The sequence below is a fragment of the Winogradskyella pacifica genome (assembly GCF_003386275.1).
Classification (GTDB): Bacteria; Bacteroidota; Bacteroidia; order Flavobacteriales; family Flavobacteriaceae; genus Winogradskyella; species Winogradskyella pacifica.
The window spans coordinates 1-57,671 of sequence record NZ_QREI01000009.1 but is presented as its reverse complement, the minus strand read 5'-3'; the positions used below and the strand labels follow the sequence as shown (position 1 = coordinate 57,671).

Genomic DNA, 57,671 nt, shown 5'->3' with positions numbered 1-57,671 from the left:
TTAGGCAACCGATGATATCTCTTGCATAGCGATTAACAGGGGCATATTTAGGGTGTAAGTATTTCTTGTCATCTTCACGCCAATCATAACCCCAATCTGTAGCTTCTTTTTTCCAATACCAAGCATCATCTTGCCATGCAGGAATTTCTGAATCGATACATCCTTCAGTTTCTATTAAGTATTTTTCTGGTGCTTTTTCATGTGCATATTGCAATTCTTCAGGAAAATAATCATACGTGCTCTCGTACCAATGAATAGCTAAACCATCAAAATATTTTGAAGACGCCTCATCTTTATACATTTCATCTACCCATTCCTTTATCCCTTTTCTATTCTGGTCGTATCCAAGGATATTCACCTCCCCAAAACCATCAGCTTCTAATTTTGGTCCTAAGTGGTTTTGAACAAAGTCTGTTTCTTCTTCTGGTGAAAAGTGCATGCTTTCCCAATTATTCCCATTTCCGTGTGGTTCATTAACTGGTGTTAAACCCCAAATATCAATACCTTCAGCCTTATAAGCATCAACATATTTAGAAAAGTAAAGTGCGAATGCATCGTAATATTTTGGCAATAGCTTTCCTCCAACATACGCGTTGTTATCCTTCATCCATGGTGGAGATGTCCAAGGTGATGCTATAATATGAAAGCCGTCTTTAGAAATAGCTTGAGCGTCTTTAATCATTGGAATTAAATCATCGCGATCCTCTTCGATATTGAAACTTTCTAATTCCACATCATCTGCAACAGGTGCATAGGTATAGTTGCTTAATGAAAAATCACAAGAAGCAATATGTGTTCTTGTTAAAGAATAACGTGCACCATCTTCACCAAAATAAGCTTGAAGAATGGTATCACGGTTTTTCTTACTTAATTTATTTAATAAATAAGCCGACGATTCTGTAAACGAACCTCCAAAGCCTGTAATGGTTTGAAACTTTTGCTCTGGCAATAATTTTATCACCGCTGAAGAATCTACTTTAGAAAACTCCATAATTCTAGTTAGTTTATTTCCACTTTCGGAAGTTTCGTAAACTTCAACATTTAAGCTTTTACTTTCTTTTTTTTCGGAAGTACAACTCATTAAAGTTAGAATTAAGAGTGGCAATATGCTATATCTTGATGTTTTCATATCTTGATTTTGCTTTAGTTAATTGATTTTTTTTAAAAAATTTTAGAGCGTTCTTAAAAAACACCCTTCAAGTCCCCTCAAGGGGACAATCCGAACGTTTAATAATGAGGTTTTGCAATCTTATTAAGTAGTGTAATTAATATTCAAATAAATTATTCCTTATTTACATTCGTATAAATGTCTTTTACAACGTCAAATACTTGTTTCTTGTTTCTATCAATATCTACAATACCCCAAAATTCTTCATTCGGACTACCGTCAAAAGGGACGCCTGTACTGTTTGGTGCTGTACCACCTGTATCTTGTACTTCATTGTTTCCGGCTTTCCACCAGCCATCAGTAAATTGAAAAAGCGTCACACCAGAACAAATATCTTTACCATTAAATGTCGCTTTCAAAATAATTTCTGTTGCATCAGCTTGCGCTAATTCATTGACGCCTTGCTCATAACCATCATTAGCTATTTGCATATAGCTATCTGCACCAGTTTCTGCCAAATACATAGGCTTTTCACTCACTTCTTTCCATTCTTTTAAAATGGTTTCTGGTCTTACTGATCGGTAAACATTCATTCCCCAAACATCAATATTCGGACTCATAGAACGCGCTAATTCATTTGGTAAATCACCATGAGCCGTAGCCACTGGATGCGATGGGTCATTTTCATGAATTACTGCAGCAGCATCATTCATTGCTTTGTACCAATTCTTAACATCACCATCAAACCATTCGGGATGATAGTTATATTCATTCCCTAATTCCCACATTAATATGGCATTATGGTTTTTATATTTATTTACATAATCGACAAAAGACCCTGAGAAAATATCATTTTTACCACCTTGCTTGTACCCAAATCCGATAATCACTTTTAGTCCTGCTTCATTGATTTCATCAAGTACACTTTCTTCTTGAATTGGAGAATAAACTCTGATGGTATTGATACCTGCTTCAACCATTAATTTTAAATCTTGAGTCAGCGTACCAAAATCTCTTTTGACCACGCTTCCCTTTGGAACTGGGTGATAACAGATGCCTTTTATTAAATAAAATTCATCATTCACCAATAATTGTCTTCCTGAAACTGATACCACATCACTAACAGAAACCTCATCAGCAACTGACGTTTCTTCTTCTGATATAGCTTCTTTTTTTGTGTCGTTTTTACACGACATAAAAGCCATTAAAACAACAGTTACGAATACGATTTTTTTCATATTTAGTCTTTTGGATACTTTGTATTTGGAACTCGTACGTCTTTCATTAAGTCATCGAGGTTGCCATTGTAAGTTTTGGTAATTGGTTTTCCATTTCTAGCTAAACCTTCAAATATGCCCTCATCAACCCTATCCCATAATGGGTATTTAGCTTCACCTTTTAAATTGATTAAACCAAAGTGATTTTCCGAACCTAATGGATTCTGAGCGTCTTTCCATTTCTCATCAAAAGCTTCAAAATAGAAACAAGAAATTTTCTCTTTATTCGTCCACGCTCTTAAATGATTATAATACAACCCGAGTTTATATTCGTCAGTCGCTCTAGAACCATCTTTTCCGTAATGACCATTAGACGTGGACGCCCAGCCCGTTTCTCCGATATGTATAGGTTTATTTACACCAATACTTGTCATGTAATTTGAAACACTATCGTACTGCCTTTTTGCAAAATCTAAAGCTCTTAGCATGGCTGCATCAATTTTTTCTTTATCAGAAAAATCAGCTTCGTTTTCAGGAACTTTCCAAAAATCAGAATTGTAATGCGATTGATGGTATGGATAAGTATGCATCGAAATATAATCAACGGCGTTGGCTATTTTCTTTAATTCTTCTGTATGGTACATTGGATCTCCACCACCCCATGAAGAAAAATCGTCTGAGCTGGTAATCCATAAGTCTGCCGGTAATTCTCCTGATGCCTTTAAATCTTGAAGATGATTAACCCACTTTAAAATAATCCATGGTTCTACATAATAACTTGTAGCCCATTTTACCATCGCTTCATTTCCGACGGCTAGGACTTTTACGATGTCTGAGTATTGCTTAGCCAGGTCTACAGCTGTTTTTACCTCAACAGGATTTCGTTCGCTTTCTGCATTATGATTTGGCTCTCCATTTTCCCAATTGAACGCATTTTCGCAATCAATCCAAATACCGAGCATCACATACATTTCGAAAGTTTCATCTTCCTTTTTAAGTTCTGTAATGGCTTTAAGTACATTTTCCGCATGTGCAAAATGAACATTATAGGTTCTTAACACTTTTACTCCCATGGCACTGAGAATTTTCATATCCTCCTTAAGCTCTGAAAGCGTAGGTTGTACTTCTCGCTGTTTTTCTCTATAGCCTCCGTAAGAAATCGCTAAATAGTCTGGATTTCCTAATATGTCTTTTGCACTCAAAATTTGCACTTCTTTAACTGGTTCTGCGTTATCGTCTTCCTTTTTTGCTTCCTTACATGAAAAAACAAGTAGCATCACAAAAACATACACCGCTAAATTTAAACTCTTATTCATGCTAAATTCTTTAAATTATTTCTTTACTGACACTATAATTTGATCGACGTTTCCTGTTCTATTAAAGATGCTTTCACTTGTTTTTACATCAAGTTTTAAATCATTAAATTCTGATGTAGACCCATCATTATTTAACACTTCAATTTTATTTATAGTTGCGCGTTTGTATATAATTGGCACTTGGCAGTACGTAAAACAAAGCGAATCTTTTTCTAATTGAATTGTCTTTAATTCTTTATTAATGTTTGTATAATAAAAACTTTTTGAGTCGCTTAAAAACTCTTCTGTTCTTAAAAGTCTTGGATTAAAAAAGAGTTTGCCATCTTTAACAAAGACACCTAATTCTCCAAAACGACATAACACATCTTCTTTAACCTGACCTGTCATGCCAGGTTGTTGCGCTCCTTTTCCACCTGGTGTGTGCGAATAAGGATCGGTTGGAAAAGCTCCATATAATTCTGGTGATTTATGAGCACCGATACCTTCGTTTATTTCGTAATAATGCTCTAATAACCTCCCGATAGTTTCTTCGCTTTCATTATTGGCTACAGCTTTTAAACCGTTTTCTTGTGTTGCTAATAATAATTTAGAAACCATGTGCCAGTATATAGACCCTAAACCTTCGTAACCATAAAAAGTACCTGAACGCCCTGTAAAGGATTTATGATCGAACATGTCTTCAAAAATGTCTAATACTAAAGATTTTTCAGCTTTAATCAAGCTGTTGTACTTTCCTTCTGGCAGTTCCTTTAATGCCGCTTTTAAACTATCTGCATTATTAAAATTACCGTTAAAATGGTACTGACCCGTAATGTCTTTTTCAATAATCTGCGTATTGTGATCAGCGATTAATTGTTGTAATAATTTTGAATTTTCTACAGAGGCAGTAGGAATATTATTTTTATCTACAAAGCGCGATAATTCCTTGTTTGGGTATAAGATATAACTGTACTGATCTTCTCTAAATAAAGCACTCGCTTTTAAAGCATCTAATACACTTAAAGCGTCTTTTGGCTCTAAATAACCTGAACTTAAAACAGCGACCTGACCTTCTAACATTTCTGGCAAGTACGAAATTGATACTTCTGTATCACTCTTAACCGTCATTAGATTATAAGCATGATACAAGTTGTCTGTTCTCTTGTTTGCTTTGATAGTATGGTCTAAATAGTGTTTTAAAACTGTAAAGAATTCTAATAAATTTTCTTTAGAAATTGATTCTTTATCACTGGTAAAACCTGCTTCATAGATTTTTAATCTATAATCGCTACCCGCAGACCCCAATCCATCTAAAATTGTTTTTCTTTCTGTGTCTGAAACGCTACCAGATAGTACGCTTTCATTATCTTTTAATGTTGATACAACACCGTCAAAGAAAGCTTTTAATTCTATTGATAACTTGTATTCAGTCTCTGATGACTTCTCAACAATACCTTCAAAGAAATTGATAAATCGCCTTAAATAATATAAGGTTACCATAGAGACCCCATTACCAACTAAAGCGTTGTTGGCATCGTTCCACTCTGGTCGCTGTGTATTTAACCAAATTCCTCCTTCTGGAATGAAGTTAGACACTTTAGCTAAAACCGTAGCTAAAAGTTTTTCGATTAAATTGACTTTATGGATGAAGTAATTTTCATCTCTTAATAAAGCACCATCTGCACCTAATCTCTCTTTTACTAAGTTAATTTTATTGTGTAATTCGTAATCGAAATTAATAGTGTCCTTTGGATTATTTAAGGTGTCTTGATAACTCTTAATTTTGTAAGGGACGTTTGCATACACAAAAATATCTTGTGTGAAACTGTCTGATAATTTATTAGGATAATGATTTTCAATAAACTCTAAAAACTTCAATAAGTAGATGATTTGATGATCTCCCCAATATCCGATATAGGACCATGGATCATCTTCTTCTATAGCTTCCCAATCGAATCCATCTTTTGTAACACGGTAAGGATTGTACCCCTCAAAAGTAGTGGCGTTAAAAAACTTATGAATCATCCCTTCCATAAAAGCCGGATATGAATGTGCTAATGTCTCCCAGTTTTGAAAGATATCTCTCCAGTTACCTTCATAATCTAAGATTTTAGAACCATCAACTTCACTACGTGTATTGATAGAAAATTTGTTCCAAGGTCTACTTGGATCTCCATGCCTTCTACTAAACTTTAATGGTAAGTACTCGTAACACAAGCGTTTAAAATTACTGTCATTATCGTTATCTGCAATCGCTTTTATTACATCTACATTAAAAACTTCTGGTAAATTATTTAAGATATCCTCCTTACTCTTTGACACTTTTACATTGGCCTTAGCCATGTAGTTTACAAAATCTTCTTTTTCAATTTTGTAGTCGTTATCAAAAATTCCACCTCTCATGATGTTGAAAAGTGTATTGGCGAAATGTCTCGTATTTCTTAATTGATCATCTCCGAGTTGAATACCATCTGAAGCACCAACCAATTCTAAAAGATGCTTTGTACCAGCATCTATATCTTGCTGCACTAGTTCTTCAAGATTAGTATTGCTTTTTAGTTTTTCAGAAATATTATTAATTGAGCTTATCGTTTGGTTAACTTCTGCAACAAACATCCAACTGCGTTCTCCATTTGCTTCTAAGCTTAAATCCTTAGAAATGAAGTACGCGCCTTTTTCTGCTCTTATATCTTTTTCTTCAGTAATCGTTTTACCGTTTCTAAAATTATCTAACTGTAATGACGATATTAAATGTGTAGGTTTGTCTAAGCCAGTAGACCAAACGGTATTCGCTTTTAACGCTTCACTTGGTTCTGCTCGATCTACAATTATGGCGCTTAATGCAAAAATCCCGATTCCGGAATCTGCTTCTAATTCGCACTTTTTATACGCATCAATTAAGTTACTTGTTGCATTTTGAAAATCTGAAGCTAAGCCATAAGGCAAGATATTTTGAATACCATCTAAGATGGTGATCTCAACTTCTTTGCTTGAATTATTTAAGATATTAGCTTTTCTAACAAAACCAAATTGGTCACTAGAATTCCACTCGTATCTAAACGTAAGTTCTAAATCGTCATTAATTTCTTCAAAAACAACTTTATTCCCAAAACTATTTTTATAAAGATTTCTTTTGGTAGTATAGACACCTTGATAGCGATTTGAAAACGGTTCCCACAAAAACGTCTTACCATCTTTATGAACCTGAACGATCGTTTTACTACCTGTAGTCTCTAATGATTCCGTTATTTTATCATCTGTATAATATGGAAATAAGGCATTGTTTGCATTTTTTCTACCAGCAGTTAAGGCACCATTACTAGAAATAAATAACCAATGATTTGAGTTACTTACTAAACTCATAAAAAATGGTCTCATTTTATCACTGTTAGAGATTTTGTAATAATCTTCATTATGAAGTTTTACAAGTTCTCCGTTAACTTCAAAGTCATTATTTGAAGCTATTTTATTTCCGATGTATATGGGATTTTTTGTCATTGATAATTTAATATTCTAATCGTATGTGTTTTTTAATATATACTAAACATTAATGTTAACTAAAATGAATGCTTAGGTTCTATCCTACTAGTAAAATTGATCGTTTAATAAAATTTTTAAAAGGTCGAACCATTAGCTCGACCTTTTAAAACAACTAATTCAAACAAATATTTATTCTTTATTATTGATATACTCTTATATAATCAACTTCCATTGTATCTTCTGTAAATGCAGGATCAATATCTCCTCCTAAAGTCCCACCCATTGCGACATTCATTATAAAAAAGAAGTCTGCGTTAAAAGGGAAATCAGGATTATTAGTTAAGGTTACTACAGGCACATCGTCAACAGTAATTTTTATTGAAGCTTCATTCCATTCTATACCATAAATATGGAATTCAGTAGCTGTATCCGCAACATCCAAAGATTCACCATAGCTAGCATTTGCATTGGTTCCGTTATCAAACCAATGGAACGTTCCTAAAGTTCTACTTTTATCCCATCCTACTTGCTCCATAATATCCATTTCTCCACAAGCTGGCCATCCTACAGTCGCATTGTTAGCGCCTAACATCCAGAGTGCTGGCCAAGTTCCTTGAGCAGAAGGTAATTTTGCTCTAATTTCTACTTTACCATACGTAAATTCCTGAAGGCCTTCAGATTTAATTCGTGCAGATGTATAGCCACCATTTCCAGTCGCTTTTGCAGTAATTTTTAAGAAACCATCTTCTATTATTACATTTTCAGCATTATCTGTATAGTTTTGAAGCTCTTGATTTCCCCAACCACTAGCACCAGTACCTAAATCGTAAGTCCAATTTGCTGGATCAGGTGCTCCGTTTGTATCAAATTCGTCAGCCCAAACTAATGCATAATCATCACCAGCTTCCTCTTCAGAAGTTAATATTACAAACCATGCGTTGGTATCACCACCAATAATTTTTAGCATCATTTCTGTAGCTGATCTTTCTAAAATTTGATAGCTATGATTACCACCAACATAAAAGCCTAAATACCCTTTATCTCCAAAAGACAATGTTTCTTGCCCACCAGGAGCTGTTAACGTCCAAGTATCATCAAAATTAGGTAATGGGTAACTTTCATATTCTCCACCTGGATTTGCTGTCCACGGTGTTCCAAAATCTTGATCCATAGGTCCACTTTGTCCAAAAGCAGTATCATTAGTAATATAATTAACGGTTCCGTCTGAGTTAAATACTATTCTATCATCATAGACTCCTAAACCAACCTTGTCAAAAGGAGGAGCAGCCCACCAATCTGGCGTTACAGCATCCGCTGGACCAACACCTAAGTGACCTGCAGTTTCAGCTTTAACTCGCCACGTTTTAGAACCATCGCCATATAACATCTCTGTTAAATCTGCAGGAGGAGAATAATCTGCAAACACCTCTACATCAATAGTTTTAGACGTTGAATTACCAGCAGTACCAATTGCTACAACCGTTACAGTATAAGTATGTACACCCTGTGTTGTAAAATCAAGAGATGCTACCCCTAAAGGAGCAAGCACTTGACTTCCAACCTTAGAATACTTAAAAGTAATTGCATTATCTGCCGTTGCAGTAAAATTAACTATACCAGTTCCATCCCCATAAGGGTTCTCGGCATCTAGTCCCACTATTTCTGCCGAAACTTGTAAGTTGGAAGGAGAAGTTATTTCTCCAAATTCGTAGTTTTCTTCTTCACAACTTACCATTAACGTAAGTGATAGGAAAAAAAGCATTACATATTTTAAATTTTTCATGTTATTCATGTTTTTCTTTTATTAAATTTTCACAAGTTTATATTGCCAAAATACACTATCACCTACATCAACCATTACGTTAATAGTATTGCTATCTATAATAGTGATATCATAAACTATAGACTCTGGTGCGTCGAGAGGATCCGTTAGCTCTGTATTATTTACTGCTTTTGCTAAACCAATATAAGCTCCAACACCGTTTAAAGTTAGCGTACCTGCTCCTAAATCTAGATCATAAGTTGCTACTGATGAACCGTCGTGAGGGGCAACTGGTGTACCACATGCATCACCGCCACCTTGCCAAGGTTCTACCCAAGTTTCAGATCCTAATACATTAGAAAAAGAACCATCTGCCCCAAAAACATATTGATCGTCGTAATAACAAGCTCTATCACCTACACAAACCGCATCACAATTCCACCAAGAATTATCTCCTGGTGCTGGACCAACACCAAGCGAACCGGCATCGGTTGATAATTGCCATGTTCCTGTTAGAGGTGAAGTCACTGTTGCACCATCTTTTACAAATTCATATTGCCAAAAAATATCTGGTCCTACTTCAATATAAACAGACATTTCAGTATCAAAATTAGATAATGTTACGTTGTATGTAATAGACGTTGGAGTATCAGCGATATCCGCAATTTCACTACCATTAATTGCTTTTGGGACTGCTAAAAAGGCTCCAAGACCATTTAAAGTAACTGTTCCTGCACTCGCATCGTATACATATGTTGCTGGATTAGAACCATCGTGTGGTGCTGTAGGAGTACCACATGCATTTCCACCACCTTGCCAAGTCTCAACCCAAGTTTCAGAACCTAAAACATTACTAAAAGATCCATCTGCATTGAAGATATATTCATCATCATAGAAACAAGCTCTGTCCGATACACAACCTGCATCACAATTCCACCAAGAGTTATCACCAACTGCTGGTCCTACGCCAAGAGATCCTGCTGCTGAAGATAGTTTCCATGTACCAACAATTCCTGTTGGTCCTCCACTAGGCGCTTTCCAGAAATATAAATTATCTACAAAAATTGTACCCTCTGCAGGATCACCATCAAACTTAAACTGAATAATACTGCTTAAATCTACTAATGGATTTTGATCTGTAAAATAAGATAAAGGAATATCAAAAGATGTCCATTGTTGCGCTGTTAAATCTAAATCGTAAGCGGCTTCGTTGGGACCTGTACTTATAGGTGATAATTTAGCGTTGTTCTCATCTGCTGTCCATACATCAACATGTAAATACTCCATTTGTGACACATCGATTGGTGTTCCTGAAAAATCTATACCTTGATAATTCAAGTTTGCATATTGAAGCATCTCATCACCGCTTAAATCGAATAGATTATAAGTTGTTTCTTGTCCCCAATTTGGAAAGAAATCAACTCCAGTAATATCTGTATAAGCACCACTAAAAACAGAAACCACATCTCCCTCTGATCTTGAAGGCTGTGCTGGTGCTGATTGTAATGGTTGTACTATTTCAGTGACTTCAAAGTCCGTAATTACAACTTCAGCAGTCTCAATAGCTGCACCCATCGCAACTACTGTAATAGTGTATACACCAGGACTAGCATAAATATGAGAAACAGATTCTCCAATATTTCCTACAACTAACTCACTACCATCTCCGTAATCTACTGAAAAACTTATAGCGTTATCTGCAGACGCCGTAACGTTTACTTGTTTAGATACTGCTGCATCATTTTCTGCAGTGGCTACCATATTTTCAGGTGGATTAAACGACACTACCAAATCTTGAGTAATTTCAGTTTCTAAGCCTGTTGGTCCTACTGCCACAACAATTACACTATAAGTACCTTCTGTATAAGTATGGCTTGTGTTTTCACCTTGTGCTAAGTTAGCAGGCTCTACTGTGCCATCACCATAAAAGATATTAAATCCTACGGCTCCTTCTGCTGTTGGTGTAATAGTAACTGAACCTGTATTATCTTGTGAGACTGTAAATAAAGCTAAGACATTAGTCGGAGCGACCGCTGAATCCACAAAATCTGTATTGCTATCATCCTTAACACAACTATTAATTAGAAGTACTATAAGACATAAACTAAATATATATTTTACTGTTTTCATATTATTATTTTTTTAATATCCATCATTTTGAGACAAACCAGAAATCTCTATTTCTCTCTGAGGAATTGGAAAAAGTCCTTTTGTTGCCGAATTATAACCTCTACTACCTAAAACACTAGTTGCTTGTCCTGTTCTAACTAAATCGAAAAAACGATCGCCTTCCATACCAAGCTCTAAACGTCTTTCATCCCATATGGCTTGAACCGTCGCTGTAACTCTATGATCTTGGTCTCCGAAAGCTCTATCACGTACTCTATCTAAATAGGTTTGTGCCAATGCTTGGTTAACTGACGACGCTCTTAAGTTTGCTTCTGCTGCCATTAACAATACTTCTGAATAACGGATAGTACGTTGATTGTTTTCGTAATTTAATTCCACCTGTGGAGTTGTTTCTCCTTTTCTTGGTAAATACTTTTTGTTATACAAACCTGTATTTTTAAAAGGTGCTACTTGGTATGTTACTTCTAAGCTAGGATTGTTATTTGCATAAGCTTCTACATCAAACGTTGTAGCGTCTTTTCTTTGATCACCTACTTCGTAGGCTGCTGCTAAATCTTGCGTTGGTAAGTTGGTACTCCAACCTGAATTGAACGGCATAGCTGCTGTTCCGTTAAACCCTCTAACTCCACATTGCTGTACAGCATAGTTTCCTTGACCTCTTGTTGTCCCATCCCAATTATAATAAGGTTGACCATTAGAGTATTGAACTTCGTAAACTGATTCTGAACCATTCTCACCTGATACTAAAAAGATATTTTCAAAATTAGTTACCAAACTAAAAGGACCATCTACCACACTTTGTAGAACAGGGACTGCCTCATCAAATTTTTCTTGATATAAATACACTTTTCCTAATAAAGCTTGAGCAGCATATTTTGTAATTCTACCTTGTTGTCCTTGCGCTGTTGGTAAATCACTAATGGCCTGAATTAAATCTGCTTCGATTTGAGCATATACCTCAGCTTTAGGTGATCGTTGTAAGGTTCCAAAATCAGTAATCCCTAATTTATTATCTGTAAATAATACGACATCACCGAACATTTTCACTAAATTAAAATAATAAAAAGCTCTTAAGAAGTGAATCTCTCCATAAAGTGCATCTTTACCGGCAAAGTCTATAGTATTACCCAAAAGGTTAACATCTCTATAATCTATTAAGTAATTTGTTCTATTAACACCTTCATAAGCAGATAGCCATAAATCTTGAAGCGTACTGTTATTAGGCAATATGTTATAATCATCTACTTGTTGAAGTGATATCACATCAGAAGCGTTTTCACCACCTGCTACGGCATTATCTGAAGCAACATCTCCAAGAACTATAACTTGGTTTAACCATTGCGTAGGTGTATAACAGCTTACTGCCATGGTTTGGTAATCTGATTCTGTTTGTAAATAATCAACTTCTGTTACTTCAAACTCGTCATGCGGATCAAAATCAACCACATCTGAACAACCCATAAAGATTGAAAGTATGATGACTAACCCAATACTATTTTTTATATTTTTCATACTAATTTATTTTTGGATGTTAAAATTTAAGGTCTAAACCAACTAAAAATGTTCTCGCTTGTGGATAAGCACCTCTATCTATACCTGTATCTAAAATACCACCAGCAATTTCTGGATCGTAACCTGTATATTCTGTAAGCGTTAATAAGTTTTTAGCCTGAGCATATACACGTACTTTACTAAAGAATGTACTCATACTTTCTGGTAACGTATACCCTAAAATCAAACTTTTAATTTTTATAAAACTTCCATCTTCCACATATCTATCTGATGGTCTAATATTACTATTGGTATCAGCAAATGTGTAACGTGGACTGTTAGCATCATTGGTTGTTCCTTCACCCGTCCATCGATTTAAAATACTTCTATCTTTATTAGTGAACTGTGCATTACGCTCATAAGCTCTAAATATATCATTCCCTACAGATGCATATGTAAACATACTTAGATCGAAATTTTTGTATTCAAAACCTAAGTTCCAACCGATAGTAAACGTTGGAAAAGGATCTCCAATATCCGTTTTATCATCATCATCAATAACTCCATCTCCATTAGTATCTACATAACGAATATCTCCTGGTAACGCACCAACTTGTGTTGCATGTGCATTAATTTCATCTTGATTTTGGAATAAGCCATCAGTTTCATAACCGTAAAAATAACCTGGTGTAAAGCCTTTTTCAAAACGTGTTGCATCATGAGACTGACCATTAAAATAAGAACCACCTGGTTCAAATGCAGTACCATCGCTATTTGTAGCCGTCACTTCGTTTTTAGACGTTGTAAACGTGAATGATGTATTAAAATTAAGATCTTGAGTAATATTTTTTCTGTAACCCAATGTTAAGTCAATACCTTTACTTTCTGTACTACCGATATTAGATGTTACAGGTTCTGATGTACCAGCATAAAGTGGCGGTGCCTCAGTAAATAATAAGCCTTCAACAGATTTATTAAAATAATCGACCGTTAGAGACAAGCTACTATCAAAAAGGTTGGCATCAAATCCAATGTTATATTGCGTTTGTTCCTCCCAGCTTAACGTTGGGTTACTAAACGAGTTTACAGTGGCTCCTGACACAAATTCATTACCAAACGTATAACCATTACTGTTAGCGGTAGAATTATAACTTGGACCACCCACGGTGATACTTACATACTGAGGATCTACATTTTCGTTACCAACCGTACCGTAACTTCCTCTAATCTTTAAGAAATCAATAGCATCAACATCGAAAAAATCTTCATTGCTAATTACCCAACCTAGAGATCCAGCAAAAAAGTTTGCAAATTTATTATCATCACCAAAAGCGATTGAGCCATCTCGTCTTGCAGAGAATGATGCTAAATATCTACCTTCATAATCGTAGTTAACTCTACTAAAATAGGATAGATTTCTTCGCTCTAAATTGTGATAGCTATAGCCAGTATAAGCACTTAAGTTAAATTGTGTATTTACACCTGTAGCACCATTATTAACATCTGCCCAAGCCCAAGAATTATCTCTAACATCTTGTCTTGAAGCACCAAAGCCATAGCCAGTAGATTTACTTGTAGAGATACCTAAAACAACATCGAAATTATGTTTCTCTTGCAAGTTGAAATTATAACTCGCAAATGTTTCAAAGGTGTAATTAAAATTAGATACGGTACTTTCTGATACACTGTTATGAAATGAAGGAATTGTTGCTAAAATATTACCATCATCGTCAAGAACATCTTCCATTTTAACAGATCCATCAATATTGTAATCACTAGAGACATTATTTGGTCCGTAATACGCTAAAGGAGAAAAGCTTTTACTTACTTGATCCCATTTGGTATAACCGAAACGAGAGGTAACTTTAAGATTATCTAAAACATCATATTGTAGTTCGAATTTACCATATAACTTATTTCCGTTATTTTCATTGTAAGTATTCTCTAACCTCTGAACAGGATTAAATATTTCTGACAATTGTAAATTACTATATCCGTAAGTCGCAAAATCATTTGGATCCGTATTATAAGGAGATACCGTTGGATCAAAATTTATAGCATTACCTAAAATTGAGTTAAATGAATTCTCAGCAATAGATTTACCTTTAATATTAGCATAACTAGTATTAAGGATAAATTTCAATTTAGACGTTAATTGAAAATCTACGTTAGCCGTAAAATTTAATCTATTAAAATTAGATTTATCATCGCCACCTACAATACCACCTTGGCTTAAATACCCTGTAGATAAAAAATACCCTATTTTTTCTGTACCACCTCTAGCAGAAAGCGTATAAGACGTTACTTTAGCATCCTTAAAGACTTCATCTTGCCAATCTGTTCCTGCACCTAAAGTTGAAAGATTTGGAAATATGATACCACCTCCTGATGTTGCGCTACCTTCATTAATCATTGCAGCATATTCCGAAGCGTTTAATAGACCAATTTTTCTATCAACCGATTGAAAACCGGTGTACGTATTAAATGAAAATTCTGCTTTTTCATTATTTCTACCCCCTTTAGTGGTTACGACAATAACACCATTACCACCCTTTACACCGTAAATAGCAGTTGATGCAGCATCTTTTAAAATACTTAACGATTGTATATCAGCAGAATTGATAGAATTTAAATCATCTAAACTCTGAGGTACACCATCAATAATAACAACAGGATCTGTTCCTGTAAACGAAGGAATACCACGTACTAATACCGTTGGCTTACTACCTGGAGAACCACTTTGAATAACCGAAACACCAGATGCGTTACCTTGAAGTGCTTCTTCTACTCTTAACGGTTTTAATTTCTCAATAGATTCAGATTTCACGGTAGAAATGGCTCCAGATACATTAGTAACCTTTTGAGTACCATAACCAATCACAACAACCTCACTTAAAGATTCTGCATCTTCCGCTAGCAAAATATTTAAGGGTTCACTATTTACAATAGTAACCTCTTGACTGACAAAACCTATATAGGAAATAACCACTACTGAATTTAATGGTACACCTTTTAGAGTAAAGTTACCATCAAAATCTGTTGCCGTCCCTGTTGCGGTATTTTTAAGGATTACATTAACACCTGGTAAAGGTTGTCCTGAAGAAGCCTCAGCAACTGTACCAGTAACATCTACATTTTGCCCAAACACTGCCATTGTAAAGATGAAGGAAATGAGCGTCAAAAGTTTTATTTTCATAATTTATTTATTAGATATGTAATATTAGAAAATATAAATTATGATTTCTTAGAAACAGGCTATACAAAAAACATACAATGCAAAATAAAATACCAAATTTTACTAAAACATCATTGAACAACCCTTTATTTTATGTAATTCTCGGAATTAACTTTAACTTAACATATTGCCCAATACTAGTTAATAAAGCCTTAAAAAAACGTTTTGTATAGGTAATGTATAGGTGAAAAAACAGGATGTATGGGTGCTATAATTCAATTATATAGTTAGACAAGCTCTGCTCGTGTTCTAAGCCCATTTTTTTACGCAAACGATAGCGCCTTACTTCTACACTTTTATGAGAGATATTAAGAAGTGGTGCGATTTCCTTAGAAGAAAGGTTTAATCTCAAATAAGCACATAGCCTTAAATCATTTGGAGTTATAGATGGATGAAGTGATTTTATTTTCTTCATAAAGTCCTTATCTACATTATTAAAAGCTTCCTCAAACAATTCCCAGTCATTTGTATCATTGATACTAGAATTTATAAGTTTAACGACCTTATTTACCTCTGTAAGTGATTTGCTATTTGACAGCTCTGTTTTGATATTATTTAATAACTCATTTCGCTTAACAACATTCATAGTTGCCATACCAAGCTCCCTGTTTTTATTATCAATATCTTGTTGTAAATTTTTATTTTTAAACTGAATTAATTGACGCTGGCTTTCTAATTGCTCCATCTTCAATTGTCTTTCCTTCTTCTCAATAAGTGTTTGTTGTTGTTTTTTATAATGTTTCCTGTTAAAATAATACAAGACATAAATGAAAAGTAACGCAAAAACAACATAAGAAATAATAGCCACTGGTTTTAGGTACCACGGCTTTTCAATTGTAAAGGTATAAGATAGCATGTTATCTGAAACAATTCTATCTGTCATTGCCCGTGCTTCAAAAGTATAATCACCGTGCTGCAAATTTTTAAAAAACACGTCTGAACTACTAGACCAACTACTCCAATTATCATAAATCCCAATCAACCTATATTGATATTTAGAAGAGGAAAGCTTATTGTAATTTGTGACACTGTAATTAAACTTAATATTGTTTATTTTATTTTTAAAGACAGTAGAAGATCCAACTAAATCTAATGGCAACAACTCATTAGGATCCTCACCATAGTTAACACTATTTAAGTTGATATCTAAGGCCTCATTCTCTATTTTGTTTAAATCAACAATGAGAAACCCTTCGGTTGTTCCAAATAAATAATTGTTGTTTGATAAATCAAGTATGTTTTCATAAGCTGTTTTACTTTTACGCAACTCACTAGAAATAGGAATAATATTAACTTTTGGCTCTATAGATAACTTACCTGGCTCAATATAAATTATCGCATCATTTGAAAATGCCCAAAGCTTGTTCCCTGCAATATCACTAATGAGCTTACCTGACACATAATTATCACCACTAATCAACTTACTTAAAGCTGAATCTTTTTTAAAGGACTCATTTTTAACATCATAATCAAAAACCGCCTCTTTAGTACTATAGAGAATTTTGTTGTTATAACTTTCAATACTAGACTTAATACCCTTATCAACAGATATCTTTTTATAGCCTATTATTTTTTGAAAATCCTTATCAATCTTAATCTTATATACTCCTTTATACTCATGACTTACCAATAACTCATGAGAATTGATCAATTCAAAATATCTTGAAGAGATATCAAATCCCTCTATTTTATTTCTATACCTCCAAGTACCATCAACTTTCTCTAAGATATTTAAACCCTTATAATTACCTTGAATTAATAGATTAGGATAACCTTCCATCTCTTTTACTGACCACGTCCCTATCTCACTAGAAATTTCTTTCGCAATAGTTTTATTAATTAAAAATGTCCCTTTGTCATGACCACAAAACAAATCCCCTTGCACACTAGCCAAACTCCACACCTGCCCTTTTGTACCTTCAATAAAACTAAATTTTTCATTTGTACCTATACGCTTATAAAACAAGCCTTGATTGGTACCTAGATACAAATATTCGTCTGTTTTTGCTGCTGTATAAACGGTTCCTAAAACCCCTTCATTATCTACGTATATCTTATAAGGTGAATTAAAGTTAATAATGTTTATACCATTATCTAAACCCAACCAAATATTTCCATAGTTATCATTCTTAATAGATAAAATAGTATTATTACTCAATCCATCAGATTGATTAATTTTCAATAACTCTTTACCATTTATATCCACATGAACAAGACCATTACCAATAGTCCCCAAGAGAAAACTACCGTCGTTAAGCCTTAAACTACAATAAATAGTTAAATTAGGCAATACACTTTCTGGATGTTGCTCCACCGGTTTAATTTCGCCATTACTAAATTCATAAAAACCTTGTTCTTTTGTTTGTAGTAACAAGCCAGAGTTTAAAGGGAACATATTAACAATTTCATTATTCTCAATAGCCGTAGTTGAAATAACTAAGGTTTGTTCCCCATTTTCAATCCTAAAAACACCTTTTTCTGTTTTCTGAAAATAAATAGTCTCTTCTACTTTAAACATTTTATTGATTCTGGCATCAGAACCTATTATATCGAAACTATTTTCTGCAATATTATAGATATGAATTCTTTCAAAAGACTGAAATAACACATAACCTTCAAGATCAATAATGCCCCAAAAGTCTTCATCTTCCTTTATTGATATTTTTTGGTTATCAGTTAAAGAGGTATACAACAATCGACCTTGCTTATTTTTGGTCCAATACCCAAAATCCATATAGCCTCCTGTATATATTTTATCTCCTACAACTTTCACTGATCTTAAGATACCTGTATTAGGCGAATTGTAAAGCGTCCAAGAAGCACCATTGTATTCTAAAAGGCCTTCATTATTGGCAACATATATATAGTTGTTTTCCGATTGGTCTATTGCCCAATTTTGATCTTCGGCACCATAATCTTGAGGTGTAAATATTTGAATAGGTGGAATTTCTTGGGCATAACTAGTTACGGAAATAATGACAACTAATACAACGTAGAAAACACTTTTAATTAAATTCATTTCGCCTAAACTCTAAAGAAGTTATATCTAGTTTATAAAAAACTAAATTCATATATGTTAAGGCTCTAATATAATTAAATAAACGGATGAAGCAATATATGTAGTGCCAATTAGCAAATTTGTATGGTTATAATTCAACTAATAATCTAGCCATACAATTCACGTTTACGATAAAAACACAAGACCATAATTACGTTTTAACATTATTCCTAAGAGCAAAACAAAAGACTAATAAGAACATTATAGACTTATTACTTTTTCTATTTCTACTAAGGTATATATGCTCTTTAACAGTGAAATCATTAAATATTAAAGCCTATTAATATTTCAAAATACGACTCTTAAAATTAGGTCTTCATTAAAGATTCTGAAAAAAAAATCCGATATTTAAGAAATTTCATTCACAATAAACTCAGAATTTTATGGAAGGATTTGACATTTTAAACTTATTCATTGTACTGCTCGCTGCTTGGGGAGCTGGTGCGTTAACTAAACGCATAGGATACCCTGCAATCTTAGGAGAGCTATTAATAGGTGTTATTATTGGCCCTTCGTTATTAGGCCTTGTAGAAACCTCAAGCACTTTAGTTATTATATCCGAAGCTGGCGTTATTCTCCTCATGGCTTACATAGGAATGGAAATCAACTTTAAAGACTTAGGTAAAGCCTCTTGGGCAGGACTTCTTGCTGCAATTGGAGGTTTTGTTGTGCCGTTTGCCTTGGGGTATTACGTCGTCACCCTTACTGGCGGCACTAGTATGGCAGGCCTGTTTGTAGGTATTGCGGTTGGAGTTACGTCATTGGCTACCAAAAGTCGTATTCTAGTTGACTTAGGTTTATTAGATACACGAATTGCTTATGTTTTAATGGCAGGAGCTTTAATATCTGACACCTTGGCCTTAATCATTTTTGCTGGACTATCTAGTTTTATTGATGTAGGCGCCGTAAATATGTCTGAGATTCTACTCATTGCCGGTAAAATTATAGTGTTTTTTTTATTTGCTACTGGTTTCGGACTCTACATACTTCCAAGAATTGGAAAATGGATGGCAAGCCGAAACATAGAGAACCGAACAACTTATTTTACATTACTACTGCTTATTGTTTTTGGACTTTCTGAATTAGCAGAACTCGTAGGACTACACGGTATTTTAGGGGCCTTTATTGCTGGTGTATTTATAAAAGATGGTGTTTTTCATGAAAAAATAACCAAAGACATTACACGAGTCTTTCATGATGTCTCTATCGGTTTTATGGCTCCTATCTTTTTTGTAACGGCAGGTTTTCATGTCACCTTAGATGTTTTTAAAACAGATTTAGAACTTCTACTATTAATTGTTGGTGTCGCCTTTATTGGAAAGATACTTGGTACGGTTTTGTTTTATTTACCTAGTGGAAATGGTTGGCGAGAAGGATTAGCTGTTGGAACCGGAATGAACGGACGTGGCGCTGTAGAAATTGTTATTGCGGGTATTGGTCTACAGAAAGGTATTATCACCCAAGAAATATTTTCCATACTTGTATTTATGGCTATTTTAACTACGCTTTCCGTTCCTATTCTACTTACTTGGACAACAAATTGGTTAAAAAAACGAGGTGAATTGGTAAAACAATTCTCAAGACAAGGACACGTTATTCTAGGAGCAAACCCAGTTGCTTTATTATTAGGAAAGCATTTATCGGAATCAAACAAGGTGGTTTTTATAGATGCGAACAAAGGTATTTGTGAAAATGCAAAAAGTAAAGGATTTGAATGTATACATGGTAACATTTTAGAAGAATCGACACTAAACGAAGCCGCTGTTAAAGATTTCAGAACCTTTATAGCCTTAACGGTCAACAATGAAATTAATTTATTGGCATCTCAATTCGTTAATGACGTCTTTTTTATACCCGAAAAATTTGTAGTTATTTCTCCAAATAATGGAGAAGGTGGAAGCATCAACCTTTTGAGTTCTGTGTCAGCTTCTACCTTATTTTCAAGTAAAGTGGATTTACAGCCGTGGATACAAAAAATACAAGATTCAAACTATAAAGAAGTTGAAATTATAATTACAAAAAAAACAGGAACTCGTCAGTGGGTTAAATCTCAGTTTAGCAAAAACAAGACATTACTTCCGTTAGTTATTGTTGATGGCGCAGGCACTAAACGTCCTTTTAGGTACAATGACCATATAGATGTGGATGAAAAGGTGATCTTTATTGAATAAGCTCTATTTTTAAAAATGTTAAAAGCCTTTATCGGGAGATAAAGGCTTTTATATTTCTAACTGGATTTAGCTTCTCCGAATCCCAGTTTCAACATGCAGAAAAAAGCACCTTAATACCAACATTAGCGAACTTTTTAAAACCAAAAAAGCCGAAAACTTTCGTTTTCGGCTTTTCATCTGTACTGAAGACGGGACTTGAACCCGTACGTCCTAATGGACATTGGATTTTAAGTCCAACGTGTCTACCAATTCCACCACTTCAGCATCTTGATTACAGACTGTAATCAACTTGGTATTTTATATAATCAGAGCGAAAGATGGGATTTGAACCCACGACCTCCACCTTGGCAAGGTGATGCTCTACCCCTGAGCTACTTTCGCAATTTTAATGAACGTTTTCGCTTTCAAAGCGGATGCAAATTTAGAATTTAAATTCTAAATCCAAAGCCTTTTTTGAAAATTTTTTATTTTTTTTTACACTTGCTTATTCTTCAGCAACATTCTCTTAATTTCATTGAGTTTCATCAAGGCTTCAACAGGTGTTAACGTATCAATATCTGTATGCAAAATCTCATCCTTAATCTCCACTAATAGAGGATCATCGAGATTAAAAAAGCTTAATTGCAAATCGTCTTTAATACTTTTCACCTTATCCGTGAGCTCTTCACTTGAATGTGATTTCTCTAATTTAGATAAAATTTTATTTGCGCGTCTAATGACTTGTTGAGGCATTCCTGCCATTTTTGCCACATGAATTCCAAAACTATGTTCACTTCCTCCTTCAACAAGCTTTCTAACAAAAAGCACATTATCTTTTAATTCCTTTACAGCAACATTGAAATTTTTAATACGACCAAAGGTCTCGGTCATTTCATTTAACTCGTGGTAATGCGTTGCAAAAAGTGTTTTAGGCTTAGAAGGATGCTCGTGTAAGTATTCACTAATAGCCCAAGCAATAGAAATACCGTCATAAGTACTCGTTCCTCTTCCTATTTCATCTAAAAGCACCAAACTACGGTCAGAAATATTATTTAGAATAGAAGCCGTTTCATTCATCTCTACCATAAAGGTAGATTCTCCCATCGAAATATTATCACTTGCTCCTACTCTCGTAAAAATCTTATCTACTAATCCTATTCGCGCTTCACCTGCGGGCACAAAACTTCCTATTTGAGCTAACAACACAATTAATGCTGTTTGTCTTAAAATAGCCGACTTACCAGACATGTTTGGTCCCGTAATCATAATGATTTGTTGAGACTCTCTATCTAGAAACAAATCATTAGCAATATAAGGTTCTCCTAATGGTAATTGCTTTTCAATTACAGGATGACGACCATCTTTTATTTCTAAATCGTAGCTATCATCGATTTGTGGATATACATATTTATTAGACTTAGCTAAACTTGCAAAACCACATAAACAATCTAACTGCCCAATTAGTTGTGCATTTTGTTGCACCGAAATAATAAACTGATGCATCCAAGTCACTAAATCAGCAAATAACTTCTGCTCAATAGCCAAGATGCGCTCTTCAGCTCCTAAAATTTTTGCTTCGTACTCTTTAAGTTCTTCAGTAATATAGCGTTCAGCATTCACTAAGGTTTGCTTACGAATCCATTCTTCTGGGACTTTATCTTTATGCGAATTTCGGACTTCAATATAATAACCAAAAACATTGTTTGAAGCTATTTTTAGAGATGTGATGCCAGTGCGCTCACTTTCGCGCTTCAACATATTATCTAAATAGGTCTTTCCAGATTGCGATAAACCTCTTAGTTCATCTAACTCTTCTGAAAAACCTGAAGCAATTGAACTTCCTTTTAAAATATTGACTGGCGCCTCTTCATTTAGAGTTTCCTTTATTTTATCTCGCAATAAATCACAGCGATGTAAATTATCTCCTAATACCTTTAATGCTTCATTTTCGCACGTTTCAGCAACCGACTTTATAGGCACAATAGCTTCTAAAGAGTTTTTAAGTTGAATCACTTCACGAGGACTCACCTTAGTCGTTGCTATTTTTGAAATAAGACGTTCAATATCCCCTATTTGTTTTATCTGCCCTTGAACCTTATTCAAAACAGCGTCATTTTCTAACAAATATTTCACCACTTCGTGGCGTTGCTTTATTTTCTCAGCATGCTTTAAAGGCAATGCTAACCAACGTTTTAACATTCGACCTCCCATTGCCGAAATAGTCTTATCAATAACATTAATCAATGTAACGGCATTGACATTCGTAGAATTATACAATTCTAAATTACGAATGGTGAATTTATCCATCCACACATAATCATCCGTTGCAATTCTCGAAATCGTAGCAATATGCTCTAACTTATTATGACGTGTTTCTCCTAAATAGTGAAGCACGACTCCTGAAGCGATAATCCCTTCATACAAATCTTCAATTCCAAAACCTTTTAATGTCTTCGTGTTGAAATGCTTAGTTAATGTCTCATGTGCATAATCGGCTTGAAACACCCAATCTTCTAAATAAAAGGTATGAAAATCATTTCCGAAGGTTTCCGAAAACACTTTTCTACTTTGTTTTGAAATTAGGACTTCACTTGGATTAAAATTCTGAAGGAGCTTGTCAATATATTCCGCATTGCCTTGAGACGTTAAAAACTCGCCTGTTGAAATATCTAAAAATGCCACACCAATACGTTGCTTTTCAAAATATACCGCTGCTAAAAAATTATTCGATTTTGAATGTAGAATATCATCATTAAAAGCTACTCCTGGCGTTACCAATTCTGTAACTCCACGTTTTACAATGGTTTTAGTCTGTTTCGGATCTTCTAACTGATCACAAATGGCAACACGCTCACCTGCCTTTACCAATTTTGGTAAATACGTATTTAATGAATGATGCGGAAAACCTGCTAATTCAATTTCACTTTCACTACCAGCACCACGCTTGGTTAAAATGATATCTAAAATTTTAGACGCTTTTATAGCATCGCTACCAAAGGTTTCGTAAAAATCACCAACTCGAAATAATAATAGTGCATCAGGATATTTAACCTTGATGGCATTATATTGCTTCATTAACGGTGTTACTTTTTTTGCGGATTTTGCCAATGGGAATCTAGTTTTAAGTTCTATTTTTGCCTTGAATATGTTCAGAATTGCAAGTTTGCTAAATTACTTATATTTTGAGGTTTATTGAAACCGAAGAACTAGAAGTTATTTACAGATGTTGATAATTATATTCTAGACCTATCAGGTCTCACAAAACAAAAAAACACCCCTAAAGTCCCCCTCAAGGGGACAATTGTTAAAAATATCTTTCAGATTTTTTTTAACCGCAACAGTGAGACTGTCCCCTTGAGGGGGACTTTAGGGGTGTATCAAAATTTAATTAAAAAATAAGTACAGTTGAAACGAAAACTAAAAAACGAAGAATTAGACCGATTAGAAGTTTCAGAATTTAAAGATGCTAAAAAGACGCCTATCATTATTATCCTAGATAATATTAGAAGTCTCAACAATATTGGTTCTGTATTTAGAACAAGCGATGCGTTCTTAATCGAGAAAATTTATCTCTGCGGCATTACTGCTCAGCCTCCACATAACGACATTAGAAAAACAGCCTTAGGAAGCACTGAAACCGTAGATTGGGAATATGCAGAACACACTTTAGATGTTGTTGAAAAATTAAAATCTAAAAATGTAAACATCTGTTCTATTGAACAAGCAGAAAACGCAACCATGCTCAATGATTTTAAACCTGAACCTAATAAAAAATATGCCTTTGTTTTTGGTAACGAAGTTAAAGGTGTTGACCAAAACGTAGTTGATGCAAGTGATGTTGTGATTGAAATTCCGCAATATGGCACTAAGCACTCCTTAAATATTTCTGTAAGTTGTGGTGTTGTGGTTTGGGATGTGTTTTCGAAATTAAAATCTTAGAATATAACATCACTGTCATTCCTGCTCAAGCAGGAATCCACTTTAAACTAATACTTACAGATTCCTGCCTACGCAGGAATGACAAACAATGAAAAAGAGCGGAAAAACACCATGGCCCACAAAAGACGCTATGCAACAAGTCTATGACATGCATCTTTGGGGTGGAAAAGAATTTGATTTTTACTCTGGTGATGGTTCTCATAACATTAAAATTGTTGAACCTTATATTAATAGTATTACTCGGTTTTTAAAATCGCAGAACAATCCACTGACGGTTTGTGATTTGGGCTGTGGTGATTTCAATATCGGAAAACAACTCACCAAACACACTAAAAACTATATTGCTGTAGATATTGTTGACAATCTTATTGAACGAAATAAAGCCTTATTTAAAGAAGACCATTTAGATTTTCAGTGTTTAGATATTGTGAAAGACGAACTTCCCAAAGCAGATGTTGTTATTCTGAGACAGGTGTTACAACATTTATCTAATGCTGAAATCCAAAACGTGGTTGAAAAATTATCCAATTATAAATTTGTGATTCTTACCGAACATCTACCTCTTGGAGAGTTTGTACCTAATAAAGACATTATTTCTGGACAAGGGATCAGAATCAAAAAAAATAGTGGTGTTGATGTATTGGAAGCGCCTTTCAATTTGAAAATTGTTGAAGAACAAAAATTATCCGAAATCTTTTTAGATGACAACAAAGGAAAAATTGTTACGCTGCTTTTTAAAATTATGCCACGAAGTTCCACAAAGAAGACGCAGAGATTCACAGGGGATTTATCGTAACTATTTCAATTTATTTCGAAAAGAATGTTTAATGTTATCAAATAAAACTTCAATCTACTGAAAACAGAGACTGAGATTAAAATTCTGCGACTGCCTACTGAACACTGAACACTGCTTACTGCTCATTGCTCACTGCTCACTGCTCACTGAAGACTCATTAATCTCACCCAACAACCATAGATAATCGGCACGAGACTTTACAAAGTCGCGATCCGAAATATCAATAATCTTAACATGCATGTCTTGCTGACTTTTTAAAAATTCAAGATAACCAGCGTTTATTTTTTCGAGATAATCGTCTTTGATCTCTTTTTCGTAATTACGTCCTCTTTTCTTTATGTTGGCTTGTAAACGCTCTGTATTTTGATAGAGATAAATATACAAGTCTGGTTTCGCAATATCCTTATAAACTTGGTAGAACAGTTTTCGGTACAATCTAAACTCGTCTTCAGGTAATGTTATTTTTGAGAAGATTAGAGATTTGTAGACGTCGTAATCGCTGACCATAAAATCTTTAAACAAATCGAGTTGCGATAAATCGTCACTAATTTGCTGATAACGATCTGCTAAAAATGACATTTCTAAAGTAAAAGCATAACGCTCTGGCTCTTTGTAGAATTTTGGTAAAAACGGATTATCGGCAAAACGCTCTAAAATCAACTTAGCATTAAAATCCTTAGAAATCTTATTTGCCAAACTTGTTTTTCCTGCTCCAATGTTACCTTCAATAGCGATGTAATTGTAATCGTTAAAAGTATATGCTTTTCTTGGGTTCTTAAGCCAAATATTGACATGTTCTATTTCAGAATCATCATGACATTCAGACAACAACCCTTCTATAGATTTATGGAGCTTTGGATGCTTAATATCTTTTGCAATATCCATAAGAGGTTGTAAAACAAACTTACGATTTTGTATTTGCGGATGCGGAATGACTAAGGTTTTTTCTTCAATAATTTCATCTTCAAAAAACAGAATATCTAAATCTATCTCTCTAGACTCATAACCTTTGGTTGCTTTAGATTTTCGCCCTAACTCTATTTCAATAGCCTGAAGCTCTTTAAGAACTCGCTTAGATTTCAATTCCGTTTCAACCGTTATACACGCATTAAAAAAATCGTCACCTTCAAAACCAAAAGCTGGTGTTTTATAAACATTAGAAATCTTTTTTATAGCACCAACGCGCTCAAAAACAGCGTTAACTGCAGATTGCAAATACTGCAATTTATTGCCTTTGTTACTCCCTAAAGCTATATGAATGGTTTTGGTTGGTTTCATAGAAGCAACAAAATAACTAAAACAAATTTTATAACTTTACCTTTACCAAAACTATTTATTAACCATTTTCAATGTCATTAAAAGACAAGCTTTTAGCCCAGCGTATTTACTTCTTACTTGGTGGACTTTTTATCACGTCACTAGTCGTTTCAAATTTAATATTTCAAAAGTTCTTTTATTGGCAGCCTTTTGAAGCTGAAATTTTTGGATCAAAATTATTTGAGATTTCTGTTGGCATCTTACCTTATCCCATTACATTTCTAATTACAGATTTAATTAGTGAGATTTATGGCAAAAAACGTGCTAACGACATTGTGGTGGTTGGTATTTTCGCTTCACTATTCTCATTATTAATTATCTATATAGCATCTAGCGTACCTGCTACAAATTGGTCGTATGTTGATGACACCATGTTTAACAAAGTCTTTGGAAACACGTCGCTTGCTGTTTTCGCGAGTATGATTACATACTTATTTGCTCAGTTTGTTGATATACAAATCTATCATTTTTGGAAACGATTAACCAAAGGCAAACACCTGTGGTTGCGTAATAATTTCTCGACATGGTTTTCTCAATTTATAGACACCTTTACTATTGTGTCCTTACTTTGCACATTCGGAATTATAGATTGGGATAACTTCGCAGGACTACTCATTAGCGGATTTATTTTCAAAGTTTTAGTCGCGTTGTTAGACACACCATTCTTATATCTTGGGGTGTATTTATTTAGAAAGCGTTTTAAACTAAACGTAAATGAGGAAATAAATTTATTATAACCGCTAAACAAAACATTAAAATCTTCTTAAACTTACCGACTTTAGCAACTTTTATACGGAATTTTGCGTATATAACGAAGAAGCTATTTTAAAACCCAGAAATACTAATTATGAAGAAAGTCCTCAAAATTGTTGGAATCATTTTACTCTTTTTTATTGCGATACTTATTGCAATACCATTTTTTTTAGAATCTAAAATAGATACTATTGTTCAGAACTATGCAGATGAAAACCTAAACGCCGAATTAACTTTTGATGATATAAGCCTGAGTCTTATTAGTAGTTTTCCTAAAGCTGCAATAAGTGTCGATAACTTAAAAATCATAAATCGTGCCCCTTTTGAAGGTGAAACCTTAGCCACGGCAAAGTCATTGTCTTTTGAAATGGGTATTATGCAACTATTACAAGGCACAGAAGAACCTCTTGAAGTCAATGAAATAATAGCTAATGAGCTACTTTTGGTTATAAAAACCAATAAAACAGGTGCTGTAAATTATGATATTGTAAAAGAAAGCGATACTGAATCTGCTCCTGTAGAAACAGAAAGCTCTAGTGGTTTTAGTTTTGATATCGACAATTACGAACTTAACAACAGTGCCTTCACTTATATTGATGACACGTCTAACATGGCGTTTTATCTTACTGAAATTAACCATAAAGGAACAGGTATCTTTTCTGGCGGTAAATCTGAATTAGATACTCACACAGAAGCTAATGTTACTTTTGCTATGGATAGCACAGAATACTTAAGTAATAACAGTATTAAATTAGACGCGCTTATAGATCTAGATTTAGACCAACAAAAATATACGTTTAAAGAAAACAAAGGATACATCAATGCTTTACCCTTAGAATTTGATGGTTATGTACAGTTGGTGGAAGCCGGACAACAAATAGATATTACCTTTAAAAACCCTGAAGCCTCATTCAAAGATTTCTTGGCTATAATTCCGAAGGCTTATGCTAAGGATATTGAAAACGTAACCACCACTGGGAACTTTACGGTTAATGGTATTATAAAAGGATTGGTTTCGGATGAAACAATTCCGACCTTAGATATTAATCTAAATTCGAGTAATGCATCATTCAAATTCCCTGACCTTCCAAAAAGCGTTCGAAATATTGCGATTGATGCCTCTATAAAAAATACAACTGGTAATGTAGATGATACGTTTGTAAATATTAACAAACTGAATTTTCAAATTGATGAAGATATTTTTAAATCTGAAGCGTCTATAAAAAACCTCACCAAAAACATGTTGGTAGCGGCTAAATTAGATGGTGTTTTAAATTTAGCAAACATCACTAAAGCTTATCCTGTTGAATTAGAAAATGAGTTGAGTGGAATTTTAAAGGCAAACGTTAGCACTTCTTTTGATATGGATGCTATTGAAACCAACGCGTACCAACGTATTAAAAACGTTGGAAGTGTGTCCTTATCTAATTTTGTATTTTCTTCTGATGACATTTTAAATCCTATTCAAATCAACAAAGCAGACTTAACCTTTAAGCCAGGTACAGTAAGCTTAAATAGTTTTGATGCCCAAACAGGCAAAAGTGATTTCACGGCTACAGGAACCATTAATAATTTACTAGGTTTTATGCTAAGTGATAAAAACTTAGAAGGTAATTTTAATTTGAATTCTAATACGTTTGCCCTTTCAGATTTTATGTCTGAAGATACCTCTACGACAACAACGGAATCTTCAACTAAAACAAATGAAAACACGGCTGCAGCTGAATCCCTTAAGATTCCTGCATTTTTAGATTGTACCATTACGGCTAACGCTAAAACGGTGATTTATGATAATCTGAATTTAAAAAATGTAAAAGGGCAGTTGGTAATAAAAGACCAAACAGCTAGTCTTAAAAACATGACTACAGATATTTTTAATGGTCAATTGGGTATTTCTGGTAATGTTTCTACGAAATCTGCAAAACCAAGTTTCGACATGAAATTAGGAATGCAAAACTTTGACATATCACAATCCTTCAAAGATTTAGAAATGCTGAAGGCTTTAGCACCTATCGCACAAGTATTACAAGGAAAATTAAATTCTACTATTGATATCAGCGGATTTTTAGACGAAAGCTTTTCTCCAGATTTAACAACGATGTCTGGAAGTGCTTTGGCTGAGATTTTAACAGACAAAGTAGACACAAGCAACAGTCCTTTGCTTACTAGCTTAGATAGCAAATTAGATTTTATTGATTTTAGTAAATTAGATTTAAAAGACATTAAAACGAATCTAACTTTTGAGAATGGTAGTGTTTCTGTAAAACCATTTACAATTAATTATAAAGATATTCCTATTGAAGTTTCGGGTTCTCATAGTTTTTCAAACACTATGAATTACAGTGCCGTTTTACAAGTCCCAGCGAAGTACTTAGGGAGTGAGGTGAATCGTTTAATTGGTAAGATTAATGATAACGAAGTGAATAAGCTAACCGTTCCTGTTACTGCAAACATTGGAGGCACATTTGCGAGTCCTAGTATAAAAACAGATTTAACCTCTGGAGTTACTAATTTAACCAAACAATTGGTTGAAATTGAAAAGCAAAAATTAATTGGGAAAGGAAAAGATAAGGTTAGTGATTTGCTAAGTGGACTTTTAGGTGGAAACACAAACACTACTAAAACAGATTCTACCACAACAAAAGAAGACGCCACAAAAGAAGATACAACCAAACAAACAACGGAAGACAAAGTTAAAGAAGGAGTCGGTAATATACTGGGAGGACTATTAGGTGGAAAGAAAAAAACTGAAACTAAAAAAGAGACGGATTCGACTCAAAATTAAAGTACGAACTGAAAAAGTACTCCATTTCTCCCAAATTATGTTAATAATTACACATTTATTTGCTTTTCTTAATAATTAGATTACATTGAAGGTTCACTAAATTTCAAAAGAATACATGAGGCAATTAAAAATCACCAAGCAGGTTACTAACAGAGAAGATAAATCGTTAGATAAATATTTACAGGATATTAGTAAAATTCCTTTGATTACTGCAGATGAAGAAGTCGAGCTAGCACAGCTCATTCGAAAAGGTGATCAGGCTGCATTAGATAAATTAACAACGTCTAACCTTAGGTTCGTTGTTTCAGTTGCAAAGCAATACCAAAATCAAGGTTTAAAGTTACCCGATTTAATTAATGAAGGTAATGCTGGTTTAGTAAAAGCAGCTAAGCGTTTTGATGAAACTAGAGGTTTTAAGTTTATTTCTTATGCTGTTTGGTGGATTAGACAAGCTATTTTACAAGCGTTAGCAGAACAGTCGCGTATTGTTAGGCTACCATTAAATAAAATTGGTACCATAAATAAGATTAATAAAGCATTTTCTCATTTAGAACAAATTAATCAAAGACCTCCAAATGCAGATGAGATTGCTCGCGAATTAGATATTAGTGTTCGTGAAGTAAAACAATCTATGAAAAATTCTGGTCGTCACCTTTCTATGGATGCACCATTAAAAGATGGAGAAACGTTTAGTTTGTATGATGTTGTAAGTTCTGGTGAATCACCAAGACCCGACATGGCTTTAATGAAAGAGTCTTTAAACACAGAAGTTGAACGTGCTCTAGAAACACTAACCCAAAAGGAAAGTGACGTGATTCGTTTAAATTTCGGAATTGGAGATCAACCACCAATGACACTTGAAGAAATAGGTAGTATTTACGATTTAACTCGTGAGCGTGTAAGACAAATTAGAGAAAAAGGAATTCGAAGATTAAGGCATGCGAGCAAGAGTAAAATCTTAAAAACATACTTAGGTTAAAAATAAATTTCTAAAACATTGAATTAATTTTTTATTTTCAAATAGTTAGCATATATTTGCCGACCATTTGCAAGAAATAGTTAACAAAAATATATCGATATAATGATTAAAATCGAAATCAAAGAAGGAGAAAATATAGAACGTGCACTTAAGCGTTACAAGCGTAAACACAGAAATGTGCAAATTATGCAAAACTTAAGAGAGAAGCGTTATTTCGCAAAACCTTCTGTTAAGAGAAGAAGAGAAGTTCAGAAAGCTGAATACATTCAAGGTTTAAGAGACGCTGAAAATATATAAACATTATATTTATATAACGTAATACTAAAGAGTAGCAATTTTTGCTGCTCTTTTTTTATACACAAAATTCTGATTATTATAGATTTTCATTTTATCTTGAAAAACTATAGAACTCATTAAACCCATAATTTATGCCAATAATAAAAGCCGTTAGAGGAAAACACCCTCAAATCTCAGAGGATTGCTACATCGCAGAAAATGCAACTATAGTTGGAGACGTCACAATAGGAAAACAATGTAGCATATGGTTTAATGCCGTAATTAGAGGTGATGTGCACTTTATAAAAATGGGGAACAAGGTAAATATACAAGATGGTGCAGTTATCCATGCTACGTATCTTAAATCGCCTACAACCATTGGCAATAATGTTTCTATAGGACATAACGCTATAGTACACGGTTGTACCATAAAAGACAATGTGCTCGTTGGTATGGGAAGTATTATAATGGACGATTGTATTATAGAAAGCAATAGTATCATTGCTGCAGGAGCAGTACTAACCAAAAACACTCTGGTAGAATCCGGAAGTATTTATGCCGGTGTACCAGCCAAAAAAGTCAAGGCTATTAGCAAAGAATTAATCTCTGGTGAAATTGATAGAATTGCAGATAACTATGTAGAATATTCTAGTTGGTTTAAGGACTAAAGAGTAAACCATGTTAAACACTTAAAGTTGAAACTTCAATCGCTCAATTAAATCTTCAATAGTAGACAGCGCTTTTAAAGCTTCAGAATTTAGAACTGTTGAAATTTGCTGATCTTCTAATTTTAAAATCGTTGGATAAATCATATTAACATTAGGAAAGGTAGTTTCAAACTCATCCTTGTGATAGAATTCCATGTAGACCTCACTTTGTGTTCTAAAATTCTTCCAGATGTTGTTTTCTGTAAAAGTATTATGCGTTAATGCACATAAAGAACATTTATACGTGGACGGACTTATTAACTTGTGTCCTGATTCAAACAAAGCATTCAGTTTACCTGAGTTAGCATTATAAACAAATAGTAATTTCATGTATGCATCTTTATGTTTAAGACTATTAATGCGCTTCGCCATTTATAAGTCCTTTATCAGATAACGCCTTTAAATCTAGCGTTTCATAATGCATTAGTAGATAGTAAACAGAAAACCTTACTAGAAATCTAAATAAGACCCCTCAAAATTATAATCTAAAATTGAATTTAAAACCGTAATATCTCCATTAGAGAATAGTTGAATTATGGGTTGATTACCAGAATCATTAAGTAAACCAAGTGCTATTAATACAGTTTGGGTCTGTTTTGCAACTGCCCTACCTGAATCAATAATTTTTACATGCTTAGGAAGCATTTTAGTAAGCATAGGAATGAGGTAAGGATAATGCGTGCATCCTAGAACCAAGTAATCTATATTCTGCTTTAACATAGGCTCTAAATAGATATCTAAATAAGACTGCATTTCTTTAGAATCAATTTGACCGGTTTCAATTAGCGGTACAATACCTTCACCTACTTGTTCTATAATTTTAATGTCCTTAGAATATAAGTCAGTAGTTTTATGAAAAAGCTGACTGCTTAAAGTGCCTTTGGTTGCGAGAATACCAATAGCTTTGGTTTGTGTATTTAAAGCCGCTGGTTTTATAGCCGGTTCAATGCCAATAAATGGAATATCATAATTTTGTCTTAGATAATCTATTGCATTTGTAGTAGCTGTATTACAAGCCACCACAATAATTTTACAACCTTTATTAATAAGAAATTCGGTATTCTTAACGCTTAATAGGACTATTTCCTCTTCTGATAAGTTGCCATAAGGTGCGTTTTTGCTATCCGCTAAATAGATACAATTCTCATTTGGCAATAGCGCGTGAATCTCCTTAAAGATAGATGTACCTCCAATTCCAGAATCAAATATGCCAATAGGATTATTACTCATGTATACAAAAATAAAAAGTCGCTTAATAATAAGCGACTTTCTAAATAATTATTTTTAAATAGGATTACATTCCTAATTGCTTTTTAACATCTGCCATAAGATCTTTACCATCTTTAACAATCAGCATTGCTGCGTCAAAAACATACTGAATACCTTGTGCTTTAGCAACTGTATTGATCGCTTTATCTGCTTTCTCTACAATAGGCTTTAAAAGATTAAATTCTTTCTCTTGTAAATCTTTTTGAGCTTGTTGTTGGTACTCACCTAAACTTTGTTTGATACCTTCAACTTCCTTCATACGATCCATATTGGTTTGCTCTGTTTGCGTTTCAGCTTCAGCATTATACTGCTTAAGTTTAACGTCTAACTCCTTTAATGATGTCTGAATCGTAGCTTCATAAGTTTTACTCAATTTATCAATCTCAGTTTGAGCTTGAGCGTAAGCAGGCATTGCTTTAATTAAGTCTTGCTTATTAATATGTGCAACATTGCTTTGAGCAGAAGTTAAACTTGTAGCTCCTATAAAAAGTACTGCTGCAAATAATAAAGTTTTTAAATTTTTCATTTGATTTTAATTGTATTACGTGTTATAAATTGTTAATTATTGTCTTCGTTTTTCTTTGCCTTAGCAATAGAATCATTCTTCTTTACTTGTCTTTCACGCTCTTCACGTGCTTTTAAACGTTGCTCTATTATTTTCTTTTTTCTATCCTCTAATTCTTTTTGACGCGCTTCTCTATCCTTTAATTTTTGAGCGCGTTCGGCTGCTGCTATTTCTGCAGCTGTTAAAGGTGTTTTAGAATTGATACTATCTTTTTGTACTGCTCCTTGTGCTTTAGTACTATCTGTTTTAACTACAGGTGCCGTTTTAGTTGTACTATCTTTGACAACCGTTTTAGCTTCCTGTGAAGATTCAGATCTTTTATTCTTCTCATCAATTACTTTTTGACGACGCTCTTCAGCTTCCTTTTTCTTAGCATCTCTCAATGCTTGTTGAGCTGCACGTCTATCTTCCGTTGCCTTTTCGCGTTCTGCTCGCTTATCTGCTAATTCTTTTTCACGCTTTGCTTTAAGATCCTCTAATGCCTGCTGACGCGCATCTTTACCTGTATCTACAACAGGTACTACTTCCTCGTCTTCTAATTCTTGACGTTCCTTCTTGCTTTTAGCTTGCGATCGTTTAGACGTACGTGTTATAGTTCTTAAAACTTGCTCACTCATATCATAACGTTCAGCCGAATACAACATTACAACATCTGCAGATTTATCAAAAACAAAATCGTAACTTTTAGTTTCTGCTATTTCTTGTACAGCTGCAAAAATCTGATCTTGGATAGGCTCAATTAACTGACGCTTTTGAATCATTAAATCTCCTTCAGGTCCAAAACGTTTTTGTTGATAATCTAAAACCTCAGCTTCTTCAAAAGTGATGTCCTCAAAACGTTCATCATACAACTCCTTGGTTAAAAGAACGCTTTCATTATCTAGCTCTTTCTTTTTTTGCGCTATAACATTTAATTTGGTTTCAATTTCAGACTTCCAATCTTGCACCTTTTTATCTAACTGAGAAGATGCTTCTTGATATTCTGGCACATTTTGTAAAATGTACTCAGTATCAATGTAACCAATTCTTACGCCACGCTGTGCATTTACACTAAAACTAACAAGGCTTATTATTATTAATAAAAAAAGAACTTTAAATTTCATCATTTTTGTTTTTATGTTTTGAGACATTTTTTTTGTAAAACTCAATGTGTTATCATTTTAGTGTTACTAATCTTCAAATTTAACGAAATATATTCTTAAAAATTTTAACAACATGATGAAATTCTTGTTTAGCTATTAGAAAATATCGTGCCAAACTTAAAATTGTTGACCAATTATGAAGTGCGTTTCCCAATTTTTAACTGCTGTCCCATAAGGAGATTCATCAAATGCATGACCGAAATCTATACCAAGTAAACCAAAGGCTGGCATAAATATACGTAATCCAAAACCTGCAGATCTCTGAAGTTTAAATGGATCATAATCTTTAAAGTCATTTACAGACGTACCTGCTTCTAAAAATGAAAGTGCATATATTTTAGCTTGTGCACCTAAAGTAATAGGATAACGTAACTCTAATGAGAACTTACTATAAATTGAACCACCATCTTGAGACGATAATGATTGATTAGGATAACCACGTAATTGAACAACTTCTCTTCCGTCTAATGAAAAGTTACCTAAACCATCACCACCAACAAAGAACCTTTCAAAAGGAATAACTCCTCTATCATTATTATAAGCTCCAAGGAAACCAAATTCTACGCTAGGACGTAAAACTAACTTTTTGGTTAATGCTTGGTACCAATCTGCTTTAAATTTAATCTTATAAAATTCGAGCCATTTAAAACGTTCTTGGTCAATTTCTGCTATTCTTGATTGTGCATCGTTGTAAGCTGCAGTTTCCTGTAAGCTAGGATTAGAATTATTTTGATAATCACTAATCGTTTCGCTTTGATCAGCTCTATCGTCTTTTAATTCACTATAATCTACTCCATTTACTAATGAGTATGGGAATGAAAATTTAGCCGAAACAGAAAAACTAGAACCACCAGTTGGGAAAATAGGATCATTATAAACGTCACTTCTACTTAAACCAATTGTATATGATAAGTTATTTGAGGTACCATCTCCAAAAGTAAATAAACCTGTGTTATAATTTTGAAGGTCATAGTGCTGGTAACTGATAGCCTGAGACAATAGAAAGTAATCATCTGGTTCTGCTAATCGTGTTGAAACACCAAAGGTTAAACCTGTAATATTAAAGCTTTTATCTTTATCCGCACTTCCTGTACTAGAATCGTATAAAAATTGTCTCGAATGTGACAATGACGATGATAATTGATATGGTTTTTTACCACCAAACCATGGCTCACTAAAAGAGAAACTATAAGTTTGAAAAAACTGACTTGCCTGAAGTCTCAATGCTAAACTTTGACCATCTCCTCTTGGCACTGGCTTATACGCCTCTCCATTAAAAATATTTTTTATTGAAAAGTTATTGAATGACAAACCTAAGGTACCAATAAAGCCACCGCCACCATAACCACCTTGCAGTTGTATTTGACTAGAACCTTGCTCTACTAAAGCGTATTCTACGTCTAGAGTTCCATCTACCGGATTTGGATTTTTAATATCTGGTACAATTTGTTGTGCATCAAAATAACCTAACTGTCCAAGTTCTCTAATTGTTCTAATAATATCAGACTTTCTGTATAATTCTCCCGGACGTGTTCTAATCTCTCTATAGATAACATGGTCATTAGTAACATCATTACCGACTACAGTGATATTGTTATAATAAGCTGGTTTACCTTCAGAAATACGGATTTCCATATCTATGATATTCCCTTCTGCACTTACTTCTACAGGGTTAATCGTAGAGAACATATAACCGAAGTTTTGGTAGGCATTTGTAATATCATTTGCATCTGGATTACTGTCATCCGCGATACGTTCTCTCAATTCTACACCATTATAAGTATCACCTTCTTTTATACCTAGTAGGTTAGATAATTGCTGATCTGAATAGATGGTATTACCAACAAAAGTAATTTTACCAAAAGTATATTGCTCACCTTCTTCTACCTTAATATCTAAACTAATTGTTTTTTCATCTAAATAAGAAATAGAGTCTGATATAATTCTGGCATCACGGTAACCGTTCTCTTTATAATAATCTACAACACTTATTAAATCTTCTCTAAAATCGTCTTCAATATATTTAGAACGTTTTAAGATTCGAATGAAGTTCTTTTGCTTCGTGTTCTTCATCGCTTTACGAAGCTTCTTATCCACTATCTTTTCGTTGCCTTCAAAATTAATGGTCTTAATCTTTACTTTTTCACCTTTATCAATAGCAATACGCATGTTAACACGTTCTTTCTCTACCGAGTCAATAACTTCTGATGTGATAATCCTAACATCTGTATTTAAAAACCCCTTTTTTCTATACTTATTAGTAAGGTAGTTCTTAGTTGTTGCGATAAGGTTTTCTGTAACTTTCTGACCAGACTTAAGTTTGTTCTCGTCAATAATTTCCTCCTTTTTCCCTTTCTTAACTCCTTCTATTGTAAGATCTTTAAGTTCTGGCAAATCACTAAGATGTATCTCTAAGTTTGCATTCTTACCATCTATATCAGTTATATAAATATCTATACTACTAAATAAGTTAGATTTCCACAATGTCTTTACTGCGTTGGCGATTTTCTCACCACCAACTTGAATTTCTTCATCCTTTCTAAGTTTAGAATAGGCAATAATAGTTTGTGCACTAAAATTAGTGTTACCAGTAACATTAATCTCCTTAATTAAATAAGTTTCTCCTCCCTCTACTTGAGCGTAACTGCTAAATGAAATTGTAAAGAGGAATGCAACACAAAAAAGCTTAATATATGACTTCAATATTGCGGTATTAGGTAAGTTGTTCGCTTGTTTTTCCAAATCTTCGTTCTCTGTTTTGATAGTTTATGAGTGCCTCATATAGATTTTCTTTTGAAAAATCTGGCCATAAAACATCTGTAAAATATAGTTCTGCGTAGGCTATTTGCCATAGTAAAAAATTACTGATACGTTGCTCACCACTTGTGCGAATAAGCAGGTCAACGTCTGGTAAATTTTGCGTGTAAAGATGCTTATTAATAATTGATTCGTCAATACTTTCAGAAGAAATTATATTATTTTTAACTTTAACCGACAATTCTTTAATAACATTAACAATTTCTTCACGAGAACCATAGCTTAAGGCTAAAGTTAATGTCATATTAGAATTATTTTTAGTTTTTTCTATAACTCCTAAGAGTTCTTGATGCGCTTTTTTAGGTAAATCGTTTAGATTCCCAATAGCACATAATTTAATATTATTCTCTTGAAATGTTTTAATTTCTTTCTTTAGAGACTTTACTAACAGTCGCATTAAGGTTTGCACCTCTAGTTTAGGTCTGTTCCAGTTTTCTGTAGAAAAAGCATAAAGCGTTAGGTTCTTAATCCCTAACTCTGCACAAGCTTCAACCGTTTGTCTAACAGATTTTGTTCCATTTTCATGACCAACAACACGCATCAACCCTTGTTGTTTTGCCCAACGACCATTACCATCCATAATAATTGCTAGATGGGCAGGAAGTTTCTCTTTATTTATTTGTTCTTTTAAGCTCATTTAAAAATTGCAGTAACAAGGTCTTCGACCAAAGGTGTAAGTTAAGGTAATTCCTGTAAACATATACCAATCTGTATTATTTGTATTTCCAAAAGCGAAGCTTTCTCTATCTTCAGAATCAGGTGTACTTCCATCCAATTCGTCAGAAAATGTATAACGCGCTCCAATTTCTCCAGCTAAAACAAACTGATCAGCAATACGTGTTTTATAACCTAGCACTATAGGAATCCCAAGCGCCCAACTAGATGTGTCTTCTGAAACATACTCACCACTGTTTGTAAAATAATAATTATCGTGATTTGTAAGTGTAATTCCAGAATATAAATAAGGAGTCCCCTTTGTATCAATAGCATGAAGATCGAAATCAAAAAATGTAAATTCCATACCTGCTGAAATCTCAATTATGCTAGTATCAAATTCGTAATCGCGTTCTATTCTTCTTGGGTCATCAGAATCGCGATCAATTCCTTTTAAGTCAGAAAAAATAACTGAAGCCCTAAATGAATGTCTCGCACTTCGGTTCCATTTTGCTAAAACACCAAATGCTGCCTGATTTGGAGAGATATAATCCGTAGCTCCAACATCTCCAATAAAATTACTTCCGCCTGCAAATACGCCAACCTCATAAATCTGAGCATCAACATTCCTGGGGATAAAAGCACATAATAAAAGCAGAAAAAAATACTTCATAGAGTTTTCAAAGTTTGCAAATATAACAATTCTGATTTGTGCACAATAATTTGACACAAATAGTCTTACAGATAAACAGTTTTTGAAAGTAATTATTGTATAAACTTGGTTTAGTTACGACGATCTTCTCCCCAAAGTAATTTTTTTCTAAGCGTAGCAAGAAAAGTTTCATCTAATAATTCTACCATTTTTATAACAAAATCCGCCTTTTTCACGGTAACCGTAGTCGTATTAGAAAGTGTTACAATCCTAGAGTCTAACGACATTAAAAATTGATCTTCCCTACCATTAACTCTAAGTGTTACTGTTGTGTTATCTGGAAGAATTAACGGTCGCGCACTTAAATTATGTGGAGCTATTGGAGTCAATGCAAAATTCTTAGCATCTGGCGCAATTACTGGTCCACCACAACTTAAAGAATACCCCGTAGACCCTGTAGGTGTTGACAAGATAAGACCATCTGCCCAATATGATGTTAAGAACTCATCGTTGAGATGCGTTTCTATTGTTATCATGGACGTCGTATTTTTTCGACTTATAGCGATTTCATTTAGTGCGAAATGCGTATTTACAATATCTTGATGTTTTGGATCTGTTGAAACACTTAACAATGAACGTTCTGAAATTTTATAATCTCCATTAAAAATTTCTGTTAATGCGGTTTGTATATCATCGATTTGTATGGTTGCTAAAAAACCTAAGCGCCCTGTATTGATCCCAACGACTGGTATACCTAAATCACCCACGTATGTAATAGCTCTTAAAATAGTACCATCACCACCAACGCTAATTAATAAATCAAAAGTTGTATCTAACTCACTAAACGTCGTTACTTCAGTATTATCTTTTACAATCGCTTTTTGAGTATCCAAAAACTCGCGTTCTATAAACACTTGGGCTTGCTTTTCTATTAAAACATCTATTAGTTTTTCAACCGCTATTTGTGTAGTCTCTTTGGTATAATTCTGACCGTAAATTGCTACCTTCTTCATTACATGTTTAGGTATTTATCGAGATATTGCGAACGTTCCTTTAGCGTTTCGAGATAAGAATCGTCTTCATGCCCAGAAACAATATTATAACTGTAGCGTCTAAACGATTGAATAATTTCATTAAGACTAGTATTACTTATTTTTAAAGTTACTCTTGCTAAATCACCTTCCATTTTAGAAACAAAAGCACCTAGAAGTTTAGAGTCGTTAGATTCTACAATCTGGCTGATTTCACTAAATGAATAATCGTTAATACCTTTTTCCACAATTAGAATACCACCTGGTTCAGCGAAAAAGGGTGTTTCATTAAACAAATGTATAATGTCATTTAACTCGTAATAACCGATGTATTTATTGTTTTGATCTAATATAGGCATTATATTAGAGTCGTTTTGAGCAAATGCTTCTAACACATCTAACCAAATCGTGGTAGGTCTCACAAAAAAACCTTCAATAGCATAGTTGCAATCCCCAATAGTTTTAGCCCCCTCAAAACAATGAGCGTCAGTTTCAGAAATGCACCCCATATAAACCCCATCATTTTCAATAGGAATATGAGAGTACGTTAACTGATTAAAGAGTAGTTTTAAATCACCTACTTTATCAGTTATACCTAGCGGTTTAATATCATTTATTATATAGTCTTGAAGCTCCATTAACCTGTATAAATATGTTGCAAATTAATCAAAAATAACCACAAAATACGTCTCCTACTTTGTATTTTTGTGATTCAAAACCTATTACAATGACAAAGTTAAGTGTTAATATAAATAAGATTGCCACGCTGAGAAATAGTCGCGGAGGCGATGTTCCTAATGTAGTACAGTTTGCTAAAGACGTACAGCGTTTTGGTGCTGAGGGCGTTACTATTCACCCAAGACCAGACGAAAGGCATATTCGTTACCAAGATGCTTACGATTTAAAGCCAGAAGTTTACACCGAATATAATATAGAAGGTAATCCTATTCCGAAGTTTGTGGATATGGTTTTAAAAATTAAACCGACACAAGTTACTTTAGTACCCGATTCAGTTGATGCGATTACATCTAATGCAGGTTGGGATACTTTAAAACATAAAGATTTTTTAGTTGAAGTGATTAAAGAATTTAAAGCAAACGGCATCAGAACATCCATATTTGTTGACCCAGACTTACACCAAATAGAAGGCGCTAAAGCTACAGGGACAGACCGCATAGAATTATACACAGAAGCATTTGCGCATCAATATAGTTTAGGGAATGAAAATGCCATAAAACCCTATATGGAATGTGCAGGTCTTGCCAACACATTGCAACTTGGTATTAATGCTGGTCATGATTTATCTTTAGACAACATCGCATTCTTTAAAGAAAACATTACAGGTTTATTAGAAGTATCTATAGGCCATGCATTAATTGCTGAAAGTCTATATATGGGAGTTGAAAATGTTATTGGGATGTATCTTGATAAGCTAAAATAATAATTAACTTAAGGACACTTAGAAAAAACAGAGTATGACATTATATTCAAATATCATAGGAGAAGGCAAACCATTTATTATCCTTCATGGCTTTTTAGGCATGGGAGACAATTGGAAAACTTTAGCTAAAAAATTCTCAGAGTCTAATTTTGAAATGCATCTCGTAGACCAACGTAATCATGGTCGTAGTTTTCATTCGGACGATTTTGATTACGAATTAATGGCAGAAGACTTAAAACAGTATTGTGATGATAATAATTTAAATGACATTGTTTTACTAGGCCATTCTATGGGTGGAAAAACGGCCATGCTCTTTGCTGCCAAATACCCAGAACTAGTCCGTAAATTAATCATAGCTGATATTTCGCCACGTTATTACCCTGTGCATCATGATGCTATTTTAGAAGGCTTAAGTAGTTTAGATTTTTCTAAAATTAAAAGCCGTGGAGAAGCAGATGATGCGCTAAGCAACTATGTTCATGAAGACGGAACACGACTATTTTTACTCAAGAATTTATATTGGGTAGAAAAAGGACAACTTGGCTTGCGTATGAATTTAGACATTTTAAAAGAAAATGTTTCTGAAGTTGGAGAAGCACTTCCTACACACGCAACCTTTCAAAAAGACACTTTATTTTTACGTGGTGACCGTTCAGAATACATAGGAGATGCAGACGAAGCGATTATTCATAGACATTTTTTAAATTCTGAAATCATTACTATTTCTAATGCAGGACATTGGTTACATGCCGAAAATCCAAAAGATTTTTATGAGGCTGTGATGAATTTTATTTAAAAAATCAGTTACAAACACTCTCACTATGAAATCCTTTTTTTCAATTATTATAATTTTATTTGTCACTCACTTTTCATTTGCTCAAAGTCCACCAGATGGGCCATATAAAAATTATTATAATTCTGGTGAACTTAAAGTAGAAGGTCAGTTTAAAAACGGAAAACCTGATGGCAATTGGAAAAATTATCATGAAAATGGTCAAGTTTCTACATTATACAGTTACGAGAAAGGAAAACGCAATATGGTTTTTCGTTCTTTTTATGAAGACGGAACCTTACAAAGTAAAACTGAAGAAATTAATGGCGAATATTTAGGATCTGGATTTTATAAAAACGGAAATTTAAAATATGAACGACAATTAAAAGGAGGCTATTTTAAAACCTATCTAGAAAATGGATCACTAGAAATTGAAGCCAATTATGAAGGCAATGAATTATCAGGTGAGTGGAAACGTTATTATGAAAATGAAACATTAGAATGGCTGGTAGAATATAAAAATGGTTCCAAAGATGGTATTTATAAGCATTTTTACGAAAATGGTGAATTAAAACTAGAAGGTGAATTAAAAAACGACAAGAAAGAAGGTCAGGAAAAACGCTATTTACCGAATAATATTCTAGAATGGAAAGGTGATTACAATAAAGATCGCTTACATAACACTTGGATAAAATTTGATGCTAACGGCAAAAAGGTTGAGAAAATTAAATACTATTATGGTTCGGCTACCAAACCAAATAAAACTACAAACTTAGAAAGCACAAAAGTACCAGATGGTATACTCGAAAGAGTTGCTATTTATCCAGGTTGCGAGTCACATAAAAGTAATAACGCACTAAAAAAATGCACAAATCAAAAGGTAAATAAGATAATTCTAGAGAACTTTGACACCAGCTTAGGAAACAACATTGGTTTAACCGGAAAGCAAAGAATTTTTATTAAATTTGAAGTAGACATATATGGCTACGTAAGCATTGTAAGTATTAAAGCACCACATCATGCTCTTAGAATTGAAACAGAAAGAGTAATGGGAAAGCTACCAAGATTTAAACCAGCAATGCAGTTTGGTAAAGTAGTAAAAATGCCATTTTCAATTCCAATTGTTTTTGTTGTAAACTAAAAATAAAACATTATGAATCTCATATTAAGACTTTTACTAAACGCCTTAGCTGTTTTTGTTTTGGCAAACATACTCAATGGTGTCACTGTAGATGGTTATATTGGCGCTATTATCGTTGCCATTGTACTCGCCATTCTTAATTTATTAGTAAAGCCCATTCTAGTAATCTTAACACTACCAGCAACTATTGTCACCTTAGGACTTTTTCTTTTAGTCATCAATGCATTAATCATATTACTTGCAGACAAACTTATAGACGGATTTGGAGTCTCTAGTTTTTGGACAGCTTTACTTTTTAGTGTGCTTTTATCTATTTTACAATCACTATTACAATCGTTCTTAAAAGACGATAAAAAGTAGCTTAACTTCAAACCTTTAAAACTATTGTTGGGTTGCGAAAAATATCGTATTTTTGCAGCCCAATTTTCATATAATTTATACAATGAATATTACAAGAGAAAACATCGATGCATTAAATGCAGTTGTAAAAGTTGATATCGCTAAAGAAGATTATAGCGACAAAGTAGAGAAAATCTTAGTAGATTACCGTAAATCTGCGAACATTCCTGGTTTTAGAAAAGGCCACGTACCAATGGGAATGGTTAAGAAACAATACGGTAAAGCTGTATTAGTAGATGAAGTAAACAAATTACTACAAGACGCTCTTGGCAAGTATTTAGTTGAAGAAAAGTTAGATGTTTTAGGTAATCCGTTGCCAAAAGCACAAGACGATTTAGATTGGGATGCTGAAGCATTTACTTTTGAATTTGAATTAGGTTTAGCACCAGAATTCAATGTAGATTTAAAAAGCAAAAAAGCAATAACACACTATAGTATTGTGGCTGATGACAAAATGATCAACGATCAGATTGAGCATATCCAGAAGCAATATGGTAAAATCGTTTCTGAAACTGAAGTGACTGAAGCTTCTGAAATTACAGGAACCTTCACTAACGAAGAAAAAGAAATTGATAATTCTACAATGTTAACTTTAGATAAATTGAAAGGAAAAGCAAATCCTAAGAAATTTATCGGAGCTAAAGTTGGTGATGTAATTACCTTAAAAACTAAAGGTTTATTTAACGACGATCACGATTTAATGACGTTCTTAAAAGTATCTCACGATGATGCTCATGGTTTAGATACTGAAGTGAATTTTACAATCACTGAAATTAATGGACGTGAATTAGCTGATTTAGACCAAGAGTTATTTGATAAGTTATTTGGAAAAGGTACTGTAACCTCTGTATCTGAATTAAAAGCGAAAATTAAAGAAGATTCAGAAAAGCAATTCACACAACAAGGTGACCAAAAATTATTAAACGACGTTACTGAAAACTTAGTTGAAAACACAAAATTCGATTTACCAGCAACATTCTTACAAAAATGGATGCAAACTGCAGGTGAAGAAGAAATGACTGAAGAGCAAGCTAAAGAAGAATATGAAAAGTCTGAAAAAAGCATGCGTTACCAACTTATTGAAGGTAAATTAATCACAGAACACAAGCTTCAAGTTCAGTTTGAAGAATTAAAAGCGTATTCTATGGAAATGATTAAAGGACAAATGGCTCAATTTGGCCAAATGAATCCTTCAGATAAAGAATTAGAAGACATAGCGGCTCGTATTTTAGGAAATCAAGACGAAGTAAAACGTATGTCTGAACAATTAATGAGTCAGAAATTATTAAACTTATATAAGACAGAAGCTAATATTAAGACCAAAGACATCACTTACGATGATTTTGTAAAAGAATTCTATAGCTAGTTTTAAAAATATTAAGGCTAAGCCTTAAAACCTTAAAATGTGGTTAACGTTAAAACGGTAACCTAAAAATTATTAGTATCTTTAAGGCGTAAAATGTAACAATTTTACGCTTTTTTTTGGAATATGTTTTTTACAAAAAACAGATATCACAGTGAGCACCATAGTAGTGCTTTACTGAAATAAAACATTAATTAAAAGAATTAAAATTCATATGGATTACGGAAAAGAATTTGAAAAATTTGCAATAAAAGACCAAGGTATAAATAGCAACTACTACTCTAAGATTATTGAGAGTATGTACCCTTCTAACATGACGCCTAATATTATTGAAGAACGCCAGATGAATATCGCCGTTTTTGATGTATTCTCGCGTTTAATGATGGATCGTATTATATTCTTAGGCACAGGAGTTAATGACCAAGTGGCAAATATTATACAAGCACAATTATTGTTTTTACAAAGTACGGATTCTAACAAAGATATTCAGATTTACATTAATTCACCAGGAGGTTCTGTATATGCTGGATTAGGTATTTATGATACGATGCAATTCGTTAAGCCAGACGTTGCTACGATTTGTACAGGTATTGCAGCATCTATGGCAGCAGTATTATTGTGTGCTGGTGCAGAAGGAAAGCGTTCTGCCTTAACACATTCTCGTGTTATGATTCACCAAGTAAGTAGTGGAACTCAAGGTCAGTTAAGTGATATGCAAATTGCTTTAAAGGAAACGATTAGAGTTAAAGAAGAATTATATGCTGTTATTGCTAAACATACTGGTAAAACAATAGAGCAAGTTGAAAAAGATTCTGATAGAGATTATTGGATGCGTTCTCAAGAAGCTCTAGACTACGGAATGATTGACGAAGTATTAACGAGAAAGTAATCTCAATAACTTTCGACTTATAATAAAAAACTAAAATGAGATTTCTGCTTTTGCAGGGATTAAAAAAATTGAAGATGGCAAAGGAAGAATTAGAATGTTCATTTTGTGGTAGGAAAAAGCCAGAAACAAGCTTGCTTATTGCAGGTTTAGATGCACATATTTGTGACCGTTGTATTGAGCAAGCACATGGTATTGTAATAGAAGAGTCTAAACAATCTGGTAATTCAGAATTAAGCTCAGAATTGATACTTAAAAAGCCCAAAGAAATCAAAGGCTTTTTAGACGAGTATATTATAGGGCAAGAAAACACTAAACGTGTCATGTCTGTTGCAGTTTACAACCACTACAAGCGTTTATTACAACCAGCATCTGACGATGATATTGAGATACAAAAAAGTAATATCATTATGGTTGGGCAAACAGGTACAGGAAAAACATTAATGGCTAAAACCATTTCTAAAATGTTGAATGTCCCTTTAGCAATTGTTGATGCTACCGTACTTACAGAAGCTGGTTATGTTGGTGAAGATGTGGAGAGCATATTAACACGCTTATTACAAGCTGCAGACTACAATCTTGAAAAAGCAGAACGTGGTATTGTTTTTATTGATGAAATCGATAAGATTGCACGTAAAAGCGATAATCCATCTATAACGAGAGATGTTTCTGGAGAAGGAGTACAACAAGCCTTATTAAAACTTTTAGAAGGCACTGTGGTTAATGTACCGCCAAAAGGAGGTCGTAAACATCCAGACCAAAAGTTTATAGAAGTTAATACTGAAAATATTTTATTTATTGCAGGTGGAGCTTTTGATGGTATTGAACGTGCCATTTCTAAACGTTTAAACATGCAAGCTATGGGTTATAGCGCCATGAAAACTGATACTATAGATAAGGATAACATCCTACAATATATTATCCCTAAAGATTTAAAAGATTTTGGATTAATACCAGAAATCATAGGGCGTTTACCTGTATTAACATACATGGATCCTTTAGATGCTAAAACCTTAAGAGCAATCTTAACAGAACCTAAAAATGCCATCATTAAACAATACAAAAAATTGTTTGAGATGGATGACGTTACGTTTACAATTACAGATGGTGCTTTAGATTATATCGTTGAAAAAGCTATTGAGTACAAGCTTGGTGCTCGTGGTTTAAGATCGCTTTGTGAAGAGATTTTAACAGAAGCTATGTTTGAGCTACCGAGCTCGGATGAAACGAAATTAAACGTTACAAAAGCTTTTGCTGAGGATCGTTTAAACAAATCCACAATTAAAAAATTGAAAGCCGTTTCATAAGCTTCAATTTTACATCATAAAAAAAGCCACAATTTCAATATTAGAAATTGTGGTTTTTTCGTTTAGTTAGGGATTGATTAATTAAATATTGCACGCAATACTTTATATATAATGAGGGATATAAATTAATGATAACACATTTATTATCGGCTAATATATAGGCATAAATTAAAGTAGGGCGAATTTGATTTTTTTATTAGACAAAACTTATAAGATTGTCGATATCGTGAACTTAAATGTTTTTATTTACGATAAAGTGTATCGTAAATGAAAGCAAACATACTAGAGCTATTACTTAGTCTAATCCTTAGACTATTGATATCCTTTATCGATAATTAAGCTGCAACAACTCTTCAAGATAAATTCTACTATTAGATAAACGTGGCACTTTATGCTGACCACCTAGCCTATCATTCTCTTTAAACCAATCGTAAAACAAATTAGGTCTTGCACTGTGAATTTTTGGTTTGTTGAGCGTCATATTGTTTAGACGTTTGGCTTCGTAATCTGAGTTTAGAGCTTTTAAAGAATTATCAAACAATTCTTCAAAATGAGACATATTATCAGGAGCTCTTTTAAATTCTATGATCCATTCGTGCGCTCCTTTTTCTTTCCCTTCCATAAAAATAGGGGCGGCTGTGTAATCCACAATTTCTGCTGAAGTATGCTCACAAACTTTTCGTAATGCTTCCTCTGCATTTTCTATAATTAACTCTTCACCAAACGCATTAATATGATGTTTGGTTCTCCCAGAAACTTTAATTCTATGTGGACTTAAACTTACAAAACGAATGGTATCTCCAATTTTGTATCTCCATAACCCAGCATTCGTGGTAATAATAACCGCATAGTTGGTGTTCAGTTTAACATCACTTAGAGGAATCACAATTTGCTCTTCAGTACCATAGGACGTCATGGGAATAAATTCATAAAAAATCCCATAATCTAACATCAACAATAAATCACTAGAACTATTCTGATCTTGAATAGCAAAAAAGCCTTCAGAAGCATTATATATTTCGTAATATCTAAACTTATCCGATGGTAAAATAGCCTTGTATTGTTCTACATACGGATTGAAATTTACTCCACCATGAAAGTAAACTTCTAGATTAGGCCATATATCAAAAAGGTTATCTTTTCCTGTTTTCTCTAAAACATTATTAAGTAAAACTAACATCCAAGACGGTACACCTGCTAAACTTGTTACATTTTCCTCTACCGTTTCCTCAACAATAGCCTGCATCTTATGTTCCCAATCGCTCATTAGAGAGACTCTGTTACTTGGCGTACTACTAAACTCTGCCCAGAATGGCATATTATCAATAAGGATGGCGCTTAAATCACCGAATACTGTGCCATTCTCCTTATACAATTCTTTACTTCCGCCTAAGCGTAAACTTTTACCAGTAAACAATTGCGCATCTTCATTATTATTCAAATACATACACAACAAATCTTTACTTGCTGCATAATGGCAATCTTCAAGGGATTCGAAACTTACAGGAATAAACTTACTTTTAGCATTGGTTGTTCCGCTAGATTTGGCAAACCATTTTATAGGTCTTGGCCAAAAAATATTCTGCTCACCATTACGCGAACGTTCAATTAATGGTTGAAAATCTTCATAGTTTACAATAGGAATTCGAGCATTGAACTCTCTATACGTTTTTATAGAATCGAAATCATATTGTCTACCAATCTCAGTGTCCTTTGCCATTTTTAACAAACTAAAAAGTAACTCGTTCTGTACTTCGTTAGGGTATTTTAGAAACAATTCAATTTGATGGAATCGTTTTTTCAAAAACCAAGACGCAATGGAATTTACAATAGGAATTGGCATGGATTGGCTATCTTTACGCTATTAATTAATGCTAAAAATACTAAATTTCTTTATGCTTTATACAGGAGTCCTCATTAAAATGCAAACCGAGTTTTTAGAACCTATTCAGTACTATCTTGTCTTTGAGAATGACTTTATTCATGTGAATCAATTATTAAACAAAACCATTGATATAAAACTGATTGGACACCAATGTTTGAGCTGCGGATTAAATAAACCAATTTACCGACAAGGTTTTTGTAAAACCTGTTTTTTTGACAAACCTTTTGCTGGTGATTGGATTATGCGACCAGAATTAAGCACCGCACATTTAGGGAAAGAAGATAGAGACATAGATTACGAAACAAAAGTGCAACTACAACCTCATATTGTATATTTAGCGAATTCGAGCAACGTAAAAGTTGGAGTTACGCGAAAAAGCCAAGTACCAACACGTTGGATTGATCAAGGCGCTCATGAAGCGGTTGAAATCGTTGAAGTCCCAAACCGTTATTTAGCAGGAATTACAGAAGTTGCTTTAAAAGATTATGTGGCCGACAAGACCAATTGGCGAACCATGTTGAAAAATGACATAAAGGATGAAGATTTATTAGAATGGAAACAAAAATTAAAAGCCTACATTCCTGAGGAAGCTCTACCATATTTTATTGAAGACAACACAGAAACCCATATAAAATTCCCTGTAGAGCAGTATCCTGAAAAACTAAAAAGTCTCAATTTAAGTAAAACTCCCCACTACTCAGGAAAATTAGTTGGCATTAAAGGACAGTATTTAATTTTTGAAGATAATACCGTTTTTAATGTGAGATCTAATGAAGGTTCGGTTGTAGAATTACAGGTATAAGCAGTGTTATAGTTGCGTTAAAGGCCTTTTTGTTCTGAATAAATTTTGTTAGTTTATAACAAAAAGCGATTCTCATGAAATCTTCTATTTTACCTTATTTAACAATCACAACATTATTGTTGCTCGCTGTTACCATAATGGCCGGATTAAATTTCTCTTTCCATTGGGTGTTCTATATTGCGTTAATTGGACAATTATCTTTAATTGTAATGGTCTATAAAATTCTTAAAGACAAATACAGTACAGATAAAACTTTTGACCAATTTTACGAAGATCACCCTATTGATTCTTAAGTTAAATTTTAAAATTATTTAAAGTAAGATAGCAAATCAGATTTTTTAGAGGCCGAAACCAAAATTTCTTTTCCGTTACTTAGCACTACACTTCCTCCTTTGCCTTTAACGTATTTTACTATTTCATTTACATTAACTAAGTAACTTTTGTGCACTCTTGCAAAATTGGCATCTTTAAGACTTTCTTCAATATATTTTAAAGTTTTACTGACGAGTTTCTTCTTGTTATTATTTAGATATATTTCGGTGTAATTATCATCAGCCTTGCAATACATTATGTCTGCTGTTTCTATAACTTCGAAGCCATCTTGCTGTGGAATAGTAATTTTACCACTCACAGAATTCGTTTTTGGCACTAAAACCTGATCTTGAAGTGCATCTTCTTTCGTTCTAATTTCTGTAACATAATCTACAGCCTTAATCAACTCATCAATAGAAATGGGTTTCATTAAATAATAAGAGGCATGTGCATTTAGAGCCTCTATTGCATAATGATTGTAAGCTGTCACAAATATAGTTTCAAAATTAATATCGCCAACTTTGTCTAATAAATCGAAGGCATTTCCATAAGGCATTTCCACATCTAAAAACACCACATCTAAATCATTATTTCGAATTAAAACCAAGGCGTCTTCAACATTAGCAGCTTCTCCTAAAATTGAAATATTTGGACAATACTTCGTTAGATAATTCCGAAGTATTAATCTGCTATTTTCTTCGTCTTCTACTATTATGGCGTTTAGTTTCATAGTCTATAATTTGAAGTGAGAAGCGCGAAGCTCGAAGTTACTCCCAACTTCCAACTTCAGGCTTCAACCTTTATTTAGTCTTTTTTAAGTGTCACGATTACTTTTGTTCCTGCATCTTCCAATTCTTGAAAATCAGCTATCGCAACATCAACTTTATCTTTATACATTTCATTCAAAATGGCAACCCGTTTTTTAATGTTATTCATTCCCTTTGAATTCTGCTTTTTCTGATGATCAGTTTTCAAAGCTTTAGAACGCGTCCTTCCAATACCATCATCTGAAATGGTAATCGTTATTTCAGCTGCGGATTTTGGTTGAATATGAATATGCAAATGGCCTTTTTCTTTTTTATATCGTAGTCCATGCCATACCGCATTTTCAATATACGGCTGTAATAACATTGGTGGAATCTGAAACTCTTCAACATCAATAGTGTCATCGACATTAATAGCATAATCAAACTTATCTTGAAACCTAAAATGTTCGAGCTTGGTGTATAAATTCAATAACTCTATTTCTTTTTTAAGTGGAATAAAATCTTCTTCACTATTTTCTAAAACCGCACGCATCAATTGCGAAAAATCAGATAAATATTTGTTTGCTGTTCGTTCATCATTAGTCGCGATAAATGTATTTACCGAGTTTAATGCATTAAAAATAAAATGCGGATTCATTTGGCTTCGCAACGATTTTAAGGCCAATAAATTATTTGCTAAACGCTGTTGCTTAATATATTTAAACATTAAATAACCGGTAATTAAAAGTAATACCAAACCTCCAATTAATGAATAAATTATAAACTGTTGGCTTTTGTTTCGCTCTTGTGTTAATTCATAAGTACTTTTAGATAAAGCGCGATCACTTTCTAAAGATGTTATTCTATTTTGCTGCTCTGCAATGTTGCGGCTAAAGCGAGCTGCTTGAGAAATCTCTTGCTCTTTCTTGGCATAAAGTTCATCAACTATGTTTTCATAATTCTTAATCATAGCCAGGCCTTCCTTGGTGTCTCCTTTTCTAAACAGTGCTTCAGATAATTTTCTAGTCGCATCTTTTTCCACAACGAGATCCTCCTTTTCTCCAGCTTCTTTTCTACTCTTCTCTAAATACGGAATGGCATCATCATTTTTATTCTGTAAAATAAGTGCATTACCAATTTTATAATTTTGTTTTTGAGACGTTAAAGGGCTGTCGTTAGATATAATTGAATCTCTTTCGATATCTTTAATTCCCTCAATAGCTTGTTTTCTTAAAACAATCTCGCCTTCGTAATCCGCATTTAAATTATTAAACTCAGCGACTTTAACCTGTTCTTCAACCGCTCGTTTTTTATTTTCATTTTCGGCTAAATTCAAGGAATTACTAAAGTAACTCTTAGCCTTATTTGTACTCCCTTGAGCACTATAAACCTGTGCTATTTTAGAATTTAAGTCCGTAACTTTTGGAGCTATGAGATGCTTTTGGGCCACTTTTAAACCATCTTCATAAGCTTTTACGGCCTTGGTAAAATCTTTCAGCTTTACATAAGCATCGCCAATCCCTTCATACCATACGGTTTTCTCATAATTAGATAAGTTTTTTTCATCTAACAATTTATATGAAGACAGACTCATTTCAAAATCACCATTATTAAGATATCCTTTAGATAATTTAAGTTTTACAGAAGCTGTTTCTAAATTTTGAAGACTAATTTTATAGGCCGAAATCGCCAAATCAAACTGTTTCCAATGCATATAGATATCACCCAACAAACCATAAGCTTCGGCATTCTGTACATTACTAGTGTTGACATTTAAAGCATCACCAATAAATTTTACACTTTTCTCTGCATCTTTTTTAAGATAAACATCTGCAGAATCTATCATCTGGTTAAAACGCTTAAAATCTCCTTTATCTCTACCACGCGAATCCGATTGTGTGACATCTTCTACTTTAATATTAATACGTTCATCAGACTTTATAACATAATAAATGGTTTCAAAATCAGGATGTTTAATAATAAGCTCATCTCCTATTTTAGCTTTTATATCAAATGAGCCATCAAAACTAGTAGTAACATATCTCCCGCCATTAACTAATATCTCAACATTTTTATATGGCTTATTTGTTTCCTTTTCAGATACGGAACCTCTTATGGTAAATAGAGTATTTTCATCTGCACTATTTCTATTTTGCCCCAAAGCTGTAAAACCTATGAAACAAAAGAGTAGCAGTATATAATATATTTTAGAAATTTTCACTTAACTTTTAATTAGTTGGACTAAACTACATACTTTATTTGGTTTCAAAAAATGAGGTATATGAAATTCGACTCCTTTTAAGGCTTGAAATGCCAGGTCTACTAAAATTACAGAAGGCTTCACTCACTCGAAATAGCACTTTACTCATTGTGGTTTTTAATACCTGTTTTATCGGCAGAGCTTTACACCATAAATCAAAAAACAATGATTACCATGAAAACAATCAATTCAATTCTACTATTATTTTTAATAAGTTTTACGCATCTATCTGCACAACACCGAGGAAATTATAATGAAATCACCCAAGATATTTCTAGACAAAATATTCTCAGTTCTGGAAATGCGCAAATCTATAACCCAACAGCAAAAAAGCAAATTAACCAAATACTTCATCCTAGTAATATATTGACCGTTGATGTTAAAGCGCTTCAAAATGTCAGTGCTACGACGTACACCGCCATATTCAATGTCTCTCAAATGGGACCTTCGGCTGAAATGACCAACCAACTGATGAAAGAACGTATAGACCAAATTAAGAATCGATTAAATGTTAAAGGAATTACTCAAAAAGATATCGCTATTGATGTAATTTCTTTTATTCCTATTTATGAAGTTGAAGTCACTAAGAAATTATTCAGCAAAACGTATACGGAAGTTCCTAAGGGATTTGAATTGCAACAAAATATTCATATTCAATTTACAAAAACCAATCAGTTTGAAGCCATTTTAGAGGCTTGTGCACAAAGTGAAGTTTACAACTTAGTTAAGGTTGATTATTATATTGAAGACATTCAAGACGTTTACAAAAATCTTCAAGATCAATTATTAAAACTGATTGAAGAGAAAAAAGCATACTATACTGTTTTAGGTTTTAACATGTCTGATTATAACGTGGCTATTGCAGATGACAAATATTGTTATTTCCCAAAGGATTTCTACCAAAGCTACCAAGCTTATAATAGTACTTCAGTTGAAGCTTTAGATAAAAGTAAAGGAGTAACAACAGTAAAAAAGCAGACGTCTTATTATTACCAACCTTTAACCTACGAGAATTACGATGTGGTTATTAATCCTTCGATTCTAGAACCCGTTGTTCAAATTGGCATGAATATAAAACTAGCTTTTACACCTAAACCAAAAGAGAAAACACCTGCACCAATTATAGAAACAAAAATAGATCATAAATACTATGTGATTTCTCCAAACGGCACCATTGATGTTAAAGAATTAAATACTAAATAAAAAAGAATCTAGACCGCTGCGCTGTTAGAACCTAGAATCAAGACTTCAATTTGTGAAGCGAATATCATACAGGTAACTATGGTTCTTTAAGTGATTTTACGGTAGGAGTATATTTTTAAGGAGAATTAGATACTCAATCGTACAAAATAAATTCAAAAAAAATCAGAAAAAATAAAACATATGAAAACTCAATTTAAAACCTTAATCCTTGCGGTGAGCTTAGCATCACTTACAGCCTGTAATGCAAATTCGAAAAACAGAACTCAAGATTTAGCCATCTCCGAAATAGTGATTAAAACAACTTCAAAAGACAAAAATCCTGAAATTAAAGTCGCGTTGCTACTAGACACCAGTAATAGTATGGATGGCTTAATTGACCAAGCCAAAGCACAACTTTGGAAAATTGTAAATGAATTGTCTTATGCAAAATGTGAAGAACAAAGTCCTAATCTAAAAATTGCACTTTATGAATACGGAAATGATAATCTTAACGCAGATGAAGGCTATTTAAGACAAGTCATTGCGTTTAGTGATGATTTGGATGAAATTTCAAAATCCCTATTTTCACTGACTACTAATGGAGGCAATGAATACTGTGGAAAAGTAATTAACACGGCTTTAAACCAATTAGAATGGGGAGATAACAAAGAGGATTTAAAACTTATTTTCATCGCAGGAAACGAACCTTACACACAAGGAAACGTCAGTTACAAAGACGCCTCTAAATTAGCACATCAAAACGACGTGACTGTGAACACTATTTTTTGTGGTGATTACAATCAAGGTATTTCAACCAAATGGAAAGAAGGAGCGGATTTAACCCATGGAAATTATATGGCTATCAATCATAACGAAGCAACCGTACACGTGGCATCTCCTTACGATGACAAAATTTTAGAGTTAAATGAAAAATTGAATACAACTTATGTGGCTTATGGAAGTACAGGCAGAGCTAAAATGGAAATGCAGGCAGAACAAGACTCTAATGCTAGAAGTTATAATAAAGCAAATGCGGTAAGTAGAACCGTGAGTAAAAGCTCTCGTTTATATAAAAACAGTTCTTGGGATTTGGTAGATGCTGAAAAAGAAGATGGGTTCTCTTATGATGAAATTAAAGACAGTGAATTACCCAAAGAATTACAGGGAAAATCTAAATCTGAAATTAAAACTTATGTTGAAGCAAAAGCTAAAACACGTAAAAAACTTCAAGATGAAATAGCAACACTAAACTTAAATCGACGAGATTTTATTGCGAAGCAGACTAAAGATTCTAGCAATGGGTTAGAAAGTGCGATGATTAAAGCATTGAAGTCACAAGCCGAACAGAAAAATTATAAATGGGAATAATAAGGTGTTAGCATAAAAAAAGAGGCTCAATAAAAATTGAGCCTCTTTTTTTTATAAAGCATAATTATCCTTAATTTACCGCAGGACAGTTACACTCATATTTCTCTCTTCTACAGTTAAAGTTGAAACCAAGTGTTAATTGGTGAAATCCACCGGTATTAAAATTCACAGTATTTGCTTGGTATGAATACGTATATGCAAACACAAAATTATTATAATCTACTCCTAAAAACGGAGTGATGTATTGTGATTTTTGAGTACTCACACCAGATCCATCTTGAAATTCTGCACCATCTAAACTACGTCTGTAAGATAATCCACCCCAAACTTTACCAAAGTCCATTTCCTTATAAACTTTAGCATTTATATCAATTGAAGATTCTGCTGTTGCATCTCTGTACATGTACATAATAGAAGGTTCGTAACTCCATTCGCTTCCATACTGACTAAACGTATAACCAGAAGACAATAAATAAGTTCTTAAGTTTTTAAATTCAAACTCCCCATTTTGGTTATAGTTTACACCGTCATTATCTAAAATATTCTTAGCTGTGAAATGCGTATAAAAATCTACGAAATGGTAAGAAAATCCAACATCAATATTAAAATTTGTAGCACTTTGTTCAATTCCGGCAACCGCTGCATCAAATTCACCTGGAGCTAACCAACTTGTTTCATCTAATTTATACTGTAAAAAACCAGCACTCAAACCAAACGACAACATATTTAAATCAATCTCATTTCTTGAAAACATTAAGTGATAAGCAAATGTTGCATATCCACCCACTGTAGAATGATATCCATTAGAGTCATTAAAAAGAACACCTCCAATAGCAACAGGTGAATCACCTATTCGTCCATTCATACTTAAAGTTTGTAAGCTAGGAGCATCATCAACACCAAACCATTGTTGTCTTGCTGTCAATCTCACCTTTGCACAATTTGCAACACCCGCCATAGAAGGGTGAATTAGGTAATAATTATCTGTTAAATAATCAGAATAAATAGGAATACCTTCTTGGGCAAAGCTAAAATTCGCCATAAAAGCTATAAATGCTACTAAACAATACTTTTTTAATTTCATAATTTTTTATCGTTTCAAGGTAAAATGGGCTTTAAATTCTTTACGTACTCCGTCGCTTGGTTCGTCGTACTCTACTGTAAACCAGTAGTCACTTGTTGGCATAGCTTCATTATTA

43 protein-coding genes and 2 tRNA genes (1 of these 45 running past the window's edge) are annotated in these 57,671 nt (G+C 33.6%); 19 read left to right on the top strand and 26 right to left on the bottom strand.

Features of this window, described 5'->3' with window-relative positions; all coding sequences use genetic code 11:
- The 9 genes from DFQ09_RS16030 to DFQ09_RS15990 all read right to left on the bottom strand — a co-directional run.
- Nucleotides 1-1,129 carry the 5' portion of a glycoside hydrolase family 30 protein gene (locus DFQ09_RS16030; protein ID WP_115812144.1) on the bottom strand. The gene continues 377 nt to the left of window position 1, outside the view, so 1,129 of the gene's 1,506 nt are visible here — the first part of the coding sequence; it begins with the start codon at nt 1,127-1,129; its stop codon lies off the left edge, out of view.
- Nucleotides 1,130-1,281: 152 nt separating this feature from the next.
- On the bottom strand, nt 1,282-2,346 hold the full coding sequence (locus DFQ09_RS16025) for a glycoside hydrolase family 2 TIM barrel-domain containing protein (RefSeq protein WP_115812142.1): 1,065 nt from the start codon (nt 2,344-2,346) through the stop codon (nt 1,282-1,284).
- A gap of 2 nt (nt 2,347-2,348) precedes the next feature.
- Nucleotides 2,349-3,641, bottom strand: coding sequence for a glycoside hydrolase family 17 protein (locus DFQ09_RS16020; RefSeq protein ID WP_115812140.1), 1,293 nt, complete (start codon nt 3,639-3,641; stop codon nt 2,349-2,351).
- A gap of 15 nt (nt 3,642-3,656) precedes the next feature.
- Nucleotides 3,657-7,118, bottom strand: a complete 3,462-nt coding sequence (locus DFQ09_RS16015; protein WP_115812138.1) for a hypothetical protein — start codon at nt 7,116-7,118, stop codon at nt 3,657-3,659.
- A 181-nt stretch (nt 7,119-7,299) separates the two neighbouring features.
- The gene (locus tag DFQ09_RS16010; RefSeq protein ID WP_115812417.1) at nt 7,300-8,883 is read right to left on the bottom strand and encodes a glycoside hydrolase family 16 protein; all 1,584 of its coding nucleotides are present in this window, start codon (nt 8,881-8,883) and stop codon (nt 7,300-7,302) included.
- 21 nt (nt 8,884-8,904) lie between these two features.
- Nucleotides 8,905-10,992, bottom strand: a complete 2,088-nt coding sequence (locus tag DFQ09_RS16005) for a PKD domain-containing protein (RefSeq protein WP_115812136.1) — start codon at nt 10,990-10,992, stop codon at nt 8,905-8,907.
- A gap of 12 nt (nt 10,993-11,004) precedes the next feature.
- A complete protein-coding gene (locus tag DFQ09_RS16000) occupies nt 11,005-12,504 on the bottom strand; it encodes a RagB/SusD family nutrient uptake outer membrane protein (RefSeq protein WP_115812134.1) in 1,500 nt (499 codons plus the stop codon).
- A gap of 19 nt (nt 12,505-12,523) precedes the next feature.
- Nucleotides 12,524-15,679 carry a SusC/RagA family TonB-linked outer membrane protein gene (locus DFQ09_RS15995; RefSeq protein ID WP_115812132.1) on the bottom strand — a complete coding sequence of 1,052 codons (3,156 nt, stop codon included), beginning with the start codon at nt 15,677-15,679 and terminating at the stop codon, nt 12,524-12,526.
- A gap of 247 nt (nt 15,680-15,926) precedes the next feature.
- Complete coding sequence (locus tag DFQ09_RS15990; protein WP_115812130.1) at nt 15,927-18,737, bottom strand: helix-turn-helix and ligand-binding sensor domain-containing protein; 2,811 nt, start codon at nt 18,735-18,737, stop codon at nt 15,927-15,929.
- Between the two features lie 422 nt (nt 18,738-19,159).
- Here DFQ09_RS15990 and DFQ09_RS15985 point away from each other — a divergent pair, with 422 nt between their 5' ends.
- The gene (locus DFQ09_RS15985) at nt 19,160-20,947 is read left to right on the top strand and encodes a cation:proton antiporter (protein WP_115812128.1); all 1,788 of its coding nucleotides are present in this window, start codon (nt 19,160-19,162) and stop codon (nt 20,945-20,947) included.
- A gap of 180 nt (nt 20,948-21,127) precedes the next feature.
- Here DFQ09_RS15985 and DFQ09_RS15980 read toward each other — a convergent pair.
- The 3 genes from DFQ09_RS15980 to mutS form a co-directional block, all read right to left on the bottom strand.
- Nucleotides 21,128-21,211: transfer RNA gene (locus tag DFQ09_RS15980), tRNA-Leu, on the bottom strand.
- A gap of 45 nt (nt 21,212-21,256) precedes the next feature.
- Nucleotides 21,257-21,328, bottom strand: a tRNA-Gly gene (locus DFQ09_RS15975).
- Between the two features lie 93 nt (nt 21,329-21,421).
- Complete coding sequence (gene mutS / locus DFQ09_RS15970; protein ID WP_115812126.1) at nt 21,422-24,034, bottom strand: DNA mismatch repair protein MutS; 2,613 nt, start codon at nt 24,032-24,034, stop codon at nt 21,422-21,424.
- 297 nt (nt 24,035-24,331) lie between these two features.
- Between mutS and DFQ09_RS15965 the strand changes: the two genes are divergently transcribed.
- Nucleotides 24,332-24,865, top strand: coding sequence for an RNA methyltransferase (locus DFQ09_RS15965; RefSeq protein WP_115812124.1), 534 nt, complete (start codon nt 24,332-24,334; stop codon nt 24,863-24,865).
- An 88-nt stretch (nt 24,866-24,953) separates the two neighbouring features.
- The gene (locus DFQ09_RS15960; RefSeq protein ID WP_115812122.1) at nt 24,954-25,661 is read left to right on the top strand and encodes a class I SAM-dependent methyltransferase; all 708 of its coding nucleotides are present in this window, start codon (nt 24,954-24,956) and stop codon (nt 25,659-25,661) included.
- Between the two features lie 129 nt (nt 25,662-25,790).
- On the opposite strand, the gene folK is transcribed toward DFQ09_RS15960, so the two are convergent.
- Nucleotides 25,791-26,939 carry a 2-amino-4-hydroxy-6-hydroxymethyldihydropteridine diphosphokinase gene (folK, locus tag DFQ09_RS15955; RefSeq protein WP_115812120.1) on the bottom strand — a complete coding sequence of 383 codons (1,149 nt, stop codon included), beginning with the start codon at nt 26,937-26,939 and terminating at the stop codon, nt 25,791-25,793.
- Between the two features lie 71 nt (nt 26,940-27,010).
- On the opposite strand from folK, the gene DFQ09_RS15950 reads away from it, so the two are divergent.
- The 5 genes from DFQ09_RS15950 to DFQ09_RS15930 all read left to right on the top strand — a co-directional run bounded on the left by DFQ09_RS15950 (nt 27,011) and on the right by DFQ09_RS15930 (nt 32,439).
- Nucleotides 27,011-27,715 carry a queuosine precursor transporter gene (locus DFQ09_RS15950; RefSeq protein ID WP_115812118.1) on the top strand — a complete coding sequence of 235 codons (705 nt, stop codon included), beginning with the start codon at nt 27,011-27,013 and terminating at the stop codon, nt 27,713-27,715.
- Between the two features lie 110 nt (nt 27,716-27,825).
- Nucleotides 27,826-30,516 carry an AsmA-like C-terminal region-containing protein gene (locus DFQ09_RS15945; protein ID WP_115812116.1) on the top strand — a complete coding sequence of 897 codons (2,691 nt, stop codon included), beginning with the start codon at nt 27,826-27,828 and terminating at the stop codon, nt 30,514-30,516.
- 115 nt (nt 30,517-30,631) lie between these two features.
- Nucleotides 30,632-31,495, top strand: coding sequence for a sigma-70 family RNA polymerase sigma factor (locus DFQ09_RS15940; RefSeq protein WP_020895558.1), 864 nt, complete (start codon nt 30,632-30,634; stop codon nt 31,493-31,495).
- A 102-nt stretch (nt 31,496-31,597) separates the two neighbouring features.
- On the top strand, nt 31,598-31,792 hold the full coding sequence (gene rpsU, locus DFQ09_RS15935; RefSeq protein WP_020895559.1) for a 30S ribosomal protein S21: 195 nt from the start codon (nt 31,598-31,600) through the stop codon (nt 31,790-31,792).
- A 131-nt stretch (nt 31,793-31,923) separates the two neighbouring features.
- A complete protein-coding gene (locus tag DFQ09_RS15930) occupies nt 31,924-32,439 on the top strand; it encodes a gamma carbonic anhydrase family protein (protein ID WP_115812114.1) in 516 nt (171 codons plus the stop codon).
- A gap of 21 nt (nt 32,440-32,460) precedes the next feature.
- Here DFQ09_RS15930 and DFQ09_RS15925 read toward each other — a convergent pair whose 3' ends face one another.
- The 9 genes from DFQ09_RS15925 to DFQ09_RS15885 all read right to left on the bottom strand — a co-directional run bounded on the left by DFQ09_RS15925 (nt 32,461) and on the right by DFQ09_RS15885 (nt 41,246).
- The gene (locus tag DFQ09_RS15925) at nt 32,461-32,850 is read right to left on the bottom strand and encodes a GTPase (protein WP_245940377.1); all 390 of its coding nucleotides are present in this window, start codon (nt 32,848-32,850) and stop codon (nt 32,461-32,463) included.
- 78 nt (nt 32,851-32,928) lie between these two features.
- Nucleotides 32,929-33,708 carry a glutamate racemase gene (gene murI / locus DFQ09_RS15920; protein ID WP_115812112.1) on the bottom strand — a complete coding sequence of 260 codons (780 nt, stop codon included), beginning with the start codon at nt 33,706-33,708 and terminating at the stop codon, nt 32,929-32,931.
- A gap of 64 nt (nt 33,709-33,772) precedes the next feature.
- Nucleotides 33,773-34,273, bottom strand: a complete 501-nt coding sequence (locus tag DFQ09_RS15915) for an OmpH family outer membrane protein (RefSeq protein WP_115812110.1) — start codon at nt 34,271-34,273, stop codon at nt 33,773-33,775.
- Nucleotides 34,274-34,305: 32 nt separating this feature from the next.
- The gene (locus tag DFQ09_RS15910) at nt 34,306-35,418 is read right to left on the bottom strand and encodes an OmpH family outer membrane protein (protein ID WP_317124908.1); all 1,113 of its coding nucleotides are present in this window, start codon (nt 35,416-35,418) and stop codon (nt 34,306-34,308) included.
- A 153-nt stretch (nt 35,419-35,571) separates the two neighbouring features.
- Entirely contained in the window at nt 35,572-38,196 is a 2,625-nt protein-coding gene (gene bamA / locus DFQ09_RS15905) for an outer membrane protein assembly factor BamA (protein WP_115812108.1), read from the bottom strand.
- Nucleotides 38,168-38,908 carry an isoprenyl transferase gene (locus DFQ09_RS15900; RefSeq protein WP_115812106.1) on the bottom strand — a complete coding sequence of 247 codons (741 nt, stop codon included), beginning with the start codon at nt 38,906-38,908 and terminating at the stop codon, nt 38,168-38,170. The genes bamA and DFQ09_RS15900 overlap by 29 nt, the downstream gene beginning before the upstream one ends.
- Nucleotides 38,909-39,598, bottom strand: a complete 690-nt coding sequence (porG, locus tag DFQ09_RS15895) for a type IX secretion system protein PorG (RefSeq protein WP_115812104.1) — start codon at nt 39,596-39,598, stop codon at nt 38,909-38,911.
- 110 nt (nt 39,599-39,708) lie between these two features.
- The gene (locus DFQ09_RS15890) at nt 39,709-40,590 is read right to left on the bottom strand and encodes an NAD kinase (protein WP_115812102.1); all 882 of its coding nucleotides are present in this window, start codon (nt 40,588-40,590) and stop codon (nt 39,709-39,711) included.
- Entirely contained in the window at nt 40,590-41,246 is a 657-nt protein-coding gene (locus DFQ09_RS15885) for a CBS domain-containing protein (protein WP_115812100.1), read from the bottom strand. The genes DFQ09_RS15890 and DFQ09_RS15885 overlap by 1 nt, the downstream gene beginning before the upstream one ends.
- Before the next feature lie 89 nt (nt 41,247-41,335).
- Between DFQ09_RS15885 and DFQ09_RS15880 the strand changes: the two genes are divergently transcribed.
- The 7 genes from DFQ09_RS15880 (at nt 41,336) to clpX (ending at nt 47,917) form a co-directional block, all read left to right on the top strand.
- Nucleotides 41,336-42,049: a pyridoxine 5'-phosphate synthase gene (locus tag DFQ09_RS15880; protein WP_115812098.1), complete on the top strand. Its 714-nt coding sequence runs from the start codon at nt 41,336-41,338 to the stop codon at nt 42,047-42,049.
- 34 nt (nt 42,050-42,083) lie between these two features.
- Nucleotides 42,084-42,845, top strand: a complete 762-nt coding sequence (locus DFQ09_RS15875; protein WP_115812096.1) for an alpha/beta fold hydrolase — start codon at nt 42,084-42,086, stop codon at nt 42,843-42,845.
- A 25-nt stretch (nt 42,846-42,870) separates the two neighbouring features.
- Nucleotides 42,871-43,962 (top strand): toxin-antitoxin system YwqK family antitoxin, encoded by a 1,092-nt coding sequence (locus DFQ09_RS15870; RefSeq protein ID WP_115812094.1) that lies wholly within the window; start codon nt 42,871-42,873, stop codon nt 43,960-43,962.
- 12 nt (nt 43,963-43,974) lie between these two features.
- Complete coding sequence (locus DFQ09_RS15865; RefSeq protein WP_115812092.1) at nt 43,975-44,322, top strand: phage holin family protein; 348 nt, start codon at nt 43,975-43,977, stop codon at nt 44,320-44,322.
- Nucleotides 44,323-44,404: 82 nt separating this feature from the next.
- Nucleotides 44,405-45,727 (top strand): trigger factor, encoded by a 1,323-nt coding sequence (gene tig, locus DFQ09_RS15860; RefSeq protein WP_115812090.1) that lies wholly within the window; start codon nt 44,405-44,407, stop codon nt 45,725-45,727.
- A gap of 211 nt (nt 45,728-45,938) precedes the next feature.
- Complete coding sequence (locus DFQ09_RS15855; RefSeq protein WP_115812088.1) at nt 45,939-46,613, top strand: ClpP family protease; 675 nt, start codon at nt 45,939-45,941, stop codon at nt 46,611-46,613.
- Nucleotides 46,614-46,687: 74 nt separating this feature from the next.
- Complete coding sequence (gene clpX / locus DFQ09_RS15850; RefSeq protein ID WP_115812086.1) at nt 46,688-47,917, top strand: ATP-dependent Clp protease ATP-binding subunit ClpX; 1,230 nt, start codon at nt 46,688-46,690, stop codon at nt 47,915-47,917.
- Nucleotides 47,918-48,242: 325 nt separating this feature from the next.
- On the opposite strand, the gene DFQ09_RS15845 is transcribed toward clpX, so the two are convergent.
- Nucleotides 48,243-49,760, bottom strand: coding sequence for a GH3 auxin-responsive promoter family protein (locus tag DFQ09_RS15845; protein ID WP_115812084.1), 1,518 nt, complete (start codon nt 49,758-49,760; stop codon nt 48,243-48,245).
- Nucleotides 49,761-49,812: 52 nt separating this feature from the next.
- On the opposite strand from DFQ09_RS15845, the gene DFQ09_RS15840 reads away from it, so the two are divergent.
- Together DFQ09_RS15840 and DFQ09_RS15835 are read left to right on the top strand one after the other, a co-directional pair.
- Entirely contained in the window at nt 49,813-50,604 is a 792-nt protein-coding gene (locus DFQ09_RS15840; RefSeq protein ID WP_115812082.1) for a DUF2797 domain-containing protein, read from the top strand.
- A 74-nt stretch (nt 50,605-50,678) separates the two neighbouring features.
- A complete protein-coding gene (locus DFQ09_RS15835; protein WP_115812080.1) occupies nt 50,679-50,897 on the top strand; it encodes a hypothetical protein in 219 nt (72 codons plus the stop codon).
- Between the two features lie 14 nt (nt 50,898-50,911).
- Here DFQ09_RS15835 and DFQ09_RS15830 read toward each other — a convergent pair whose 3' ends face one another.
- Entirely contained in the window at nt 50,912-51,646 is a 735-nt protein-coding gene (locus tag DFQ09_RS15830; RefSeq protein WP_115812078.1) for a LytR/AlgR family response regulator transcription factor, read from the bottom strand.
- A 74-nt stretch (nt 51,647-51,720) separates the two neighbouring features.
- Entirely contained in the window at nt 51,721-53,883 is a 2,163-nt protein-coding gene (locus DFQ09_RS15825; protein ID WP_115812076.1) for a tetratricopeptide repeat-containing sensor histidine kinase, read from the bottom strand.
- A 213-nt stretch (nt 53,884-54,096) separates the two neighbouring features.
- Here DFQ09_RS15825 and DFQ09_RS15820 point away from each other — a divergent pair, with 213 nt between their 5' ends.
- Together DFQ09_RS15820 and DFQ09_RS15815 are read left to right on the top strand one after the other, a co-directional pair.
- Nucleotides 54,097-55,125, top strand: a complete 1,029-nt coding sequence (locus tag DFQ09_RS15820; protein WP_115812411.1) for an SIMPL domain-containing protein — start codon at nt 54,097-54,099, stop codon at nt 55,123-55,125.
- A gap of 180 nt (nt 55,126-55,305) precedes the next feature.
- Complete coding sequence (locus DFQ09_RS15815) at nt 55,306-56,472, top strand: vWA domain-containing protein (protein WP_115812074.1); 1,167 nt, start codon at nt 55,306-55,308, stop codon at nt 56,470-56,472.
- 70 nt (nt 56,473-56,542) lie between these two features.
- On the opposite strand, the gene DFQ09_RS15810 is transcribed toward DFQ09_RS15815, so the two are convergent.
- On the bottom strand, nt 56,543-57,556 hold the full coding sequence (locus DFQ09_RS15810; RefSeq protein ID WP_115812072.1) for a PorP/SprF family type IX secretion system membrane protein: 1,014 nt from the start codon (nt 57,554-57,556) through the stop codon (nt 56,543-56,545).
- Between the last annotated feature and the right edge of the window lie 115 nt (nt 57,557-57,671).

Bases quoted from the DNA above. Each gene is read 5' to 3' on its own strand.
- DFQ09_RS15960 (WP_115812122.1), top strand. From the start codon at position 24,954: ATGAAAAAGAGCGGAAAAACACCATGGCCCACAAAAGACGCTATGCAA.
- DFQ09_RS15875 (WP_115812096.1), top strand. From the start codon at position 42,084: ATGACATTATATTCAAATATCATAGGAGAAGGCAAACCATTTATTATC.
- DFQ09_RS15885 (WP_115812100.1), bottom strand. From the start codon at position 41,246: ATGGAGCTTCAAGACTATATAATAAATGATATTAAACCGCTAGGTATA.
- porG (WP_115812104.1), bottom strand. From the start codon at position 39,598: ATGAAGTATTTTTTTCTGCTTTTATTATGTGCTTTTATCCCCAGGAAT.
- DFQ09_RS16000 (WP_115812134.1), bottom strand. From the start codon at position 12,504: ATGAAAAATATAAAAAATAGTATTGGGTTAGTCATCATACTTTCAATC.
- DFQ09_RS15830 (WP_115812078.1), bottom strand. From the start codon at position 51,646: ATGAAACTAAACGCCATAATAGTAGAAGACGAAGAAAATAGCAGATTA.
- DFQ09_RS15910 (WP_317124908.1), bottom strand. From the start codon at position 35,418: ATGATGAAATTTAAAGTTCTTTTTTTATTAATAATAATAAGCCTTGTT.
- DFQ09_RS16010 (WP_115812417.1), bottom strand. From the start codon at position 8,883: ATGAAAAATTTAAAATATGTAATGCTTTTTTTCCTATCACTTACGTTA.
- DFQ09_RS15855 (WP_115812088.1), top strand. From the start codon at position 45,939: ATGGATTACGGAAAAGAATTTGAAAAATTTGCAATAAAAGACCAAGGT.
- DFQ09_RS15985 (WP_115812128.1), top strand. From the start codon at position 19,160: ATGGAAGGATTTGACATTTTAAACTTATTCATTGTACTGCTCGCTGCT.
- DFQ09_RS15815 (WP_115812074.1), top strand. From the start codon at position 55,306: ATGAAAACTCAATTTAAAACCTTAATCCTTGCGGTGAGCTTAGCATCA.
- DFQ09_RS15900 (WP_115812106.1), bottom strand. From the start codon at position 38,908: ATGAGCTTAAAAGAACAAATAAATAAAGAGAAACTTCCTGCCCATCTA.
- DFQ09_RS16020 (WP_115812140.1), bottom strand. From the start codon at position 3,641: ATGAATAAGAGTTTAAATTTAGCGGTGTATGTTTTTGTGATGCTACTT.
- DFQ09_RS16025 (WP_115812142.1), bottom strand. From the start codon at position 2,346: ATGAAAAAAATCGTATTCGTAACTGTTGTTTTAATGGCTTTTATGTCG.
- DFQ09_RS16015 (WP_115812138.1), bottom strand. From the start codon at position 7,118: ATGACAAAAAATCCCATATACATCGGAAATAAAATAGCTTCAAATAAT.
- DFQ09_RS15870 (WP_115812094.1), top strand. From the start codon at position 42,871: ATGAAATCCTTTTTTTCAATTATTATAATTTTATTTGTCACTCACTTT.
- DFQ09_RS15950 (WP_115812118.1), top strand. From the start codon at position 27,011: ATGTCATTAAAAGACAAGCTTTTAGCCCAGCGTATTTACTTCTTACTT.
- DFQ09_RS15880 (WP_115812098.1), top strand. From the start codon at position 41,336: ATGACAAAGTTAAGTGTTAATATAAATAAGATTGCCACGCTGAGAAAT.
- DFQ09_RS15940 (WP_020895558.1), top strand. From the start codon at position 30,632: ATGAGGCAATTAAAAATCACCAAGCAGGTTACTAACAGAGAAGATAAA.
- folK (WP_115812120.1), bottom strand. From the start codon at position 26,939: ATGAAACCAACCAAAACCATTCATATAGCTTTAGGGAGTAACAAAGGC.
- DFQ09_RS15890 (WP_115812102.1), bottom strand. From the start codon at position 40,590: ATGAAGAAGGTAGCAATTTACGGTCAGAATTATACCAAAGAGACTACA.
- DFQ09_RS15990 (WP_115812130.1), bottom strand. From the start codon at position 18,737: ATGAATTTAATTAAAAGTGTTTTCTACGTTGTATTAGTTGTCATTATT.
- DFQ09_RS15930 (WP_115812114.1), top strand. From the start codon at position 31,924: ATGCCAATAATAAAAGCCGTTAGAGGAAAACACCCTCAAATCTCAGAG.
- DFQ09_RS16005 (WP_115812136.1), bottom strand. From the start codon at position 10,992: ATGAAAACAGTAAAATATATATTTAGTTTATGTCTTATAGTACTTCTA.
- murI (WP_115812112.1), bottom strand. From the start codon at position 33,708: ATGAGTAATAATCCTATTGGCATATTTGATTCTGGAATTGGAGGTACA.
- DFQ09_RS15925 (WP_245940377.1), bottom strand. From the start codon at position 32,850: ATGGCGAAGCGCATTAATAGTCTTAAACATAAAGATGCATACATGAAA.
- DFQ09_RS15820 (WP_115812411.1), top strand. From the start codon at position 54,097: ATGAAAACAATCAATTCAATTCTACTATTATTTTTAATAAGTTTTACG.
- clpX (WP_115812086.1), top strand. From the start codon at position 46,688: ATGGCAAAGGAAGAATTAGAATGTTCATTTTGTGGTAGGAAAAAGCCA.
- DFQ09_RS15945 (WP_115812116.1), top strand. From the start codon at position 27,826: ATGAAGAAAGTCCTCAAAATTGTTGGAATCATTTTACTCTTTTTTATT.
- DFQ09_RS15835 (WP_115812080.1), top strand. From the start codon at position 50,679: ATGAAATCTTCTATTTTACCTTATTTAACAATCACAACATTATTGTTG.
- DFQ09_RS15995 (WP_115812132.1), bottom strand. From the start codon at position 15,679: ATGAAAATAAAACTTTTGACGCTCATTTCCTTCATCTTTACAATGGCA.
- DFQ09_RS15810 (WP_115812072.1), bottom strand. From the start codon at position 57,556: ATGAAATTAAAAAAGTATTGTTTAGTAGCATTTATAGCTTTTATGGCG.
- rpsU (WP_020895559.1), top strand. From the start codon at position 31,598: ATGATTAAAATCGAAATCAAAGAAGGAGAAAATATAGAACGTGCACTT.
- DFQ09_RS15845 (WP_115812084.1), bottom strand. From the start codon at position 49,760: ATGCCAATTCCTATTGTAAATTCCATTGCGTCTTGGTTTTTGAAAAAA.
- tig (WP_115812090.1), top strand. From the start codon at position 44,405: ATGAATATTACAAGAGAAAACATCGATGCATTAAATGCAGTTGTAAAA.
- DFQ09_RS15865 (WP_115812092.1), top strand. From the start codon at position 43,975: ATGAATCTCATATTAAGACTTTTACTAAACGCCTTAGCTGTTTTTGTT.
- DFQ09_RS15915 (WP_115812110.1), bottom strand. From the start codon at position 34,273: ATGAAAAATTTAAAAACTTTATTATTTGCAGCAGTACTTTTTATAGGA.
- DFQ09_RS15840 (WP_115812082.1), top strand. From the start codon at position 49,813: ATGCTTTATACAGGAGTCCTCATTAAAATGCAAACCGAGTTTTTAGAA.